Source organism: Maribacter chungangensis (assembly GCF_042676845.1).
In the GTDB taxonomy this organism is placed as follows: domain Bacteria; phylum Bacteroidota; class Bacteroidia; order Flavobacteriales; family Flavobacteriaceae; genus Maribacter; species Maribacter chungangensis.
Map to the genome: position 1 here is coordinate 173,015 of NZ_JBHTHY010000011.1, position 57,671 is coordinate 230,685.

At 35.5% G+C, this 57,671-nt stretch carries 49 protein-coding genes and 1 pseudogene (1 of these 50 cut by a window edge); 13 read left to right on the forward strand and 37 right to left on the reverse strand.

Annotation, left to right across the window (positions count from 1 at the left end; translation table 11 throughout):
* Together ACFQZJ_RS13045 and ACFQZJ_RS13050 are read left to right on the forward strand one after the other, a co-directional pair.
* Positions 1-3,592: the 3' portion of a hypothetical protein gene (locus tag ACFQZJ_RS13045; RefSeq protein ID WP_379935116.1), read on the forward strand. The gene continues 125 nt to the left of window position 1, outside the view; only the last 3,592 of its 3,717 coding nucleotides appear in the window; the start codon falls outside the window, past its left edge; its stop codon occupies positions 3,590-3,592.
* Between the two features lie 98 nt (positions 3,593-3,690).
* The gene (locus ACFQZJ_RS13050; protein ID WP_379935118.1) at positions 3,691-4,893 is read left to right on the forward strand and encodes a Pycsar system effector family protein; all 1,203 of its coding nucleotides are present in this window, start codon (positions 3,691-3,693) and stop codon (positions 4,891-4,893) included.
* Positions 4,894-4,912: 19 nt separating this feature from the next.
* Here ACFQZJ_RS13050 and tamL read toward each other — a convergent pair whose 3' ends face one another.
* The 6 genes from tamL to ACFQZJ_RS13080 all read right to left on the reverse strand — a co-directional run bounded on the left by tamL (position 4,913) and on the right by ACFQZJ_RS13080 (position 15,668).
* Positions 4,913-7,234, reverse strand: coding sequence for a translocation and assembly module lipoprotein TamL (gene tamL, locus ACFQZJ_RS13055; protein WP_379935120.1), 2,322 nt, complete (start codon positions 7,232-7,234; stop codon positions 4,913-4,915).
* A complete protein-coding gene (locus ACFQZJ_RS13060) occupies positions 7,224-12,239 on the reverse strand; it encodes a translocation/assembly module TamB domain-containing protein (protein WP_379935121.1) in 5,016 nt (1,671 codons plus the stop codon). The genes tamL and ACFQZJ_RS13060 overlap by 11 nt, the downstream gene beginning before the upstream one ends.
* A gap of 502 nt (positions 12,240-12,741) precedes the next feature.
* Complete coding sequence (locus ACFQZJ_RS13065; protein WP_379935123.1) at positions 12,742-12,885, reverse strand: hypothetical protein; 144 nt, start codon at positions 12,883-12,885, stop codon at positions 12,742-12,744.
* A gap of 359 nt (positions 12,886-13,244) precedes the next feature.
* Positions 13,245-13,544 carry a ribosome hibernation-promoting factor, HPF/YfiA family gene (gene hpf / locus ACFQZJ_RS13070; RefSeq protein ID WP_379935125.1) on the reverse strand — a complete coding sequence of 100 codons (300 nt, stop codon included), beginning with the start codon at positions 13,542-13,544 and terminating at the stop codon, positions 13,245-13,247.
* 326 nt (positions 13,545-13,870) lie between these two features.
* Positions 13,871-14,506, reverse strand: a complete 636-nt coding sequence (locus ACFQZJ_RS13075) for an NADPH-dependent F420 reductase (protein ID WP_379935126.1) — start codon at positions 14,504-14,506, stop codon at positions 13,871-13,873.
* Between the two features lie 139 nt (positions 14,507-14,645).
* A complete protein-coding gene (locus ACFQZJ_RS13080) occupies positions 14,646-15,668 on the reverse strand; it encodes an AI-2E family transporter (RefSeq protein WP_379935127.1) in 1,023 nt (340 codons plus the stop codon).
* A 236-nt stretch (positions 15,669-15,904) separates the two neighbouring features.
* Here ACFQZJ_RS13080 and ACFQZJ_RS13085 point away from each other — a divergent pair, with 236 nt between their 5' ends.
* A complete protein-coding gene (locus tag ACFQZJ_RS13085; protein ID WP_379935128.1) occupies positions 15,905-16,288 on the forward strand; it encodes a hypothetical protein in 384 nt (127 codons plus the stop codon).
* A gap of 92 nt (positions 16,289-16,380) precedes the next feature.
* On the opposite strand, the gene ACFQZJ_RS13090 is transcribed toward ACFQZJ_RS13085, so the two are convergent.
* The 9 genes from ACFQZJ_RS13090 to ACFQZJ_RS13130 form a co-directional block, all read right to left on the reverse strand.
* Positions 16,381-17,124 carry an SDR family oxidoreductase gene (locus ACFQZJ_RS13090; RefSeq protein WP_379935129.1) on the reverse strand — a complete coding sequence of 248 codons (744 nt, stop codon included), beginning with the start codon at positions 17,122-17,124 and terminating at the stop codon, positions 16,381-16,383.
* 129 nt (positions 17,125-17,253) lie between these two features.
* Positions 17,254-18,156, reverse strand: coding sequence for a YihY/virulence factor BrkB family protein (locus ACFQZJ_RS13095; RefSeq protein ID WP_379935131.1), 903 nt, complete (start codon positions 18,154-18,156; stop codon positions 17,254-17,256).
* A complete protein-coding gene (locus ACFQZJ_RS13100) occupies positions 18,156-19,505 on the reverse strand; it encodes a dihydrolipoyl dehydrogenase family protein (protein WP_379935133.1) in 1,350 nt (449 codons plus the stop codon). The genes ACFQZJ_RS13095 and ACFQZJ_RS13100 overlap by 1 nt, the downstream gene beginning before the upstream one ends.
* A gap of 117 nt (positions 19,506-19,622) precedes the next feature.
* Positions 19,623-20,345 carry a formate/nitrite transporter family protein gene (locus ACFQZJ_RS13105; protein WP_379935134.1) on the reverse strand — a complete coding sequence of 241 codons (723 nt, stop codon included), beginning with the start codon at positions 20,343-20,345 and terminating at the stop codon, positions 19,623-19,625.
* Positions 20,346-20,541: 196 nt separating this feature from the next.
* Positions 20,542-20,904, reverse strand: coding sequence for a hypothetical protein (locus tag ACFQZJ_RS13110; protein ID WP_379935136.1), 363 nt, complete (start codon positions 20,902-20,904; stop codon positions 20,542-20,544).
* Positions 20,905-20,916: 12 nt separating this feature from the next.
* Positions 20,917-21,219, reverse strand: a complete 303-nt coding sequence (locus ACFQZJ_RS13115; RefSeq protein ID WP_379935137.1) for a hypothetical protein — start codon at positions 21,217-21,219, stop codon at positions 20,917-20,919.
* 75 nt (positions 21,220-21,294) lie between these two features.
* Positions 21,295-21,924 carry an SDR family oxidoreductase gene (locus ACFQZJ_RS13120; RefSeq protein ID WP_379935139.1) on the reverse strand — a complete coding sequence of 210 codons (630 nt, stop codon included), beginning with the start codon at positions 21,922-21,924 and terminating at the stop codon, positions 21,295-21,297.
* A gap of 1,344 nt (positions 21,925-23,268) precedes the next feature.
* Positions 23,269-24,951: a S41 family peptidase gene (locus ACFQZJ_RS13125; RefSeq protein WP_379935140.1), complete on the reverse strand. Its 1,683-nt coding sequence runs from the start codon at positions 24,949-24,951 to the stop codon at positions 23,269-23,271.
* Positions 24,952-25,040: 89 nt separating this feature from the next.
* Positions 25,041-26,093: a helix-turn-helix domain-containing protein gene (locus ACFQZJ_RS13130; RefSeq protein WP_379935141.1), complete on the reverse strand. Its 1,053-nt coding sequence runs from the start codon at positions 26,091-26,093 to the stop codon at positions 25,041-25,043.
* A 243-nt stretch (positions 26,094-26,336) separates the two neighbouring features.
* On the opposite strand from ACFQZJ_RS13130, the gene ACFQZJ_RS13135 reads away from it, so the two are divergent.
* Genes ACFQZJ_RS13135 through ACFQZJ_RS13150 form a run of 4 tightly spaced genes read left to right on the forward strand, consistent with a single transcriptional unit; the run spans position 26,337 to position 29,225 of the window.
* Entirely contained in the window at positions 26,337-26,675 is a 339-nt protein-coding gene (locus tag ACFQZJ_RS13135; protein WP_379935142.1) for a DUF6249 domain-containing protein, read from the forward strand.
* A gap of 6 nt (positions 26,676-26,681) precedes the next feature.
* Positions 26,682-27,236 (forward strand): RNA polymerase sigma factor, encoded by a 555-nt coding sequence (locus ACFQZJ_RS13140; RefSeq protein ID WP_379935143.1) that lies wholly within the window; start codon positions 26,682-26,684, stop codon positions 27,234-27,236.
* A gap of 1 nt (position 27,237) precedes the next feature.
* The gene (locus ACFQZJ_RS13145; protein WP_379935144.1) at positions 27,238-27,576 is read left to right on the forward strand and encodes a hypothetical protein; all 339 of its coding nucleotides are present in this window, start codon (positions 27,238-27,240) and stop codon (positions 27,574-27,576) included.
* Positions 27,573-29,225, forward strand: a complete 1,653-nt coding sequence (locus ACFQZJ_RS13150; RefSeq protein ID WP_379935145.1) for a serine hydrolase — start codon at positions 27,573-27,575, stop codon at positions 29,223-29,225. Before ACFQZJ_RS13145 ends, ACFQZJ_RS13150 begins: the two co-directional genes overlap by 4 nt.
* A gap of 464 nt (positions 29,226-29,689) precedes the next feature.
* Here the strand turns inward: ACFQZJ_RS13150 and ACFQZJ_RS13155 are convergent, their stop codons facing one another.
* The 4 genes from ACFQZJ_RS13155 to ACFQZJ_RS13170 form a co-directional block, all read right to left on the reverse strand.
* The gene (locus ACFQZJ_RS13155; protein ID WP_379935146.1) at positions 29,690-30,313 is read right to left on the reverse strand and encodes a hypothetical protein; all 624 of its coding nucleotides are present in this window, start codon (positions 30,311-30,313) and stop codon (positions 29,690-29,692) included.
* Positions 30,314-30,450: 137 nt separating this feature from the next.
* Positions 30,451-31,149, reverse strand: coding sequence for a LytR/AlgR family response regulator transcription factor (locus ACFQZJ_RS13160; protein ID WP_379935148.1), 699 nt, complete (start codon positions 31,147-31,149; stop codon positions 30,451-30,453).
* A 23-nt stretch (positions 31,150-31,172) separates the two neighbouring features.
* Complete coding sequence (locus tag ACFQZJ_RS13165; RefSeq protein ID WP_379935149.1) at positions 31,173-32,177, reverse strand: S41 family peptidase; 1,005 nt, start codon at positions 32,175-32,177, stop codon at positions 31,173-31,175.
* Positions 32,174-33,163 carry a sensor histidine kinase gene (locus ACFQZJ_RS13170; protein ID WP_379935151.1) on the reverse strand — a complete coding sequence of 330 codons (990 nt, stop codon included), beginning with the start codon at positions 33,161-33,163 and terminating at the stop codon, positions 32,174-32,176. Before ACFQZJ_RS13170 ends, ACFQZJ_RS13165 begins: the two co-directional genes overlap by 4 nt.
* A 215-nt stretch (positions 33,164-33,378) precedes the next feature.
* Between ACFQZJ_RS13170 and ACFQZJ_RS13175 the strand changes: the two genes are divergently transcribed.
* The 3 genes from ACFQZJ_RS13175 to ACFQZJ_RS13185 are packed head-to-tail and all read left to right on the forward strand — an operon-like array spanning position 33,379 to position 37,169.
* Positions 33,379-34,722, forward strand: coding sequence for a serine hydrolase domain-containing protein (locus ACFQZJ_RS13175; RefSeq protein WP_379935152.1), 1,344 nt, complete (start codon positions 33,379-33,381; stop codon positions 34,720-34,722).
* A 28-nt stretch (positions 34,723-34,750) separates the two neighbouring features.
* Positions 34,751-35,614, forward strand: coding sequence for an ABC transporter ATP-binding protein (locus tag ACFQZJ_RS13180; RefSeq protein WP_379935153.1), 864 nt, complete (start codon positions 34,751-34,753; stop codon positions 35,612-35,614).
* A gap of 1 nt (position 35,615) precedes the next feature.
* Positions 35,616-37,169, forward strand: a complete 1,554-nt coding sequence (locus ACFQZJ_RS13185; protein WP_379935154.1) for a hypothetical protein — start codon at positions 35,616-35,618, stop codon at positions 37,167-37,169.
* 150 nt (positions 37,170-37,319) lie between these two features.
* Here the strand turns inward: ACFQZJ_RS13185 and ACFQZJ_RS13190 are convergent, their stop codons facing one another.
* The 18 genes and pseudogenes from ACFQZJ_RS13190 to ACFQZJ_RS13275 form a co-directional block, all read right to left on the reverse strand.
* Positions 37,320-38,516, reverse strand: coding sequence for a retropepsin-like aspartic protease (locus tag ACFQZJ_RS13190; protein WP_379935155.1), 1,197 nt, complete (start codon positions 38,514-38,516; stop codon positions 37,320-37,322).
* Positions 38,517-38,702: 186 nt separating this feature from the next.
* A complete protein-coding gene (locus ACFQZJ_RS13195; RefSeq protein WP_379935156.1) occupies positions 38,703-40,016 on the reverse strand; it encodes a M20 metallopeptidase family protein in 1,314 nt (437 codons plus the stop codon).
* 67 nt (positions 40,017-40,083) lie between these two features.
* Positions 40,084-40,674, reverse strand: coding sequence for a Crp/Fnr family transcriptional regulator (locus ACFQZJ_RS13200; protein ID WP_379935158.1), 591 nt, complete (start codon positions 40,672-40,674; stop codon positions 40,084-40,086).
* Between the two features lie 22 nt (positions 40,675-40,696).
* The gene (locus tag ACFQZJ_RS13205) at positions 40,697-42,061 is read right to left on the reverse strand and encodes a hypothetical protein (RefSeq protein ID WP_379935160.1); all 1,365 of its coding nucleotides are present in this window, start codon (positions 42,059-42,061) and stop codon (positions 40,697-40,699) included.
* A gap of 119 nt (positions 42,062-42,180) precedes the next feature.
* Positions 42,181-42,933 carry a LytR/AlgR family response regulator transcription factor gene (locus ACFQZJ_RS13210; RefSeq protein ID WP_379935161.1) on the reverse strand — a complete coding sequence of 251 codons (753 nt, stop codon included), beginning with the start codon at positions 42,931-42,933 and terminating at the stop codon, positions 42,181-42,183.
* 9 nt (positions 42,934-42,942) lie between these two features.
* A complete protein-coding gene (locus ACFQZJ_RS13215) occupies positions 42,943-43,995 on the reverse strand; it encodes a sensor histidine kinase (protein ID WP_379935163.1) in 1,053 nt (350 codons plus the stop codon).
* A 10-nt stretch (positions 43,996-44,005) separates the two neighbouring features.
* Complete coding sequence (locus ACFQZJ_RS13220; protein WP_379935164.1) at positions 44,006-44,881, reverse strand: hypothetical protein; 876 nt, start codon at positions 44,879-44,881, stop codon at positions 44,006-44,008.
* A 49-nt stretch (positions 44,882-44,930) separates the two neighbouring features.
* Positions 44,931-45,362 (reverse strand): ABA4-like family protein, encoded by a 432-nt coding sequence (locus ACFQZJ_RS13225; RefSeq protein WP_379935165.1) that lies wholly within the window; start codon positions 45,360-45,362, stop codon positions 44,931-44,933.
* A 437-nt stretch (positions 45,363-45,799) separates the two neighbouring features.
* Positions 45,800-46,089, reverse strand: a pseudogene (locus ACFQZJ_RS13230) (transposase); the annotation flags it as partial.
* Between the two features lie 511 nt (positions 46,090-46,600).
* Complete coding sequence (locus ACFQZJ_RS13235; RefSeq protein ID WP_379935167.1) at positions 46,601-47,014, reverse strand: hypothetical protein; 414 nt, start codon at positions 47,012-47,014, stop codon at positions 46,601-46,603.
* Between the two features lie 4 nt (positions 47,015-47,018).
* Positions 47,019-48,800 (reverse strand): DUF6624 domain-containing protein, encoded by a 1,782-nt coding sequence (locus ACFQZJ_RS13240; protein WP_379935169.1) that lies wholly within the window; start codon positions 48,798-48,800, stop codon positions 47,019-47,021.
* A gap of 12 nt (positions 48,801-48,812) precedes the next feature.
* Positions 48,813-49,196 carry a hypothetical protein gene (locus tag ACFQZJ_RS13245; RefSeq protein WP_379935171.1) on the reverse strand — a complete coding sequence of 128 codons (384 nt, stop codon included), beginning with the start codon at positions 49,194-49,196 and terminating at the stop codon, positions 48,813-48,815.
* Between the two features lie 119 nt (positions 49,197-49,315).
* Positions 49,316-50,047: a subclass B1 metallo-beta-lactamase gene (gene bla, locus ACFQZJ_RS13250; RefSeq protein WP_379935172.1), complete on the reverse strand. Its 732-nt coding sequence runs from the start codon at positions 50,045-50,047 to the stop codon at positions 49,316-49,318.
* An 11-nt stretch (positions 50,048-50,058) separates the two neighbouring features.
* Positions 50,059-51,177, reverse strand: a complete 1,119-nt coding sequence (locus ACFQZJ_RS13255) for an FG-GAP repeat domain-containing protein (RefSeq protein WP_379935173.1) — start codon at positions 51,175-51,177, stop codon at positions 50,059-50,061.
* 65 nt (positions 51,178-51,242) lie between these two features.
* A complete protein-coding gene (locus tag ACFQZJ_RS13260) occupies positions 51,243-53,882 on the reverse strand; it encodes a serine hydrolase (RefSeq protein WP_379935174.1) in 2,640 nt (879 codons plus the stop codon).
* 165 nt (positions 53,883-54,047) lie between these two features.
* Positions 54,048-54,422 (reverse strand): DUF6326 family protein, encoded by a 375-nt coding sequence (locus ACFQZJ_RS13265; protein ID WP_379935175.1) that lies wholly within the window; start codon positions 54,420-54,422, stop codon positions 54,048-54,050.
* 19 nt (positions 54,423-54,441) lie between these two features.
* The gene (locus tag ACFQZJ_RS13270) at positions 54,442-55,062 is read right to left on the reverse strand and encodes a hypothetical protein (RefSeq protein WP_379935177.1); all 621 of its coding nucleotides are present in this window, start codon (positions 55,060-55,062) and stop codon (positions 54,442-54,444) included.
* A gap of 85 nt (positions 55,063-55,147) precedes the next feature.
* The gene (locus ACFQZJ_RS13275; RefSeq protein ID WP_379935179.1) at positions 55,148-55,729 is read right to left on the reverse strand and encodes a Crp/Fnr family transcriptional regulator; all 582 of its coding nucleotides are present in this window, start codon (positions 55,727-55,729) and stop codon (positions 55,148-55,150) included.
* A gap of 907 nt (positions 55,730-56,636) precedes the next feature.
* On the opposite strand from ACFQZJ_RS13275, the gene ACFQZJ_RS13280 reads away from it, so the two are divergent.
* From ACFQZJ_RS13280 to ACFQZJ_RS13290, 3 genes are all read left to right on the forward strand, one after another.
* Positions 56,637-56,978, forward strand: a complete 342-nt coding sequence (locus tag ACFQZJ_RS13280; RefSeq protein WP_379935180.1) for a single-stranded DNA-binding protein — start codon at positions 56,637-56,639, stop codon at positions 56,976-56,978.
* 73 nt (positions 56,979-57,051) lie between these two features.
* On the forward strand, positions 57,052-57,432 hold the full coding sequence (locus ACFQZJ_RS13285; protein WP_379935182.1) for a DUF6876 family protein: 381 nt from the start codon (positions 57,052-57,054) through the stop codon (positions 57,430-57,432).
* Positions 57,422-57,640: a hypothetical protein gene (locus tag ACFQZJ_RS13290; RefSeq protein WP_379935183.1), complete on the forward strand. Its 219-nt coding sequence runs from the start codon at positions 57,422-57,424 to the stop codon at positions 57,638-57,640. Before ACFQZJ_RS13285 ends, ACFQZJ_RS13290 begins: the two co-directional genes overlap by 11 nt.
* Positions 57,641-57,671: the final 31 nt, after the last annotated feature.

Sequence of the window (57,671 nt, forward strand, 5' to 3'; positions counted from 1 at the left end):
AACCGATAATAGAGTCTCCCATACGATTTACATTGCGGGAGGTTTTGGTAATAAAAATGATAAACGAAATGAAAAAATAACGAGCCTTTTAAAAGAACACTTGAAAAATGCCCGGGAGAACAGTACACTTTTGTTTACTGGGGATAATATTTCCGAGAACAAAAATATGTGGCGGTCAGATACAGCCTTAATTGATCAACAGTTGGCGCTCACAAAGGATTTTAAGGGAACTGTAACTTTTCTTCCCGGAAACAATGAATGGAAGAGCAAGCATATCGATTCTATTCAGAAAATGGAAGAGTACTTGGACGATGTTAATACCCAAGATGATTACGTTCTCCCAAAAAACGGGTGTCCACTAGAATTTAGGGTAATCAATGATTCGTTGGATTTGTTGTTGGTAGATTCTAAATGGTTCATATCCAATTGGTCAAGGGTAGAAGGTGTGAATAGGAAGTGTACGGATATCGTTACACGCAGACGGTTTGCAGAAGAATTGGAAGGATATATTAACGATGCCCAAGGCAAGAACTTGGTCATTGCCATGCACCATCCAATTTTCAGTAATGGTGCGTCTGCAGGGCATAGTAGTTTCAAAGACCAAATGCTACCCTTTCCGGTTGTAGGTTCCGTAGTAAATGGCATCAATAATTTAGGGGCTTTTTCTCCGGACAATTTCCTGTCAAGAAGGTACAATCATTTACGGATCTTGGTCAGCACCTTGGCTAAAGCATCGGATAGAATCACCGTAGTTTCCGGTCATGATGCAAGCCTCCAATACCTTTCAGGAGGTAACATACATCAGGTGGTAAGCGGTTCGTTGGGCAGTAGTTCGCCCACTAAAAGAACAAACGGAAGTATTAAAACGGTTGGTGGTATTTTGCCCTTCAAAGGACATTTTACATACGGAGAAACTGGTTTTGCAAAGCTTGTCTATTATGAAGACGGATCCTCTGAAGTTCACTTCATAACAGTAGATAAGGAGCCTGTTCAGATCCAAGTGTTGGATAAATTTAAAGCGGATTATTTCTCTAACAATTTTGATGAAAATATGGCGAAAACCGTCTTAGACTCCGTTTATGGTCCTGAAAAAAACATGCAGCGAAGTGGTTTTTTTAAATTTTTATGGGGTGAGCGGTACCGTAGCTATTACCATACGGCGGTAACAGCGCCCGTAACCTATTTGGATACGCTTTACGGTGGACTCCAAGTCACAAAAAAAGGAGGCGGTCATCAATCGTATTCCATTCGATTAGAAGATGGATACCAGCGGGAATTCGCAATGCGATCGCTACGAAAAGACCCACTTAAATATTTGAAGTTCAGCGTGCCCGGAGTAGCCTATACAGAGGATGATTACATGGGAACCTTGCCAGAAAGATTGATTTCAGATTTCTTTACCACGGCGCACCCCTACATGCAAATGGTCATTAACCCTATGGCAAAAGCTGTGGATGTGAACCATGCGGATACCCGATTGTTTCACGTTCCCAAACAAAAAAATCTAGGAAATTATAATTTGGAATTTGGTGGCGAACTCTATTTTATTGAACAACGCCCATCCGATGAACAATTGAACTATAAAGGCTATCGCAGGGCAATTGATGAAAAAGGAGAAATTACCGATTTTGAAAGTACGACCGATATGTTGGAGAAAATCAAAAGCGATGAATCCTATACCGTTGACCAACAGAGTTATGTGCGTGCCCGGGTATTCGATATGCTTTTGGGAGATTGGGACCGGCACGAGGACCAGTGGCGATGGGTAGAGTACGAGAAAGAAAATGGTAATAAAGAGTTTATGCCCGTACCCAGAGATCGTGATAATGCCTTCCCTAAATTCGATGGTACCGCAATCGATATTATTCAATGGTTTATTCCCATTACCCGGCAATGGCAGTCCTACGGGCCTACCATACAGAATACAAAATGGTTGAACTACAATGGTAGCAGATTGGACAGGGTTATTTTAAACAACTACAGTGCCGAGGGTTGGGAGCAAGAGGCGCGATTCATTCAAGAAAATCTATCCGAGGAAACTATTGACCAAGCGTTTTTAAGGTTGCCAAAAGAGGTGCAGGACAGTACCTCCAATTATATAAAAGAAAGCTTAAAAGCCAGGTTGAAAAACCTGCCGAAATACGCGAAGGATTATGGTGTCTATCTTGAAGATAGAGTCGTTTTGTATGCCTCCGAGAAAGATGATCAAATCAAAATAGAACGGCTACCGGATGGAAAAACAAAAATCGTGATGCGAAGATTGTTGTCCGATGAGAAAAATGAGAAATTTTATGAACGAATATTCGAAAGTGCTAAGACAGATGAAATCTGGATTTATGGATTAGGGGATAATGATAATTTTGAGGTGTATGGAGAAGAAAATCCTGATATTTTTATAAGGTTGATCGGTGGCTACGGGAAAGACGATTTTGATATTAAAAATCGAAAAAAGCTGAAAGTGTACGAATGGACGTACGAAGAGAGCGAATTTGAAGGAAAGCGACCTTTGAACCAACTGACCGATGTGTACAAAACCAATACATTTCATTGGCGGTATTTTAAACCGGACCGAAATATACTGGTACCTAATTTCGATTTCAGAACCGATGATGGTTTTTCCATCGGACTTAAAAATACCTTTATCCATAACGGATTCAATGGTAATCCGTTTCGTCAAAAGCATACCTTGAGTGCCAACTATTTTTTCAATTTTAAAGCTACTGAGCTGAATTATAACGGTATTTGGGCGAACCTTTTCCCGAGATGGAATTTTGAAGTGGACGGCTATGTCTCCTCACAACGGTATGCCCAGAATTTTTTTGGGTTCGGTAATGAAAGTAGCAATCAAGAAGATATGCTAGGGAGGGATTTTTACCGTGCCCGTACAGAACAGTTGAAGCTCAGTACAGGATTTGCCTATCATACCTTGCGTGTAAAAGCGCTATTTGAATCTTTTGATGTAGAGGAAATGGATGATCGATTTTTTAATTCAGTAAATCTGACAACTCCTATTTTCGAGCGTCAAAATTATGTAGGTGCGGAAACCTCGGCCTATTATTACAATGACGATGCGGATGATTCTCCCACCAAGGGCCTTTATTTTGGAGTCACTGCGGGTTACAAAGCCAACGTTGCCTTGAACTCCAATACCTTCGGCTATGTTAAGTTCAGAACCGAAATTGTTCAGAAATTGATTTCTTCGGGTAATCTTGTATTGAGTACTAAAGCGGAATACAAAACAAATTTTGGAAACGACTATTTCTTTTATCATGCACCTTCTATCGGTGGCGATAATGGATTGAGAGGTTTCAGGGACGAGCGTTTCACAGGAAAATCCTATCTCTATCATTCGTCTGACCTCCGCCTTCGCCTAAAAAGATATGTTACCGCTTTGGCGCCAATTACGATTGGAGCTTTTGGCGGTTTCGACTACGGCAGGGTTTGGCAACCTAACGAAGATTCCAGTACCTGGCATACCTCACAAGGACTTGGCGTATGGGCAAGTGCCGGTGATTATTTGGCCTTTAATCTGGGCTATTTTAATTCGGTTGAAGGTAATTTGTTTCAGGTTGGGTTGGGATTTGGATTCTAGGTCGCTGTAAAGAAGAAAGAAAAAAAATAAACCGTTCTGCCCGTTGGTAGGGTAAGACATCGTTTTAAAGATATATTTTAAGCGATAAAAACAAACAAATGAAAACAGTTATAGAAAAAGCATCGGAAAAAGTAACCGATTTATTGTCAAGTGAGTTAGGGTCGGAATACCTATACCACAACCTTAGGCATACGCAACGCGTAGTAGCCAATGCCATGGAGTTGTTGGAGGCTATGGAACTTTCAGAATTACAACAGGAAATTGTATTGTTGGCTGCATGGTTTCATGATACCGGCTACATTCATGGTGCGGTAGATCATGAGGATAAGAGCTGCGAATACGCAAATGATTTTCTGAAGAAAGAGCAGTACGCCACATCCGATATAAACAAAATCTGTCAACTCATACAGGCGACCAGAATCACCCATGAACCCAAAACAGAACTAGAAATGATTCTGCGCGATGCAGATTCCGGACATTTGGCCAAAAAGGATTTTCGTTCCATTTCCGAAATGTTAAGGGAGGAACTTCAAAGAACGGGAAGTGAAGACTACACGCCCAAGGAATGGCGGAACAAGAACATAGAACTATTAAGAACAAAACATCGCTATTATACCGATTATGCAAAGGAAAACTGGCAAAAAGGGAAAGATAAAAACCTAAGACGTCTGGCCAGAGACCGTAAAAAGGACAAGCGCTTAATCAAAAAAGAAAAGCTTAAGGCTGAATTTAAGAATCAGATTCCCGATAGGGGAGTACAAACGCTTTACAGAACAACGCTGAGAAACCATATCAAGTTAAGTGATATTGCGGATACCAAATCGAACATTCTCCTGTCTGTCAATGCGATAATTATATCGTTGGCCCTGTCAAATTTATTGCCAAAGTTGGATAATCCGTCCAATGATTATTTGATAGTTCCAACTTTGATTTTTATTGTTTTTAGTATTGTATCTATGGTAATGTCCATTAGTGCTACACGGCCTAACGTCACCAGCGGAACCTTTACAAAGGAGGATGTAGCAAATAAAAAAGTTAATCTATTGTTTTTTGGGAATTTTCATAAAATGGAACTAAAAAGTTACGAAGAGGCCATCGCCACAATGCTTAAGGACAAGGATTACATCTATAATTCCTTAACTAAGGATTTGTATTATCTAGGTGTGGTTTTGGAACGAAAATATAGGATTCTACGATGGACCTATACTGTATTTATGGTAGGAATCATCCTTTCCGTAATTTCCTTTGGTATTGCGTTTCACTATTATGGACCCGAGCGCATGTTGGAGGTTGTGAACTAAAATAATTGGCTAAAGGGTATTAGAACGGATATCCTATCGCAAAATTCCAAACCAAATTATCGTTACCTCCTCCAAAAAAAGGAACTCGGCCACGTTCGTTTTTAGGTAAATAGGGAACGCGCCATGGCGAGGCTACATCCAACCGTATTACAAAATTTTGAATATCAACGCGTAGCCCCATACCAACACCTATCCCTAATTGGCTTGCCCAATCCGAACCAAAAGTACCTTCTGCGACGAACTCTTCATTAAATAGGCGACTTTCTTCTGGCTCCTCCAATGGTAATTCGATATCGTAGGTTAACCACACATTGCCCGCATCGGCAAAGAATGCCCCTTTAAGGTAGGACCAAATTGGAAATCGATATTCTAGATTCGCCTCCAATCTAAGGTTTCCGGACTGGTCAAAAAACGCACTGGAATTTTCACCGGTAGATTGAAAAGAACCAGGCCCCAAAGAACGTATCTGAAAGGCACGTACGCTATACGGACCACCGGAGAAAAATTGCTTTACAAACGGTAAGGTATTCGAATTTCCGAAAGGGATTCCCCATCCGCCATAGAGGCGACTTACCAATGTATGTTCCCTGCCCCATTTCCAAAAGTATCTAAAATCCGCGTCCAGCCGCGCATACTGCGCATATTCCAATCCAAAAATTTCGGTGTTATCACCGCTCAGTGCATTGAGAACATTACCTGCGATTTCGAAGTTGGTGGAAAAAAAGAAAGGTCTTTTTTTGTCCGCATCGACCAATTCGTTGTAGGTGAAACTATAATTGAGGCCTGATATAAACTGCTGTTCAAAACCGGTACGTAAAAAGGGATTCTGATTTAAGATTTCATCGAATGCATCCGTGGTGTTGGCGAGATTGGTGTAGTTGATACTAAAAGGATTCAGTTCATGATAGACGTACTTATTTGCATTCCAAGTATATCCAAATGAGGTGTTCACGGATGTTAAGGTATACAGTTGACTCCGGTTCAAAAAATCGGCTCCCAAAGCAATTTTTGTCTTTGGAACCGAGTACCGGAATCTACTTGGCGAAAATGGCACTAACCTGGGGAGTATCAACTCACTTTGTATACCTCCCGTAATACTATTGAGTCCGTTGTTGTTATTTCCTGTTAATTGCGATTCATAAGAAAAACTTCCGGTAATATTCAAGGTTTCCCCTCCGTGAAAAAGATTACGATTGCTATAGGTAAGCGCAATTCCCGGCCCTGTAAAACCGTTGGATTTGGTAATGGCCTGTAGCTCTGCACGCAAGGATCGTCTTGTTAACGGGGATAGAAAAATATCCACGTTTAAAAGGCCTGTACTGTCTTTACGAAAAACGGTATCCACTTCTTTCCATTGAATATTAGCGTATTTATAGCTCCCTATCGCCGAAAGCCGATTGCTCGTTAGCTTGGAAGTTTCCGCGTTGTATAGAGCCCCTTCTTCCATTAAAATATAAGGGAACAGTCTTTTGGGTTTGAAAAAATCGTCATCCTGTACAAAGTTGATTCCTTTATAGGTAACGTGCTTTTGTTTTGTAGTATCGTTGGTAACCCTATAATCCGGATACACGGTAATTTTATTGATGGAGTAGGGGTGCTTTGCTTTTGGGGGTACTTCTTTCTTTAAACGTAATAAAAGGTCGAAACCTTTGGTATTGTAGCGGTTTGTATCTGCCTCAAAAATTAAAAAATCGGGATTGAAGTTATAATATCCTTTTTGTTTCAATCGATTATCGATACGTTCACGTTCTATTTTTAGGAGAGAAAGATCAAAACGGTCTCCCTTTTTAATTGGGGTTTTGTTCAGGGTTTCCGTAATGGTTTGGTATACAGTTGAACTGTCGGTATCTACCTGATACGTTCGTAATACATAAGGTTTCTTTACTGTAGCGAGATATACTACCGTAGCATTATTTTTTGAACTGTCTATTTTGTGTTGAACGGTACTGTAGAAAAAACCTTTATTATCAAGTCGATTACGGATTAAATCCTCCATGCGAGTTGTATTGACATCGGAGAAATAAACAGGTTCTTCCCCAAATTTTTTACCCAACCATTTGTAAAGGAACCCTGGCCGTTCTCGCTGTGCCTTGTAATGAAAGTATAAAGGCGGTTTCATTCCCAAGATCCTTGTATTCGGCGTTGGTTGTAGTAGTCCCTGTAATTCGTTCCTGACCCTTTTAGTTGGGCCTATACTGTCATTTTTCACGAGTTGAATGTCGCTACCGCCATAAAGTAGTTCTCCTTCGGGAACAAAGCGTTGCACCCCACAGCCTTGCGATAGCAACAACATTACGGTCAAAATTACTAGGGCATATATGCCAGGCGACTTACTGTTCATTGCTGTCTTTTTTCTTTTTTTTAGATTCGTTTTTCTTCTTTGGTCCAGATACCGTGTTTTTTTCTAATGGATTGAACAATTCACTGAACGCGTTGAATTCCCTATTGAATATTAAGGCTAAGCCAGTGACCATAAGTTGCCCATCTATTACATTTACATATTGATTTTTTCGAAACCCTTTTAAACGGTATCTGCCATTTTTGGTTATTAGGTATTCTAGGCTTACGTTACCTATAATCGGTGTTTCTTCCTGTCCGGTTTGGGCACTTCCCTCCACATCAACCGCACTTCCTGCGGTAACGATCAATCTATCATTGAACAGCTTTTTACTGGCGTTGATATTCAACTGTGTTCGGTCTTGTGCGTTATCGCCCGTGTAATCGGTAAAACTGTCCAAATCAAAATCCAATTCAAAACCACTTTCGCCCAATACATCTTCGGAGAAAGAATTCAGTTCATTTGAAAGTACTTTATTGATATTGTTTCTTGCGAGTCCGGCAGCACCTCCGCTACTGCCATCACTTACCGTGTTCGGAAAGAATCGATTCAGTGCCAAAAGTGAAAATACCTGTTTGTTCAGTTCGGTTTCTTGTTCGTTCAATTGCTGTACCTTACCATAGACTGCGCCTCCCAATGCTCCTTTTGAGTTTTCGGGGATATCCAAATTGAAGGAAATTTCAGGGGAGGTAATTTCTCCATCTACATTTAGGTTCACTAAAAAAGGCAGAACCTGCTGGTATTTTGATGCAAGGCTTGTTTCCACACCGGAAGTCTCTGCCGCCATTAATGGAGCGGCTGAGGTTTCTAAACTATAGATAGCCGTAACATCGAGTTTCGCATCCATTGGATTGCCCTGCCATCGGATGGTACTGCCCGGTTCGATATTAAATTTTCTAGAAACCAAATTGTAGAGACTGGTACGGTAGTAGCCCTCCTTTAATTCATAGCTGCCTGTAAGGCCTACGCTCCCGTTCGGATTCAGATTTAAGTTTAGGGCGGCATCTCCGGCTACTTGCAGTATATCGCCCGTTCTTTCGTCCAACACTATAGTGAGTATGGCATCGTCGGCTACTTCCAGCAAAAGATTGATGTCGAAACCTTGAAGTATGTCAGGAGCGGAACGCTCGTCCTTTCTGGTTAATATGGCATCAGGATTTTCTCGATTAACAAAAATAACGACCCCGTCGCGCTCCTCAATATCCAGTTGTTCCTCGGGTACTACATATGTCAGTTCCGTTATTTTTCGAATCCTCAGTTTGCCCTGTAATTTAGGAAGGTCAAAATTTCCTTTCAAACGAATAGCTGCATCAATACTCGCCGTTCCATAATAAAGCTCGTTATCCTCTATGGAAGAATCCAACAACCGAAATTCGTTGGCCTTAAAATTAAGGTCAAAATTAGGATTCAAAAGTTGTTTAGTTCCTATGGTACCGTCCACTTTAAAGGTATCTCCCTTACGATCTTGAATCTCGAAGTCGCTTATGGTTACCATAGATTCATCGATAGCGATGGATTCGCTAACTACTTTAAAACTAGTATTTAGAGGAGTGATGTTAAGACCTGCGTCATGAAATGTGAGATTTCCTTCATACAGCGGGCTCTTTAGTGAACCATTTAGCTCGAACCTACCCGATAGAAAACCTTCGCCTTCAGAAAGTTTATCGTTAAAGAATCCTGAAAGAACGGTCGTTTCCATTTTTTTAAGATCTAGAATAAGATCTAGAACTGCACCCTCTGCTCTTGCTTTGTAGTTTCCATTGAGGTCTAGGTTAAGACCACCGTCTTTTACCGACAGGTCAATAGCATAGTCCGAAAACCCGTTTGAAGATGCATCTACCGATAAATTCCCCAAACGATTGTTTAATACGCCCAAATCATCAATTGCCAAATCGGCAACAAGGCCTATAGCCCCGAAGGGATTTTCTAGTATAAGATTGCCTTGTACCTTCCCCATAGCAAGCGATTCATCAGGGTTTAATACGCTTAAAAAAGCTTGAAGTTTAAAATTCTTAAAAAGCAACCCGATATGGTTCTTTGTACGTCCGGAAACAGCATCGGTCAATACCACTTCCTGATTTCCATTAGAAAATTGCATATTTTCAAAATGAAGGTATTTTTCGGCGAATACCAATTGATTATCCTTGGGTACCGACCACCTATTCCTATTGAGTACGAGTGAATCATGGTCAACACGAAGTAAAAGAGAATCGCCTTTCATGTGCAGTTGCGATGTAAGGCGCACTAATTTCTCGTTCTCGTCATTAGAGCTGAAATCCAATAGTAGTTTTTGATTTTGAAGTTTTCCTGTGAGGCTGGTCTTTTTGATATGCAACTTACTATATTTTAGAGAGGCAAAACCGGATGAAAATTTCAAGTCCGTGGCAGAGCCAACTATGGAAATTTGAAGACTGTCAAGGGTTCCGGCTTGGTATTGGGCAAAAGGAACATTCAATTCCGCTACCATATCTTCTTGTTGTCCATCAAAATTCACATTGACGGTAATCGTATCCAAACGTTCCAGACCTTTGAAGAACACTTCGGTCAATATTGGTTTTGGAGTTAGTTTGGCATTTAGTTGTAATGCTAAGGAATCACGCTCGATGGCAAGAGACTGGCTAGTCACAAAGTAGCCGTTGAATTGCTGGCGTAACGCTTTACTTATCCGATCAAGATTTCCATCGGCAAATAATGACCCATTAAGAAAATCACTTTTGATATTTGCAGTAGTTTTACTGGGGTTTACAGCGCCGTTGATAACAATATCCCCCGTTTGAAATTGTTCGTTGTCCAGAACCGACACACCATTTGAAATAACTGTTTTCAACTGGTAATTATCAAGGCTGCCTTGAAAATTTAGGTTCAGGTCAGCTCCTACCCGGATGTTTTTTTGCGCGAGTCCTAAAGCCTGTAATTCTGCACCTTGGAGATTGGTCTCGGATTGGATATCATAGTTGTTGGAACCTAACTCAAATAGTGTATTTGAGGTTAGATTAAGATGGTCATCTTCATACACTAACTTGAGGGCACCCTTGCCGTTCTGAACGGTTCCGTTGGCCGATAACGTATTAAACGAATATCCCTTAAAATCAAACTGAGATACCTTCGCTATTACGTCTGCACTGAGTTCATCAATTCGCGCTCCTGCTAATGAAGTTTCGGCTGTAACGGAGAGTTGTCCAAAATCGGGATTATTCAGTAATTTGCCCAATTGAAATTGTTCAACAGTAATTTGGCCTTTAATAAAGGGGGTTTTAGATAGGCCACAGCTTCCTTCAAAACTTGCGGAGCCAAAGCTGGATGCAAGTGTTACATTCGTGTTTAAATCAGTTATACGTCCTGAAAGATTTCCTGTCAGCTGTACGTTTTCAGGAAGTGTAAGTGATGCGTCTGTTATAGCTATAAACCGTGAAATATCCGCACGGCTTGATGTGGCATTGATCATATCAAAATCTATTCGTAGCGAATCTATATTTGTAATATTGTGCAGGGTTCCTTCCACGGCAAGCGCCGTATCGTTGCCCCAGCTCACTTTAGAATCTGACAAAAGCATCTTTTCCAAACTACCTTTTGCGACCAGTTGACCATCTATGGGATTCTGGCTAACGACACTAAGCATTGGATTGGTAGCCAAGGCCGGCTGAAATGTAGTTACATCGGCTATAGCTACGGTAAATGAAGGCAAACGAATATCAACGGCCGATTTTTCTGGGGTATTCATTACTTGTTCTAGGGATGAATAGTCGATTTGAACCGCCCCGTTGATATTGCTGTTAGAAGTTTTCACGGAAATATCCGAAATTTTGAGGCTTTTGTCATCCATTTGGGCCTGCAATCGAAATTCCTTTAAAGCAAACGCCTTTGACTTTTCGTAAAATGTGAATTGATTTATAGCTGCCGTTAGATTTTTTGGCCGGTAGGAGAAACTAGGAACTTTTAATCTGATTTGATGCGCGTTGAACACGTAGGGTTTTGCTCGTTTTTGCAAAGAATCAATACGGGGCGTTTGCAGTGTGAACTGATTATTGTTCAGTTTAATGTCAGTTATGTCTATACGATAATCCGGCCAAAGGAACGGCGTCGAAGGTTCTGGTTTTGAATTTTCAATGGGTTGGCGTTCTACCTTATCTATCACTAGACTGAACTTGGAATTCTCAAGGCTAAGTCCATCAACGGTATAGGAATTGGAGGCAATGTCCAGAACAGGAATTCCTAATACCATTTTTTCAACTTCAGCTTTCGTGTCCATCTTATTAGGAACGGATCGATACCTGGCCCGGAGGTTATCTACTTTTATTCGACTAAATTTTAATTGTGGTGTACTGCTGGTAGTATCGTTTTCTTGTATCGGAAACCCTTTTGTTTGGTGGTAGTCAATTTTGGAATCGGATAATGTTATTTCTTCGAAGTAAAATATATTGTTTTGTAAGTCGATGGTTTCCATCACGGTGTTCAATTGCCCAATTGTATTTTGGCTTTGAATACCAAGGAATTCATCCCTATAATTAACCTTAAAATTGCTCAGGTTTACCTTGCCAACACTTATTCTGAGAGGTTTGGAGTTTTCAGCCGTAGTTGCAGTTTCGGTAGGGCTGAACGCCTCTAAAAGAAAGATAAAATTAAAATCCTGATTGTCTTCAGCTCGTTCTATATTTGTAACTACGCCTTGCCAAGCTACATCTTCTACCTGTAAGGTATTTTCAAAAATCAATGAAGTAAGGCCAAGATCTACCTGTAAATTCTTGGAGTAGAGCAGGGTGTCCTTTTTCATATCCTCAATATAGAGTCCTTCTACTTCCAAATCACCTGAATAAGTTAGGAATAGCTTGTCAACGGTCATTTGTGTTCCCGTTTTATCCGTGATGTATGAAATGAGTTTGTCTACGATAATTCCCTGGCCCCAAGGGCTACGAATGAACAAAAGTATCAAAACGAAAAAAAGCAAAAACACCGCAAGAATTTTTACGATACGTTTTACGATGCGGTATGGAGATTTTTTTTTGCTCATTCAAGGGATACTGCGAAGGAGGTCAAAGTTGATAAAAAAGCAGTATTTAGAACTGTTTATCAAGATTAGTATCGCATAAATTTATTTAAGTGATGATTTTTATCAATTGGGTCAACGGACTTTTTGGTTTAATCTTACATTGGTACACTATAATAACGGTTAGATGGTGTTCTTTACATGCCATAACTACCAAATTAAATGATGATGAAAGGACCATTGCGAAAGATGAAAAAGAAAAAACGTCGTAGATATAACGTATTTATTATTGCAATTCTTTTAGCGGTTATCATTACGGCGTTTCTCATTCATACCTAAACCAGATTTTGGTATTTGCCACTTTTTAATTTCCAACTTCAAACGTATCGATCAGTTTATCCTAATGTTGTGGTTCATCGAAAGAAGTTTAACTGCTCTTGTTATCTGCATTAGCCCGTTGCGGTGCCTCTAAATATTCGTTGTGTTCACTTCCTTGCGCGAAGAGCGTGTTTTCTTCATCGGTAATTCACGTACTCGGGGTCAGATGAACAGTATCTCTTCCGGGGATATCTAAATCTTTTCCAGAAAAATCAATTCGCTCTTTTCTATTTTGTAGTAAACGGTCGTCACCGGGATCCATGCTCATACCTCTTTTGCGCAGCGCGTTCATATCCTCTTTTGTGATTTTTGAGTTGTATATTTCTTTTTGATTTTCTTTTTTTTGATGTTTTTATTTTCCATAATTTTTGTTTTAATATAATGTTTTTTGATAAAAAATGGTCTCGATGTTTTGAAGTATATCGAAACCATTTTTAACCAACCAAACTAAACCTTTTTACTTTTAGTAATTTAAGATAGAGGGAAATGTTAATTTGGTGTAACTCATTCGATTTCATTTTTGACGTTAAAACGAATTACCGGACACTTGTTTTTTTAACGAGCCCCTCGGTTTTTAAGAAAGAACCTTTAGGCTGGCACCCATCATTAAGATTTTATGATTACGGCTATTGATTCCAAACAATCTCGAGGTTAATAGGTTTTCATTTTCTCCTTATGCTTGCGCAACTGGTCTTCGAGGTCCCGAACAGTTTCCGAGATTGCGGATTCAAAGGTTTCTGCATTTGTAGATGCGAATATTCGCGGTCCCGGCATACTCAATCGGATATCGCAGATCTGCTCCTTGTCATCGGAACGGTTCTGGGTTTTGAAAAAAACATCGGCTCGATGGACAAAATCGAATTTTGTACTTAGATGTCCTAGTTTCTCTTTCGCGATGGCCTCTAGTCTGTCACTGGCGTTTACATCATGGTATTCGTATATTATTTGCATAGTTGTATGTTTTATTTTTATTCCCGAGGCGTTATGGCTTCTGGATTTTTTGGTATTCTTTAAATTCAAAAATTTAGTTTATGAAGTGGTTTAAGCTTTTCGCGATCAAGCGAATATTAATGATTTTTTGAACATTTGAAGACTTTTTTGAGTTGCATAGCATCGCTACGGAAGGAAAAAGAAACAGGGCCGAAACAAAAGCCGACAATTTGGCTTTTGAATGAGGAGCCAGCTGCAGCCCGCGGCGAAAAAGAGTAATTTTTTAGCGAACAGTTAAAGTTTAAATGACTTTTATATGCCATGTTAGTTTTTAACTAAAATGATAATCATTTTGAACGAACGGCGTCCAACAGTTCATTTTTAGAGGTAGACATGCCGTATATTTTTTCTTCCGGATCCATAATCTTAGTATCGCTTAAACTGCCAACATAAACAGAGTCAAAACCAATATCCTCTATTAGTCTTTTTAATATGGCTTTGCTTTGTTGGTCTTGTGCCGCATACGGAATAGCCAATTTATCCTGTGTTCTAAAAGCCCTATCACGTAAATGTTCCGCCTTAATCGAATTGAAGGCTTTGGCTGTGCTGGCCGTACTAAATTTCATGGCGGTATATTCGGAGGCATTATAATTTGCATTGCGCACTTCTTGCGCTATCTCGCCATCGCGTTCTGGATACGGATTAGTAGCATCCACAATAACGCTATTCGCATATTCTCCCGCGTAGAGTTCAGCTATGTTGTCAATAGCCTTGAAAGGCATAGACAAAAGATACACGTCTGCCTTAGCTTCAAAAGCACCTGTAATGCTGACCGCTTTTGCATTACTTCCGGCTTCTTTCACCAGATTACCCAATTCCTCTGGATGCCTTGAACTAAAAAGTACATCATAACCTGCTTTTGCCCAGTGCTTACCTAAATTTCCTCCAATGTTACCACTTCCTATAATTCCTATTTTCATCATTAGATAATTTTAATTACACACCCTTAAAATAAGAGTTTGTTAGATTTATTTCTTCTAGTGTTAAAGTAAGACGTCGTGGATGGATTTGTTAACTCCATTCCTTTATTCTTTGATGCAATAAATTAGCGTTGGTTGTTGGTCACAACTTTGAATCGGCTTGGCCATATTCGTTCTTATAAATACGGATAATAACCAGAAACAGGCTGATCAATAAAGGACCAAATATCAGACCTATAAAACCAAACAAAGGAACGCCGACCACAACGCCAATAAGCGTAATTAAGGGGTGAACATCATCTAATTTTCTTAAAACGAACAATCGAAATATGTTATCCGTGGCACCAATGGCTACGATACCATATATTAAAATACCCCACGCTCGCAGGGTTTGACCATTTGATAGTGCTAGAAGGAAAACGGGAATCGTACCCAATGCGCTTCCCACAAAGGGAATCATAGATCCAATAGTTACAACGGCTGCCCAAAAGAACGGGTCCGAAATACCGAAAACTAAAAATCCGATCAGTCCAACCAAACCTTGACCTAAGGCTACCAAAGGTATTCCCAAAGCGTTCGCTTTTACCTTTTCATTGGTTTCCGTACCAATGGTTTTTAAATTACCATCTTTTATAGGAATGTATTCGAACAAGGATGTTTTTAGCTTTTCTCTATTGGTCAGCATAAAGAATAACAGGAAGTACATGATCATAATAGAAATGATCGTATTAAATGTTCCGCCCGCGATACTTTGAAGATTATCGGATAGCCAAGTGGTAATGGCGGTAGTATCTATATTGGAGGTCATATCAATGTTAAAATAGGATTCCGCGCGCTGCAGTTGTTCTTTCGTAGCATCGATTACTTTTTGCGAATTATCAACCGCGTACTGTATTTTACTTCCCATCATAAAGCCCAAACCAACTAATGGGACTAGGATACATAAGAAGGACAGTGCCATTAAAAAAATAGCCGCCACATTGGCGCGCCAGCCTTTAGATACTAATTTCTCCATGGGTTTTCTAAGTAGTACGTAAATAGTGACCGCACCTAAAATACCGCTCAAATATGGTAACATTTCTTGAATTATGAGACCGCCAGTAAGAACGATTAGAAGCAGTACAAAAATTTGACGTATGATTTTAGGACTAATGGCTTTGTTCATTATTGCTATTGTTATAACCAAAAAAAAGGAATACTTCTGTATTTCTTGTTTTTGACATGAAATAGAGTACTGCTTTTATTTAACACAAAAGTCATGAACTTCCACCTTAAAGATTACCCCATAAAGAATTCAAATTACCTTGATTACGCCTTTAAGAACGAATTGTGTTAAGATTTAATCCTTAAAGGTTAATCCTATCCAACGAATTGAGGAATATTTGGAACAAAGCAAAAACGATGAAAAAATCAAGAATTTTTATTTTAGGATTAGTAGCCAGCTTATTGTTTTCTTGTGCACCAAGGATAGTCGGCACATGGACAGTCCAGAAGTATCAAACTACTACACCGGGAGAAGAATCCACTACATTGATCAATGTGGGGACCATGACTTTTAACAAGAATAATACGGGAGAGAAACAGTTGGATTATTCTGTATTGGGAATGCAAAAAACGGATAACGCTCCTTTTGAGTGGTCTTCCTCCGAACGGTTCATTACCATTGTTGGTGATAATACCGAACTTTCAAAAACATGGCTCCGTATTGAGGATAAGCGAAAATTTCAAAAACTACAGTCTACGGATGGAGCGAATACGGTACAAACGTTGGAGCTATCAAAATAGTTTTTCTGTTTCTGGTTTAAAAAAATATCAATGAATTAAAAAGGCATCTGGACTTTATCCAGATGCCTTTTTAATTCATTCTTTTTGACAGCTTACCTCTGTTGTTCCGTCGGCATAATGAACACGTCGTTGATGTTCGCACGTGCTGGTTGCGCTAGCGCATAATAAATAGCTTCCGCAATATCATCGGCTTCTAAAACGGTCATTTTTTGCATTTCCTTTAGCTGTTCCTTAATATCGTCATCGGTAATGGTATCCATCAATTCGGTGGAAACTGCGCCGGGTTCTATAGAGGTAACGTTAATACCATATTTAGGTGCCAATTCTTGACGTAATCCTTCTGAAAACATTTTTACGGCGGCCTTGGTGGCACAATATACCGCTCCACCGGGAAAATAGTTATGCGCCGCACTGGACGCAATATTTATAATATGTCCGCCTTTATTTTCGATCATCGTTGGCAAAACGGCAGCCACTCCGCTTAGTACTCCTTTAATATTAACATCGACCATTTTATCCCATTCATCGGTCTTTAGCTTTTTGACATAGGAAAGCGGCATTAAGCCTGCGTTATTAATTAGGGCATCTATGGTTCCGAATTCGGTTAGGGTCGTTTTGACCAGGTTTTCAAAGTCCTTTTTTTTAGTAACGTCGCCAGTAACGACCAATGCGGTTCCGTCGTTGTTCAGTATTTTTTCTTTTAATTTGTTAAGGCGCTCTTCCCGTCTTGCGGTGAGTACTACTTTGGCTCCTTTTTTCGCTAATTTTAAGGCCGTCGCTTCTCCTATACCGCTAGAGGCTCCTGTAATAATCACTACTTTATCTGTAATATCCATGTATTTTGTTTTTTAGGGTTTGTATTTTTCTGGAAACATATTGTTTCAACTAGGGCAAAGGTGTAGATTGGAAAGAGATTGTGTTAATTGCATCCATTTAAAAATTGACGGGTAAAAAATTGGTGGTACTTATTTTTTAACTGCAATCTCCGTGGGTTCGATTCCAGTTCCGTAGCGGTTGGCATATACATAAGTGAACTCTGCCCCAAAGAAGAGAATAAGGGAGGAATAAGAGACCCAAAGCAGTATTAATACAATTGTTCCGGCTGCACCGTAGGTAGAACCCGGCTCCATTTGTCCAAAATACAGGCTTAAACCTAATTTGCCAACAACGAATAAAATGGCGGTCAATACGGCACCGATCCATACGGTTTTCCATTTTATTTTGGCATCGGGCAGGTATTTGAACATCAGCGCAAACAATATGGATATAATTCCGACGGATACCATAAAGTCTAAGGAATACGCTAGGTAAACTAGGATATCCGGTAGCATTTTACGAATGTAGTTACTCAAAGCACTAATGGCGGCCGTTACGATAAAGCTGATAAGCAATAAAAAACCGATGACCAGTACAAAGGCAAAACTTAAGGCACGATCGGTTACAATCTTCCAGATTTTAGCCTTTGGGTTCGGCGCTATCTTCCAAATCTCGTTCAAGGATACTTTTAACTGATAAAACACACCTGTTGCACCAAAAAGCAAGGTGGCAATACCCAGAATAGTGGACAAGGTATTTTTATCCGAGCTTCTAGTTTCGGTAATGATGGTTTCTATAGAACTCGCCGCATCTTGCCCCAAGGCAGTCGTGAATTCTTCTGTGAGCTGCCCTTGTACGATTTCGTATCCCCAAATAGCGCCGATAACGTTAATGATAATGACCAATAAGGCCGGTAATGAGATTACTGCGTAATAGGCAACTACGGCACTTAGACGAAATGGATCATCTGCCATCCATGCTTTAAACGTTTTTTTTAAAAGGGATGGTAAATGTTTAATATGAAAGCTATTCGAAGTGTTGTTTGATTCCATTATACCATACTTTTAATATCATTTCCCCAAGAAGGATAGGTAAAAATCATTCGTTGCAGGACATCGGTGGTCATTCCTGTTTGGATGGCCATTGCAAAAAGATTAATGGTTTCCGCCGCGTTGGGCGAAAGTAAATGGGCGCCAACTATGACTTTGGTCCTTTTGTTGCTAATTATTTTATACACATAAGCCCTTGCGTTTATACGTTGGGCATTAAACCATTTTGGAACGGACGCATAATTAACCTCTACTTCTTTATACCTACGTTTGGCTGTTTCTTCCGAGATGCCTACGGATGCGAGATTGGGAAGTGTAAACACGGCAGAGGGCGTCATTGGTGTTCTTATTTTCTTTTTATTTCCTTGGAGGATATTTTCTGCAACGATAGCACCTTGTAAACCGGATAGGGGAGTAAGCGGCATACCAAAATTAGAAACATCGCCACACGCATAAACATTCGGGTTGGTTGTGCTTTGAAGGTATTCATTGACCTTGATTCCTTTTTTGGAGAAAGCAACAGCTCCTTTCTCTAAGTTCAGATCCGTAATCGCAGGAACTCTTCCTGCGGTATTGAAAACAGAGCGAGATTTTAATGTTTGTTCCTTACCGTCCTTGATGTAGGAAACTTTTAGATTTTTACGGAGTTTTTTTATTTTTTTTATTTCCGAATTAAAAAGGAACTGAATACCCAATTGCTCCGATGCCCTTGTAAGATGGGAGACCAAATCGGTGTCAAAGGATTTTAATGGTCGGTTCCCACGGTCTAAAATAATTACCTTGCTACCTGCTCTCGCTGCCATCTGGGCGAATTCCATCCCAATATAACCGGCACCTATAAATACAAGGCTTTTTGGTAGTTTTTTGAGTTTCAAAAAACCATCGCTTGTTTTAAGTAGGTTGTTACCCTCAAAATTAAGCCGTCTTGGTTGTAGTCCCGTAGCAACAACAATGTTATTTGCCCGCACGGTTTTACCTTCAACTAGTAATGTTTGCTCATCAATAAATTCTGGACTTTGATGGTATAGTACAATACCCAAGTCATTAAACCTACTTTCGGTACCGGGTGGCACTAATTTTGTAAACTTCCGTTTAAATTTTTGCAATTTTCCCCAATTAAGTTCGGGTACACCGGCAATACCTTTGCCATTTAAATTAGTCGTTGATTCCCAAGCCTCTGTAGCGCTGAATAATACTTTTTTAGGGTCACATCCTCTGTTGGCGCAAGTTCCTCCAAATGCGCGATTATCGGCTACGGCAACGGTAAGTCCGTTTTTGGCACAGGTTTCGGCAACGGTTTGTCCCGCACTGCCGCTACCGATAACAAATACGTCAAAGTTCTTTACTTCCATACGCTGCAATTTATTTTTGAATTCGTTTGACTCATTCTCACTTCTGTTTTTTCGAAAATAGTTCTTTCTACATTTTCCGGTGTATTGCTCGTTACCACAGCCAAAACATTCTATATGTTAAAAATTAGCGGCAAAAGCTCGGTAGCGTAATAGCGCTACAAAAAACACCCCACCAAAAGCATTACCCAAAAGGGCTGTTGTTTGGAATGTGAGGTAGGTGGTAATCGAAATATCGTCCGTGAATAAAAGACCTGCAAGTACTTCAATATTACCCACGATGCTATGGTGCAAACCTGCAAAACCTACCATAGCGGTAATCATATAAATAACGAATATCCTGCTGATGGTCTCATTGGAAGAGCTTACCAACCATGACAACAATGCCATTAACCACCCTGCAAGAATAGCACTGCCAAAGATAACAAGAGTGCTTCCTTTAGTCACATGTAGGGCTATTGAGGAAATTGTTCCTTGGGTAATCAAGCCCATGCCTGTTCCTATGAATCCCATAAGCACGGCGATTATAGCACCTCCCAACAAGTTTCCGGCGATAACGATTCCCCATAGCCTAAGAAGTTCTCCAAAAGTTCGTTTTTGATGTAGCACAGGCAAGGCCAATAGTGAGGTTTGTTCGGTAAAAAGGATAGAACGGCCAAGGACAACAATGATAAAACCAACGGGATATGCAAAAGCAGCGATATACGGAATCACTTCGTCTGACACTCTCTGGTGCAATATAGTGTAAACGGCCGCAATCAATAAATAACTGAATCCTATTTCCAAACCAGCGGTCAACGCACTTAAGAACACTTTGTTTTTCTCTTGTTCATAGGTTTCCATTCCTTCGCAAAGTTGGTCTACAAGAATTTTTTCTTGAGATTTCTGTTCTTGTGATTCGTTGTTTAAATCATCAACTTTTTTTTCGATATTTTTTTTTCTTGTTATTCATGATGTTTTATGGTCGCCAATTATAGTTGATGGTTATCGTATGGTGAAACTTTCGTAGTTGTTTTTGGGCTAATTATTTGTTCAAAACTTAATCTTTAAAATTCTCAGTGACTATTTTCTCTTCAACAACACCCAAATCGCTGAGGTGTTCCACTATTGCCTCTGTCATTTTTGGTGGTCCGCACACGTAAAAGTATCGTGAAACGTTGGTAATCATGGATTGTAAAAAGGGTTTGTCAATTCGCCCATTAGGATAATCTTTTGTCTTTTCTTGGGAAAGGATATTTAAGTAATGTCGACCTAAAAGCGTATCCAATCGCTCCTTGTAAAAAATATCTTTAGTGGTCTTGTTGGCAAATACCAAGGAATTTCCTTCGATTGCGTTCTTTTTTTCCAACGATTTCAAAATAGAGAGGAAAGGTGTTATTCCTGCGCCACCAGCTAAAAACATACCTTTACCCTTTTATTGGATAGCACCATAAGCCTCGTCTAGAATAAGTTCGTCGCCTTTTGTTAATTCGGCTAATTGCTCAGTAACGCCATCATGTGAAGGATATATTTTTATAACAAAATTTAAGTAGTCATCTGTTGGGAGACTGGTAAAAGTAAATGGTCTCTTTTCTTCTTTCCATCCGTCTTTGTTAATCGCCAGATCAGTTGCTTGACCGGGCTCAAATGAATAGCCTTTTGGTTTTTCTGTAACGATTTCAACAACGTCGTGATTGATATGTTTAATGGACTTTATTTTTACTATTTTTCTTTTCATATTTTTTAGCTTTCTGTTAACTCAAATTTTTTGAGGATGCATTGATGAGATTTATGTTACTTATAAAAAAACCAATTAGGAGACCTTGTCCAAGGCTTTACCTATTAGTTCGTTTCCCTCTATAATTTCAAAAGTCTGATTCACAGCTGCGTCATCGTGTAAGGATCGTACTAGAGTCTGAGCAACATCTTCCCTGCTAATGAACCCTTTTTCCATTAGTTTTTTCTCTAATTTAATAGTACCTGTACCTTTTTCATCGGTCAAGCTACCTGGTCGAACAATCGTGTAGGTCAAATTACTTTTCTTTAAATACTCATCTGCGTTATGTTTCGCTTGTAAATACTCTTTTAAATCCTCTGCCTCATTGGGGTTTTCTGCCCCAAGTGAGCTTAGCATTACAAACTTTTTGACCTTACTCTGTATGGACGCATCAATTAATTTCTTAGCACCATCTTGGTCTACGGCGACTACTTTTTTTCCTCCGGAACCAGCAGCGAAGATTACTTTATCCATGCCTATGGTTGCGTGTGAAATATCGTCCTCCAAGTCTGCCAGAACTGTTCCTATACCTTGATTTTTAAATTGTTCTATTTGCTCCTTCTTTCTTACCATTGCGAAGGGTTTAAAATATTGGGATGTATTAAGAAGATGAACTATTTTCCTACCTGTTGTACCATTGGCACCTGCCACTAATATATTTTCCATGTTTCTTTACTTTTCACAAATATGTTATTCTTTCCGCTTTTTGTTTGCTTTAGAAACATAGATTGTTAACTCCTTTGAGTTTAAGGAATAATTAAAAGTAAAAAGGAAAGAAAATCATAAGATTTGGTAGTAAGAATGATGCTAAGTGCTATTTAGCCCTGTGTTTAAATTCAAAAACGAAGAGATTAAAAGAATTCGAATTTGGTAGCATTTTATAGAACTCGTTCAGTACATTCCCTTCTTTTCAAAGAAAAATTACTAAACAGAGGTTCGCCCTTCACTCAACAAGTCTTGGGTATGGTTTCTTTTTTTGGTTCCTAAACGTATGCTTATCCGTTAACCGTTACCCTGGCATAAATTGTTGAGCAATTATCTTTTTTTGCTCTTGAGGAGTAAACCCAAAATAATACTGAAAATGTTGAAGATGTGTGCATAGTTGTCGTCTTTAAATATTGAACAATCAGTGAGACGAAAGTCAAATCAACTAAGCAAAACTTATGTTTAAGGAATCAATATATGAAACTGTGACCACAAATGTTACCATTTTTAAAAAATGCTACCGAACTGTGACCATTTAAAACCATATTATATCATATAAAATGATTTCCTTAAAAACAAAAAACCTTGCAAATCATAAGATCAGCAAGGCTTTGGTCTCGGATGGTCTCCGATTTGGTGACCTGGCTGGGGCTCGAACCTAAAGTTGTAAACCCAGTCGTAGTCGATACTTTGCTAATTTTCAAAATCGATGTTGACGATTTGTGAACTTTTATGATTGTAATTCAATTAACCTTCTTCCCTAAAGATAAAGTTTTAAAACAAGAAATATTGGTTAGTAATCTAAATTGTTGATGACTAGCTTATATATAAATTCGAATTTAGGATTACTTCATCATCTGCTGCACAAATAAAGTATATACCAAACTATACTTGTGGGTCCGATAGTTTTTTTCTGAAATTGAACATGAATAACTTCACCGAAGTTACCCTTTTGCTGAATAGGTTAGTCAAAGTTAAAAATGTGAGTTTTGCCCTATGTTCACTTTAATTCGCAGTAGGTGGTATACGATGACTTTTTTTTTGCATATTTACGAAGGCTATGTGTTTATCAAGAAGGAAATCAGACAAAGTCCTATTCGAGAAACACCTTTTGCCTAAAAAAATTAATAACGTAAATCTGAAGAACAAAATGCGTGAAATTTTGTTAAGAGTTACTAAACCTTGGAAATTAGGTTTAATACTTATTCCTCCAAATAATAATTAAGTTCAATATTTTATTTTCACATTATATAAATAAATCTTTAAAATTAATCTCACCTAAACGAGACATTATTTTATAATTGCTTATTGTTTTTCTTTTTGAATAAGTTCCAAGGTGTACTTCATTACAGTATCTACATCATTTAAGTAATCATGGATATCTTGAGTTACAAAATAATCTGGCATTATTCCTCTGTTATCAGGAAAGGAATCTGCAGCTGAGACATTCGTATATCTCCCAACAAGATAGAAAACTGATGTATTAGATAGTTTATAATGTCTTTGTCCACCAGTACAAAAGTGATTTCCTCCCATTTCTTCACCAATAATAGTTGCTAATTTCTTTTCTTTTATGTGAGATAAGATATGTGGTATTGTAGAACCACTTTCACCATCTACTAAAAAGTAAGTAGCACCTTTATAGCGGTTTTCTAGAGGTTCAAATGACTTATTAGCAATATTTGCTCCTTCAGAAAGTTTCTTGTAGATAAATGCATCTTTGACTAAGTACCTCAATAAATAAATACCTGTGTTTCCTGGGCCTCCGCCATTAGAGCGCATATCTATAATTAGATTTTTAATTTCTTTTGAATGTATTTCCTGAAAACTTTTATCCAAAAAATCTTTATAAATAGAGAATCTACTCCCATAATAATCACCAGTATTAATAATGGTTAAAACAGCTGTGTCATCATTGACAATATCTAAACACAAATCTTTACTATCACATAAATTAGTGGGATAATGCCTTGGTGGATAGTTGTATGTTTTTAGCTGTTCTAATCTTATAGGATTTTTCTCTCCATTGATTGTAATAGTATAATTTTTAGGGAAATTTAGTGCATATGGGATGTATGAGTTCATATAACTATTAAAAAAGATAGTTTTTGTCGTTTCTATATGTCCTTGGGATGATATATGCTTAAAAATTTCTTCTTTAAGGTCTTTAAATTTTACTCCATTTATTGTTAATATTTCACTTCCTTTTTTGAGATTTTCATTAATTAATGGATTTGTAATAAAAAATTTATCATCAATTAATCGTCCTTCCAGCGGAAAGAATAATTCTTTAGGTAACATTTCTCTTTCTTGATTAAAATAGCCTAATCCAGAATGGACACAGTTTATATTGGCAACTAATTCGCTACAATGCCAAATGAATTCGCTGTACGTTGTTTTATTTGTAACTAATTCCTTTTTTTCTTTAACAACATTCCAAAAATCTTTTTTAGACATAAATTTATAGGGATGAGGATTTGCTGTCGTTAACTTTTTTGCGAGTTCATCTATGTCTTCTAAATATTCCTTTTTAGAATATATTTTAAGGAATTTGTTTCTATCTCTGTTATTATTTTCAAAACCTACTATAATGCGATCAGCATTTTCGTTTTTAGGATCTAACTCATACGATTTTTTGTAGTTTTTTATAGCTAATTCTTCATTATCGTTTAAAAGGTAAGCTTCACCTAAACTATCATAAGGATTCGCTGAATTTGGAAATTCATTAACTAACAACTTAAAAATTTCAATAGCATCGTTAACTCTATTTTCACCTAATAATTTATAGCCTAAATTGTTTAATTCATTTTCATCATCAAAATTATATGCTTTGGTATTTTCTTTTTTTAATTTTTTATAATGGATAATTGCTGAATCAATATCGTTATAGGAATATTCAATAAGTGCTTTACCAATAGATTTTTTAGTTTGAGATTGACAGCAAAAAAAAAATGTTGCTATAGAAAATAATAAGATTAATTTATTCATTAATGTAGTTTTTTTACAATGTTATGACGATACAATGAAAAAGTAAAGATGGAAGTGCTCTTAATTTGTACTGATTTATAAAAAAGAACTTATAATTGTGACTTAAATTTTGCAGGTGTAGTATTCGTTACTTTTTTAAAAGCATTGTAAAAAGCTGATTTAGAATTGAATCCGCTTTGATTACCTATCGCTTCTATTGTGTACAAAGAGTTATTCTTAATTAATTGTTTTGCTTCTTCAATTCTATATTCATTAATCAATTCAGTAAAATTTTTGTCTAATTTATCATTAATCAATTTGGATAATTCGTGATTAGTAACACCTAATTCTTTAGCTACTTCTGATAGTTTTAACTCTGGATTTGTAAATAATTTTTTATCAATAATAATGGAATTCAATTTTTTAATAAGAAACATACTTTTTTCAGAATGTGTTATGTTCTTTTTCAATTTTGTTTTTTCAAAAATCGTTGAAGCTATTTTCTTTTTGAAAAGAAAAAACAAAAAGCATCCATAAAATAGTATTGAAAATATGATTGAACCTCCCACAAAATAATCAAAGGAAACAAATGTGAAGAATGTCCAAACAATTAGTATGGCTATTGTTAGAATTGAAAGCCATTTAATATTTAGGGATTTTTTATAATTTAATTTAATAAAAACACCAGAAATTAATATAAAAACCAACCACTGTGCATTTATGATTGGTAAAATGATTGTTTTGTAAAATTCGTGATAGTCTTTAAAAGGAACAAGAAACATTAAAAAAACAATGAAACAAACCCAGATTGCAATATGAGATTTCCAATGTTTTATCCAAAATGATTTAGGTTTAAGAATGCTTAATGTATAACTAAAAAATAGTGGGCCTATTAGTAAAAAAAAAGATGGTCCAGACTGTAAAAACCAAATAGGTTCTTCAGTAGAGAAAGCATAGAATAACGACTTTAAAACTCTTAAGCTTAATATCAATAGAAATAATCCAAAAAGTCTATTCTCCAATTTGGAGTAAGATTTATTCAAAATTAAATTGAATGCTATGATGAGACCATTAAACGCCCCAATAGCTCCAAAGAAAAACAATATTTGAGATAGATAATTCAACAATTCAAATTTAGAAATTTCTTTGATTGTTGAAATCATACAAATTATATTCATAGCTATCTTCTATCCTCAAACTATTTATTGTGCACTTCAAATTCATAAACCTTTCCATTTGGTATCTAAAAAATTGTTCCTTTTTGATTTCTGAGTAACATGGGTTCTACTTGACTTAAAAACCCAATTATTTCAGGTTTAAGAAAGTTTTTAAAAGTTTATTATAAATTTTGTAACCTTATTTAATTGACAATAATCATATAGATATAACTTTTAAAACATAAAACAATGAATGAATTTCTATTTGGACCTGGAATTGTATTAATGGCATTATTTGTTGCTGCAGGATATACCATATACACTTTTATTAAGGCATCGCATTTAGAGCGTATGGCCAAAATTGAAAAAGGTATTGATACCAACTTGCCTTCTAACAACCGGTACCTAGAATTAAAATTAGGAATGTTAATGATAGGAATTTCTTTTGGATTGTTTTTAGCATATCTAATTGAAAAAACAATGAAGATTGATGAGATTGTTTTTTACCCTTCCTTTATGTTGTTATTTGGTGGTTTAAGTTTAATCTCATCATTTTTCTGGACTAAGAGATTACAGAAAAAAAAATAACCCTTTATGGATACCCATTACATAAATGAGGTTTTAAAGGGGGATACCAATGCCTTTGGTTACTTCATAAGAACATATCAAAATAAAGCTTTTGGTTTGGCTATCGCAATTGTGAAACGAGAGGAAGAAGCAAAAGATATAGTTCAAGATAGTTTTATTACAGCCTATTCTTCGCTAGAGAACTTTCGAAATGACTCAAAATTTTCCACTTGGTTTTACCGTATTGTGGTAAATAAGGCATTACAATTCATAAAAAAAGAAAAGCGGAAAGATGAAGTAGTGGAAGAATACTCCATTCTGGAAAATGAAAAAACTGCGCTCAATAATGCCATTAGGCAATTAGAGAAGCAAGATTTAAAAAAATTAATAAAAAGAGTGTTTGAAAAAATACCTGCAAAAGAAGCTTTGGTTTTGCAATTGTATTATATAGATGAACATAGTATTCTTGAAATTAAACAAATAACGGTATTTACCAAGACGAATATAAAAGTCCTTTTACATAGAGGAAGAACAAATTTCTACACGATACTAAAGAATGATAAAATAAAAAAGCCCTATTAAAATGGAAGATAAAGACGACTTAAAAGAAATCTTAGGTGATATAGACCAAGTCAATGAACCCATTGATTTAGAAGAAATTATTTTGAATAATATACAGAAAGAAGAACAGTCAAAAGCTCAAATAGCCTACTACAAAGCACAAGGCATTAAAGCTTTAATTATGTCTGGTATTTTGATTATGGTTCTTGCAACATTTTTTAGCCTACCCAGCAGTATTGGCTCGTTTGAATATTCAATTATAACATATACATCCATAACCATAACATTATTTGTTCTGTTCATTCAACTTGAAATGGGCAAATCAAAAATATTTAATAATCTAAAAAATAATGTCTCATGAAATATATAGAGCGAATTAATAGAATAAAAATAATAAGTAATTACGTTAATGCGACTTCATTGACAGTGCTATTGATACTCATAACAAACCTTGGAGTAAATGCTCAAATAAAAGCAAATCAAATTGATAGCATAGTTAATAAAGCAATTAATACACTTGATAATACTGTGGGGTTTGCAATTGGTATTGTCAAAGATGGTCAGATTGTTCATGTAAAAGGGTACGGTTTAAATTCTATTGATTCAAAAAAGGCGGTAACAGCTGATACTCCATTTGGCATCGCCTCTAATTCAAAAGCTTTTACCTCAGCTGCTTTAGCCATTTTAGTAGAACAAGGAAAAATTAAATGGGAAGATAAGGTGATAGATTTTATTCCTGAATTTAAAATGTATAATGATTATGTCACTAACAACTTTAACATTCAAGACCTTTTGACTCATCGCAGTGGTCTGGGTCTAGGAGCAGGCGACCTTATGCTTTTTCCAGATGGTTCTAATTTCACAATAGATGATGTGCTAACTTCATTTCAATACTTTAAACCAACGACTCCATTTAGGACAAAGTTCGATTATGACAATTTATTGTATTTGGTAGCAGGAGAACTTACGGCAAGAGTTACTGGAAAATCCTGGGAAGCATTTATAAATGAAGAAATATTGAAGCCCTTGGGTATGGAGCATTCATATTCAAGTTATGGTAAGGCATTTAAAAATGATGAAATTGCCGTGGCACATTCATTTGATGGTAAATCGTTGAATGCAATACAAAAACCGAAACATGATTTAAATGCCAATACAAAACGTAAAATGAATGGAGCCGCAGGCGGAATTTGGGCAAGTGCAAATGATATGTGTAAATGGATGCTGGTACAATTGAACAAAGGAAAATATGGTCCTGATTTGGACAAAACCTTATTCTCAGAAAATCAACATCAAGAAATGTGGCGTGTTCATACCCCTATGAATAAGCAATCAGACCCTAGGTCTCCTTTTAAGTCACACTTTTCTGGTTATGGTTTGGGATGGTTTTTATCAGATTTTAACGGGTTTTTCAAAGTGGAACACTCAGGATTAATAGCTGGCATGTCATCAGAAGTTACTTTGATTCCAGAATTAGAACTAGGTATCGTTGTTCTGAACAATTCTGAAGGTGCTGGTTTCTTAAATGGTTTAATGGGCTTTATTCTTTTAGATGAATATTTAAAATTAGAAACAGGAATTAATTGGTTGGAAATGGCTAAAGGTATGCAACAGGGAGGGCAGCAAATGGGAGACCCTGACACTGAAAAAGTCTGGATTCAAGTTAAGTCTAATAAAGATATAAAAATTAAAAAGAACAACTTTATTGGAATTTATAAGGACGCCTGGTTTGGTAAAGTCGAAATTTCTGATAAAGATGGGGAACTATGGTTCAAATCAAATAAATCACCAAGATTAAGCGGTAAAATGCAATTTTATGACAAAAATACTTTTGCCATACAATGGGAGTATCAAGATATGAAAGCAGATGCCCTTGCTATTTTTTCAATGGGCAAAGATGGTAAGGCTCAGAACATTAAAATGAAAGGAATTTCTCGTTTCATCGATTTTAGTTTCGATTTTCAGGATTTGGATTTAAATAGAGTTATACAAACTCCAATTATAGATTAAAATCCTGACCTTTCGAACATTTATTCTCCTATCTTTTTACTACAAGTAAGAAATAAAAAAGTTAAAATCATCGTTCTCGAATGTATCGATGTAAGGATTTCTCCGTTTATAATTGGTTTAAAAACCATAGGTTTTTGTTACTGTATTTGGACTATTTTATAGTTGAAAGTATATTTCTTGGAAAACTTATTGAAATTAAAACCTGATAATCATTTAATTGTCAGGTTTTAAGTGCTGCAATTGAAATTTAGGAGTACTAACTAAACGCTTACTTATTTATCAGCTGAAGTACAAAAATCTTAATTGGTGATAAATTTCTATACTTCATATAAAGAAAGTAATGTGGTTGTGAAACCAATTATATTATTCAATTAATATTGTATATTATAACACGCTATAATAAAAAATTTAATTACTTGAAGGATTAGAACTATACCTCTATGTCTATATATAATCCATAATTACTAAATTTTTCTTACCCTCTTTTTCTCTCTATATAACCCAAAGAGCAAACCTATAAATCCCGCTAAAATACAGATCGTAAGCCAAAAAACTAATTTATACTGAGTTACAATTACTCGGTATGTAAAGGTGAATATAAATAAAACAAGACCTAGTAATTGCCAAATCACATCCTTTTCCATTCTATAAGTCTTATCAATATTTGGAATCAAATTAAATATGATTTTTAATTCATGCCATTCCCAAATTATGAGCAAAATGTTCGCTAATAGCATTAATCCAGTGATAACTGGTGTATATGCGAAATAATAAGACATCGTTATTATGAAAATATTTAAAATAATTGGAAAGTTGATTAAAGCTCCAAATTTTGAGAATTTTTGAGTCATAAGAAAGAATCCTGAAATTAATTGGGCCAATCCTATAAATTTCCAATATAATCCTGATTGGTACATGGTTTCAAAAAAGTGCCAAGCACTATTTATAGGATTTAACTCTCCACTTTCAGAAGTAAATCGAATACCTTTTATTTTTATAAGGCTAGCAAAAACAAATGCTCCACCAATTAAATATCTAAGATAAATTATGAATATTTGGGGTAGTATTTTGTCTTTAATTCTCTTCATAATAAAGGTTTGTTTTGCTAAGACGAATAAAACAAAAGAATGTTACTTTATTAAATTTTGGTGTATCGCCATAAGTTTTAATAGATAACTAACACAAATTTGGAAGGTAATTGTATTTAAAGCTGTAAAAATTAGTTTTAAATCAAATCCAAAATAATTTTTCGATAAGATTTGCCAATTGGTAACTTTATTTCGTTATGTAGTACTATCTGATTACCATCAATTAACTTAAGTCGATTAAAATTAATGGCAAAGGATTTATGAATTCTTAAAAAGTTATTAGGTAGCTTTTCCAGAAACTCGGTTAGTGTTTGTGGAGTAAGTACCATAGTATCCGAAAAGATTTTGATATAATTGCCATAGGCTTCTATGTGGGTGATTTCCTTTAAAGTAAGCTTAATGATTTTCTTGTTGCTTTTCACAAATATCGTTTTAGTGATGTCATCTTCTGTAATTTCAGATAGTGCAGGGTTAGGTTGAACTAGCTGCTGTACTTTTGAAATCGCTTTAAGAAAACGTTCTAGTGAAAAAGGCTTTAGAAGATAATCGGTAACTGATAATTCAAAACCCTCTACTGCGTACTCGGGGTAGGCGGTGGTAATGATTACGTTGGGTTTTTGTTGCAATGATTTTAACAGACTTAAACCGGAGAGCTTTGGCATATTAATATCCAAGAACAGGATGTCTACCGTATATTTTTGTAGTACCTCCATTACTTCAAAAGCATTAGCACAGCTTGCCACTAAAGATAGATATGGGATGTCGGAAATGTAGCTTTCTATAATCTGTCGTGCAATTGGTTCATCGTCTGCAATGATGCATTTTAGAGTTTTCATTAGGTTCGGTTTTGTTGAGACAATTACTTGTTAAGCCAAGTGATGGCGTGGTTAATTTGGTTGTCATTGGCCATAGGAATATGATGTTGAAATGGTATAGCAACATCAACTCCGACATGTTGGTCGTAGCTCTTTTTATTTCGGTCGATAAAAATATCTTGCGAAATAATCATGGCCAACTCATCACTTATTATGTCGTATCCGTTACCCGTAGTGTACCCCGCAGTTTTTTCGCCAATAAATTTAGTATTTGATCTCCCTTTAAAGGTAATGGCCAACATTTCACCGGAACTGATTGTATATCTACTCAATAATACAGCAACTTTTTCAGTGGCGCGAATATTGGGTTGGTCATCCATAGCACAAGCTAGTCTTTCATAATTATAAAGCTGTGCTTTTTTTATAGTATAATCCCGGATTTCGTTTTGCGCATTAATGGCGCCACCAATAAACCCCTCACCAATTAATGGCGCAAGACCGGAGACCATAGGTTCAATATTTCCCCCGCCATTATATCGTAAATCAACTATCCATTTATTTGCTCCTTTCTCTTTGAGTGTTTTTAGTCCATTTCGAATAAGGTCGGCCTGTTTTTTTACATCCCCGGGACCAATGCCAACGACTCTTAAATAACCTACTTTGTTGTCTAAAAGTTGATACGAAAATTTAGCAGAAATATCATTTATAACGCTAGTAAGGAATTCAGTATCTCGTTCCGGATCCTCTGGTTCAAGTTTTCCAGTGTAACTGGCAACAATACTATGATCGGTCAACAATCTGAAAGACGCGTGTTTATCTCCTAAACTATTGATTAGAAATTGTAGTCCTTCTTTGAAACCTTCTATGTTGGTTTTGTCTTTTGTTAAGGCAATGAATTCCTGATTGACCTTTTTCCATTTCACCTGATTCGTATATAGAGAAGTTTCCTTTGCTTTTTGAACAATAGGATGCCATTCAACTTGCTTTTTTTGTGCAGTGCCACAAGAACAGCGCATAAATAGGGTCAGAAGTTTGATTGACGTTTTCATATTGTTTTAATTTTAGAGATTTCTAGCGAAACAGTATATCGAGTGTTTGTTGATGTTGTGATTAACCGATGGCTATCTGGATACATCAATGCCAAGCGTTTTTTTGCATTTTGAAGACCTATGCCGCTCTTCCCTTTTTCTAAATCAGTCTCTTTTGTAACCGTAGTATCGATTGAATTGATGCATTCGAACAAAAGCGAATCGGCTTCACCCTTTATGCTTATGATGACACTGTTCTGTTCTTTTTTTGACGCGCTAAAATGTTTGAAGGCATTTTCTACGAATACGATTAATAACATAGGCGCAATTTCATGCGAAACGAAGTCTCCCGTTTTAGTAAAAATAATTTCGGTTTCGTCTTCTAATCTAATTTTTTCCAACGCAACGTAATTTTCTAAATACATGATTTCTTTTTCTAACGGAACCATTGCTTCCTTGGTTTCGTAGAGGCTGTATCGTAACAAATCCGATAGCTTCAGCATTAGGCCAGGCAATTTATTCGATTTTATTACAGAAAGGCCATAAAGGTTATTTAAGGTATTGAACAGAAAATGAGGATTCAATTGTGCTTTTAACAATTTCAATTCTGCTTCTTTTTCTTGTTGACGCCTTGTAAAGCTATCTCGTGCAATTTTTATCGTAGAGGCAAAAACTAGTGACAGTATCAATATTCCAAAAAAATTAAAGAATCGACTCCATGTAAAAGAAAGGTCATCTATGGTGTTTAATATGACGACAGAAATACCAGTAAACAAGGCTGTATTCAGTAGGAACAGGACAATGTATATAGCTGTAGATTTTCTAAAAAAGGGCAAGATATATAAGTTATTGACGTACACGGGTGGTGCCAACAAAATGATAGCGAATAAGGAAGCCAACACCCTATTGTCATTTTGTATGGCCGTCATAAAGATTAGGAACAGAAAAAACCAAATAAAGAGGTTCTGGGCTATTTTATGGTCAACAAACGTATCGAGTTTAGACATTTTTAAGGTGTATTGTAGGTTTCAAAAATAACTGTTATCCATACAATACCCATGTTTAAATGGTAAGTGATTCTCTTTTGGTGACCAAGAGCTATTTTTTCATGATATCAGCACTTTATAGCGGTTATCATTTTAGTGAATACGTTGGTCATTCTTATTTTTTAAAGCTGGTCTTTCATCTCACTTTTGAAGTCTAAACTTTAAAAACAATAAATATGAAAACTAAAAATTCAATTAGCATCTTTTTAGCGCTACTTTTAAATGTAACGGTGTTTTTCTCTCAAGAATCCAATCTAGAGTCAATTGCATTAAAATACCAAAGTTCCTTTGAGGAAAATAATCAGGGTGTGGGAATACTTGTTAAACGAGATAACCAAGTATACACCACTAGTATTGGAAACCATAATTTAACCGAACGCAGTGTTTTTAATATTGGCAGTGCAACAAAAACGTTTACTGCTATTTTAATTTTACAAGAAGTTGAAAAGGGAAACATTATGCTTACGGATACTATAGGTACATATCTTGACCCTATACCCAATGTGGATGGCGCTTTGACCATAGAACAGTTGCTTACTCATGAATCGGGATTGGACGAAGTTATTAGTAAAAATATTCAGGATATTTTTTATGCAAAGAGCGATTCTCTTTATCAAGATGATTTGTTGCAACAGGTAGGGGAGAATGACCCTGACATGGTCGGTAAATATGAATACTGTAATACCAATTACTTTTTATTGGGTAGAATTATTGAAAAGCTGACCGACCAAAGTTATTTTGATGTATTGCGTGAGCGCATTATTGAGCCACTTCAATTACAGCATACCTACCCATATGTGCATAAAAACTTACCCAATTTGGCAACACCCATACACGATGATAGGGATGTAACCGAATTTTTAGACTATAGATATTTTGCCAACGTAGCTTTTGCTGCAGGTAGTGTGGCTTCGACCTTAATTGATATGGAAATATTTTACACCAGCCTTTTTGAAACTGATAAATTATTAAAAAAAGAAACCTTAGCGCTACTATTGAACTCTGGTAATGATGTATATGGGTTAGGGATTTTTAAACCGAATTCTAAGGAAGGAAACTACTACGGGCATGGGGGTAACAACATCGGCTATTCTTTTAGAAACGGATATAATCCTAACACAAATAATCTATTTATTATTTTTTCAAATTCTCGAAAAATTCCACAAAGCAAAGTGATTCATTCTGACTTAATGGCGTTTACCAACGGTGAGACAATTGAACAATTTTCCGAAGTAAACATAGAAAATTTCAAAAGCTATGCCGGCACCTATCTTTTAGCTGAAGCGAATCTTGAATTCGTAATTAAGCTGGATGGTGATTCCATGTACTTATTGGTTCCTGCACAAGATGCAAAAAGTGAGCTCACGCAAAAAAATGAAACAACGTTGATGGATACCTCAGTTGGTGCAACTTTTAGTATTATCGAGGGTTCCACGGACCGCTTAAAATTTAAGCAAAATGGATTTTCAACAGAAATAGTAAAGGTGACTTCTCCAAATGCTATATCCGAACAGAAGTAATCTAGTTAAATATCCAAAAACAAAACGTATGAAACTAACTGTTACCAATGTGTCAAAACGCTACGGCTATAAAACATTCGCACTCAAAGATTTTTCCATAACTATAGAAAAAGGAATTTTAGGACTACTAGGTCCAAATGGCGCTGGAAAATCAACACTTCTAAAGATGATTGCTACAGTAAACAAGCCTACCGAAGGTCTTATTGGCCTTAACAAGAATAACATCATTAAAGACCCTAATTATATGCGGCAGCAATTAGGCTTTCTACCTCAAGATTTTGGGGTGTACCCCAATCTTAACGCTGTTGAATTTTTAAAGTATATGGCGGCGATAAAAGGAGTAGGAGGGGCCAATCTTAATGAGCGTATTAATCAACTTTTAGTAGGGTTAAATCTTACGGAATCTGCTAGGAAACCTATAGGATCGTATTCCGGAGGTATGAAGCAAAGGGTCGGTATTGCGCAGGCACTTCTTAACAATCCCAAAGTGGTGATTTTTGACGAGCCCACAGTAGGTTTAGATCCAGAAGAACGGGTTCGTTTTCGGAATTTAATTTCAGATTTGGCAAATGAGAGTATTGTAATTCTTTCGTCCCATATCGTATCGGATATCGATTCCATTGCAGATAAAGTGGCTATCATGAAAAACGGTAGTTTAATTACCCATGGGAAACAAGAAGATGTGATAAACCAGATACGCGAAAATGTATTTGAAACCATAATCCAGAAACCGGAGTTGAATGCTTTTAAATTGAAACATACCGTAGTAAGTACAGCGCGTAAAAATGAACAATTGACTGTTAGATATCTTAGAGGTGAACCTATTGCCAATTCAGTTCCTAAGAAAGCAAATTTAGAGGATGCGTATTTATACCTAACTAAAACCAAGTAAGATGAAACATTTTTTAACCATTATAAAATATGATTATATACAACGCACAAGAACGTACTCCTTTTTGATAACGCTATGTGCTAGTTTGGTCATCGCTTATATTTTTTTACCTGCACCGAATGCAGGTTATTCTACCATTAGAATTTCTGATTACGTTGGGCAGTATAATTCATCTTGGGTCGGTTATATTACAGCAATCTTAACTAGCGTTTTTTTATCGCTGATTGGGTTTTATTTAATTACTGGAAGTATAAAAACGGATAATGAAACGAGAGTAGGACAGATTATCTCCGCAACACCGATAACAAATTTCACTTATCTACTTGCGAAAGCCAGCAGCAATTTTATATTGCTCCTTACGCTTGTGGGCATTATCTTTTCAATGAGTATTGGCTTATTCTTTTTATATGGCGATGGTTTTTCATTTGAACTATTGCAATTCGTACAGCCTTACCTAATCATTGCGGTTCCCACCATGTTTTTCATTTCCGTTTTGGCTATCGTTTTTGAATTAATTTTTAGAAAATATACCATAGTTCAATATACTGTGTTCTTTTTTCTTTTTTCCGCAATGATGTTATATACTCCAAAAACGGAGCTTCAACAAACCTTAGATGTGTTTGGTAGTAAGCTTGTTACCCAGCAATTGGAGCAAACGGTAAGGGAGATAAAAAATGCCGACAGTAATGAACTGTTGGCTATAGGATATATAATCAGTAGTAACCAAGAAACAAAACAATTTCAGTTTAATGGAGTCGATTTTTCCATATTCTACATTCTAAGTCGTTTAGCACTTGTAGTATTCAGTTTAATGGTATTGTTTTTAGTTTCTCCTTTCTTTCATCGTTTTAATTTAAGGGAAAGAAAAGGAATAAAAAAGAAGAAAACCCTATTGGAAAAGCAACCAATCACACAAGATTTAAGTATTGGTAATTTGGCTATTATAAGTAAAAATTATAGTGTTTGGCCATTATTTAAAGTAGAATTTTTAATGCTAATACGTAAAGGAAAATCTTGGTTATGGATTTTTAATATCTTGGGAATTATCTTGTTGGCGGTACTTTCCACTGACGTGGCGCATCAAATAGTATTACCGGTATTATGGTTTTTGCAAGTACACCGATTCTCGGATATTACGACCAAAGAAACGACCAATAGAATGCATTACTATGCTTTTTCCTCGTACTTGCCAATACGTCGGTTATTAACGTCTCAATTGAGTTCTGCTGTAATTTTAATGTTGGGTCTTACACTCCCGTTACTGATCCGATATGTAATATTTATGAATGTTCCATCACTATTGAGTATTGTTTTAGGAGGGGTTTTTATAGTGTTTTTCGCTGCGATTTTAGGTTTGTTGACCAAGGGTAAAAAGCTATTTGAGATACTATTCTTCTTACTCACATATGCAAACTTGAACAAGGTCCCATTATTAGATTATTTTGGAGGCCTGCCCAAAACTAACTTAAAGTTGGTAGCTTTTAGCGTTTTTGTTTTATTACTCTCGGGAGGTACCTATTTGATTAGAAAATGGCAATTAACAAGGGGAACATGAAAATAACCGGATGGGATTGAGTTTACCGGTAGGTTAAGAATGGTTTTTGGTGTTTATCTAAAATTCAAATATTAAGAAGGTTAATTTCTACAAGAATTTTTGGATATTTATTCGTAGTACAACAATATTTATCAATAATCATTATGGGAATTACCAGGCGTCTTTAATTTTTTGAACTTCAATGGTTCTATGTTTTCCATCTTCATCTATTACTATTTTTAGAATATCATTTGTAATTAGCGCCTCCCAACCGGTGCTCCAAAATTCGCATAACTTATCTTGTTGTGCGAGTTGTACCAAATCTAAGTTATTGATTTTTAAAATCTGTGTTTTTGATTTTATTTCGCCTTTTAATCGACTATTTTCATAGATGTTGGCAACGGTGACAATACCTTTTTCAAAGTCGGGAAAAAAGCCTATTTCATAAAGATTGGGTAATTGTAAATCATCAATTTCATCGTTTTGATCCAATATCAGATAATCATTATCCCAGTCAATGGTTACCAAATAGTTTTCAAAAAATTCATTGCCCATAATTGATGAGTTACCTGGTTTCACCAAAAAATAAGAAGGTGATTTAAAGGTATACTTACTAATTTTAAAGGTTTCTAATTTTTTATAGAACGTAGCCCCTTGCTTAGCTCCCGAAAAATTAGCGCCGGTAAGACCTATTTTAAGTATCGATGGTGCATTCTGTAATAGTGTAGTATCACCAGTTTGAAGGAAACCGTTGAAACCAGTATCCAGTGTGAAATTTTTGTGTTTCTCTCCTATTTTTAGATTTAAATAAACATTTCCTACGGCACCAGAATTTAGTTTGATTTTTTTGTGATTATCAGAAATATCGAATCGTTTACTCGAGTCCGTAATCCTTATCACTTTTCTCTGATAGTCAATTTGCCAATTTGATTTTCGCATTAAATTATTTCCAATAAATCCATCCACTTTATCACAACTAATATATTTACTGAATTTCGAAATATCCCAAATCATGGCTACTGTCTCTTGAAATTTAATTCCTCCAATATCTATAGCTGCTATTTCAACCCTTCCTATGTTTCCCTCAGAGTCGTCACCATTTGAAATCGTTCCGTTTTTTAGTTTTTTCAGATTTAAATCAGCTACAATTGTCGGGTCTATAAGGTTTAATTCGGCACCAGTATCAAGTAAAAAATTATATTCTTTGCCTTGGATGGTTACAGGTAATAAAACGAATCCGTTGTGGTATTTAAATTGAATTTCTTTAATATAGTCTTGATTGCTTACGAAGCCTTGTTTTTTATATTTAATGGTTGAACAACTAAACAAAAGTTGTACTAAAGAAATGATAAGTATTGTTTTTCGCATATCATATTAATTTATTAACGGGATTAGTTACGCCACTTTATTTTTAAACAAATAGTTCTTACAAATAGGGTGAATACATTACTACTTTTCAATTTAAAAATTATGCCAACCCTTAAGGGTGTTATATCTAATATGGGGTATCTAAATGTATCATTAGTATTTTCTATCACCCTGAAAGAAACGATTTTATTCTTCTTGCATTCTATTTAAGATTAGTGATGAAAAAGCTTCTACACCCACCTTTATAACCTTTTCATCCACCTTGAAATTGGGGGCATGTGGCATAGAAACGATTCCTTTTTCGAAATTTGAGCCTCCAATAAAAAAATAGACTCCGGGTACCTCTTGCTGGAAATACGCAAAATCATCACCACGACCATCAGGCATCACACCGTATAATGGCAAGGCAGTTATAGACTTATCGGGAATAGCCGAAAGAGCATTCAGGGCTTTGTTTACCAAGGTACTATCATTAGTTACGTTTCCCCTGTCATTGGAGTAAACGAACTTATCAGACTTGAACTCGACCTTTTTCAATTCATTAGAATACGAAGAGGTTGCTATTTTTGCGGTTAACCGCTCGGGAATACCTTGAATCAATTCATTAGTACTGGCGCTCAGATAACCACTAACTCTGATTTCGTTACTATTTTCAACAACCTCAAAATTATCTTCTACCGTTATGTAGTCCTTGAAAATCGTATTAGGGCTACCAATGCCAATATCAGGATGCATCAAGTTTTGCATTTGCCAAAATTCTCCTGCAGGTGCTACATTTTGAATTTCGGAAATACATTCCTTAGCAAACTTCAAAAGAGAGGACGAATTTTCTACCTTCTCGAAGGTCAAATTTATTTGTTTGTAATCTGCAAAAAGGTAATCGGGTTTGGTTGCTATTAACCCTACAGGCATTGGAGAGACATGAGCGGCATAGATTTCATCTGGATGGATCATATCGAACAAGCCATCGGCTATCATTGACTTAGCACCTTGATAGTTTTCTTCCGAAGGTTGAAATATAAAATAAATAGTACCTTCAATTTCATCCTTTTTATCCGATAAAGCACTTGCCAGGCCCAAACCTATAGTCGTGTGTATATCATGTCCACAATGATGTGAGGATTTTTGAGTAGTATCCTCTAATTTGTCTTCTGTCTTAACATGAGCGGGTATGGCATCGATATCTGCTCTCCAAGCTATTCGCTTGCCAATTTTAAAACCATGTAATATACCCACAACACCATATCCACCAATGTTGGATTTAACCTCCAAGCCTAAATCCAAAAGGTACTTCTGAATAAAAGAAGCCGTTATTTTTTCTTCCCCTGACAACTCTGGATTGGCATGTAAATAGCTACGGACCTCTAGTAAGTTTTGGTACAGCTCTTCTGTACATATTGGCGAATCGCGTTTAGTATTCTCTTGAGAATGCGCATAAATGCCTTTAAACATTACTGCAATTAACAAACTGTAATAAAAATAATTTTTGAGTGCGTACATACTGTTTTTTTTCTTCAACAAATATGCGAATAGGAGTCGGCAATTATCTGACACATTTGTGACAAAATTAGTTTTCTATTAACCGTTTTCGAATTCTGCTCAACGATTGTCTTTCCACCCCTAAAAAGGAGGATAAGTGTGTTAAACTAATTCGATTTATAAGGGCGGGGTTGTTCTTGATAAATTGTACATAACGTTCTTGAGCTGTATTCAACAAAAAACTTTCGACACGATCCGTAACTATCGCCAATGCATTTTCTGCGACTAATCTACCATACCATTGACTGTTCTTGAAATTATCGTAGCTCTCGTATATTTTTTTAAATGGTAGAGCGACTATAATGGTAGGTTCAAGACATTGAATAAAACAGCTTGTCTTTCGTTGTTCTATAAAGGCCGGATAATCTGTGGCATACTCACTTTCTTTTATAAACCCTGTCGTGATATCACGATGCCTGCCATCAACATAATACCTTCTAAGCAAACCCTTAGAAACATATCCCATTTCTTTTTGCACCTCATCTTTTTTTAAAAAAAAATCTTTTCTGTTATATTCCTTTACGTTCAAATACAGGCGTATGAACTCTATTTCCTCAGGTGTGGAATGTATAAATAATTTCAAATACTCTGAAATGTAGGTTTCGTGTATACTTTTCATATCGAGCGTCACTTATATATGATTACTTTTTGTGCTCCAAAATCCATTCTAAAATAGGATCCCTATAGTTTTTATACGCTTCAAAACTAACAGGAATTTTCTCGTCGACTTCCAAATCTTTTGCAGCAACACCGTAAAAGGCATTTACCCAAAAGGTCCTTCCAAGCGTAAATGAGTCATCGGCCCAATCATGCTCATATTTAGAATCTTGAATTTTAATTCCGGAATAGGGTAATTTGTAATACTCTCCTTCCGCCCAAAATTTTAGATTATCACCTACTTTTTCCCCAACAACTACAATTTTTTCCTTGGCAAAGTATTTAATTCGTGCTGCGGTCACCAAACCGGCTGAAAAGGTTTTACTACTTGTTATGAGGTAGATTTTCTTATCCTCATCAATTATCTCTGGAGGTTCTGTCGCCAATTTGGTTGGTATCAAAAAATTGCCGCCGGTGTAATACCTCAAATCCAAAATGACGTTATAGTCTCTTTTTAGTTTCAAGGTATCAATAAATTCATCTATCGTCCCTTCAAAATCTTCGCAGTTATACCATAAGGCATTAATGCTGAAATAAGCTACCTTTTCAGTATCCATGAAAGAATATGAAACCCCTCTTTCCATATTCTCTAGATATAATGGAAGTGATTCGCTTTGACCTAAAACATGGCTCCATGAATCCGTTTCAGCACTACTTGGAAATAAATCTGCCCAAGTCTCATATTCATATTTGGTATTTGGCATTTTCTTTGTCCCAAAATTCGCAATAATTGTATCGTTCTCTTTTAAAAGGGTGAGTTCTAAACTATCCGTATTGGCCATTCCCAAGCCATTTAGAATTTCTGGACTATTTAGATAATTAGAAGCAGTAAATTTTTTAAACCCTTCAATACCCGACAAATGAGGCTTCATTTTTTTATAAACTCTTTCCAAGCCTACAGAATTGATTTCTAAAACCTTAGAGCCTAGATGCTTCATTGAAGCTTTATCCGTCTTAATAATATACAACCCATCAGCAAACCAATAAAATCTTACGGGTATCTTGTTCATCTCACTAAGGTGTATCGTTGTATGTCCATTATTGGCCATGGCAACGGCTTTGGAGAGACCTAAGATGATTTGATTATCAGATAACCCATCTACATTTTTCCGTAAGCTATCCAAAAGCGTCTGGCAAGCAAGAATAGAATCTTTGGAAAAGGTCTTGGAATTCGGTATATAGTTATTTTCGAAGAAATTCAAGTCCGCAATCCATTGTTCTTGTCTGTTCATTTCAGAACCATCTCTAAAAGCTTCTTTTTCGGTACACGACCAAATCAAAACTCCAACACTGAGTATTGCTATACTGAACAAGGTGTATTTAAACCCTTTCGTTTTATACTTTTTCATGCCTTAAATTTTAACTTTTATAGTATTAAATTCAATTGCAATATCTTACTTACATAAAGCTTTGAACAGCGTTTTTTGCCAGAATATCGTTTCAAGTGGTTGAATTGAGATTTATGGCTTTACGCATTCATCCATTCCTTAAAATCGCTCGTCCTTGGTCTGCTTACGATAAACTCTTGATCGCGTGGATTGGCAATAGAGAGCTTGACCCTATGATTAAAATAAGGATCTATTCTCTTAACGGAAGATTTGGCGACAAGCTGGCCGCGATTGATTCTGAAGAATTGATTTTGATCCAATGAATCGAATAATTCATCAATAGTCTCATTGATAATGTATCTTTTATCATGAGTAACACCAAAAGTGATGCTATCTTCTGAATAACAATATAATAATTGCGTTGTTTTGATTTGTAAAAACCCGCTTCCATCTTTGACCAATATGCCATTCCGTTTCGGTTTTTCTTGAATGCTAGCTAACAGTTGTTTTAGTGTTTCAGAATCGATCGAGAGTTTTTGGTTAGACTTCCCGAACATATCCAAGGCTTTGTCTAGATCATCTTTTTGAATAGGCTTAAGTAAATAATCGACACTATTTACCTTAAAGGCTTCAATGGCATATTGATCAAAAGCCGTTGTAAAAATAATGGGGCATTCCACCTCCGTTTTCTGAAAAATCTCAAAGCTTAATCCATCTGCCAATTGAATATCCATTAAAACAAGTCCTGGAGCTTTATTGGTTTCGAACCACGTTACGGAATCTTCAACAGAATCTATAATATCCAATAATTCATAATCAAAAGCACAGGCTGTCAACATACGCTGTAGTTGACTTGCTGCCCTTGGTTCGTCTTCAATGATCAATATTTTCATTTCGGCTTTTTATTCTGTTGTACGTAATAAAGGGAGAGATACCGTAAACTGATTTTGGTCATTCATTAATTCCACAGATGTATTAGAAATCAGTCTATACCGCTCCTGTATGTTTTTGAGCCCTACTTTAGTAGAGGGGAGTTTTGTAGACTTCACCTGAATCTTATTACTTACAATTAACTTCTCATCTTCTATAAAAACTTTTATAGTCAAAGGTTTAGCCCTTGAGATTATATTGTGTTTTATAGCGTTTTCCAACAGCAACTGAAGACTCATGGGTACAATCATTTTATCCAACTCCCGATTAGGAATGTCCCAATTCAATTTCATATTGTCACCAAAGCGTTCAGACTGTATGTGAATATAGGCCTTGGCAAACTTTAATTCATCTCTCAAAGATATTAAGTTTGCATTACCGGATTCCAACAGAAAACGGTACATATCAGATAGTTTATCCACAAACTCCTTCGCATCATCCTTAGTATTTTGGTCAATAATATCGCGAAGCGTATTTAAGGTATTAAAGAAAAAATGGGGCTGTGCTTGATTGCGTAAAGCATCTAATTGGGCTTGCACAATGGCCTGCTTGGATTGCTCTTCTTCGCGAATCGATTTTTTAAGCCGGATATAGAAATAAATAGCTTCATAAATGGCGAAAGTCATCATGCTTATTAGTACTATTGAAAGCAAAGCTTTTGATCGATTGAGAAAATCATAGGACTCGTTTGTTAGTGGCGATAACAAAGAAATACCGATATAATCTACTACGAATACCGTACTTACTATCGCAAGAAAAAACAGTGAAACGCGAACCGCATTGTCTTTTAACGCCGGAAATCTTTTTCGTAAAAGAATCATTAAATATCTAATTACGAACCAGTCTATGGTAGAAAAAACAAGAGATATGGACCAGTAAATAACTTTTTCTACAAAAGGATACGCTCTTGATAAATTGCTAAACAGAAAGTATGTAGCGAAACTTATAATTAGAATACCGACCAACTTGAACCAGAAATCATCGAATCCTAAATACCGTATTCGCCTCTCTTTAGTATAAAACATTTTTCTTTTTTTAAAGGACAATCAAGGGAATACCTTGTTTGGCCTGGTAAAAAACAAACCCGATCCCCAATGCGAACAACAAACCGAATATGCTGATCAGTAAAATCTGATTTCTTTCTGAAAGTTTCCGCTTTTTGGAAACCCATAGGGCGAATAACGGAATTATCTGTATACTATGCAATGCAAAAAAATGTGCAATTCGTAAATCACCTCCTTCAGTGCTCCAATTGACCAAGGGCAATCCTGCTCCGCCATCGGCTGTGGCCACATTGTGAGCCATTTGACTAATCATCTGTCCCCCTACCCAACTACCAAAGACTACAATGACCCAACCCAAAAATATCGCCCATTGTATTGCTTTGGTCGTTTTTAATTTCAACCGTGCCGTATCAACAATAAATAGAAACATTATGAACACGTTAATACCGACAAAAACACCCATTAGCATAAATAAAATTCCATCCAAAGCAGTGGCGGTATTATAATGACTTTGTACACCTCTTGAAGCCTGATATACGATAATCAAGAATTCAAATAATAACGACCAAGCGGTAATATGATTTATTAAAGCTTTCTTCTTTTTAGAATAAGGATATTTTGTGATTAGATACCCCGCCGAAATCAAATAAATAGTTATTGAAATGGAAAATTTCAACGGTTTCACCCAAACGTTGACCCCCATTAGAGTTCTATTGTCAATAAAAATACCGAATACGCATACTAGACCGATTACAGAGACTGCAATTGCCGTCCAATACACCACAGCACTTTCTTCTTTGACTTTTTTTACAAGTACACTGATTTTTCTTTGAGAATCTGCCCATAGCCTTACTACGCCATTTGGAAGCGAATTATTTTTAATCAAGGATTGTGTGGAGAAGTTCATGTTATTTTTATTTTATAAGTTCATTTTACGTTGTTACGGTTTTCGCATTCTAGGATATTTTGTGCTTGATAGCTTTGACGGACATAAACATTAAAAAACCCATTGGACCTAACATAAAGGTGAAAAAAAGACAAGGGGCCATCAATAACTGATGAACACCGATTTCCTTATTTTTAGTGACCATCCACATACCTACCAGTAAATCAAAGGCGAGGTAATGAACCCAACCTGCTAAAACTGCATTTTCTTCGGTGAATAGTTTCATCACGGATGATAAGCTGCCAAAATCCATCAGTCCTCCGACAAACATGGATTGGATGATATAAAAAATATAAACCGCTGATAAGACTATGGGAATCGCCTTGAAATCGATTAAGAATTGGGTCACTCTCCATTTAGGCAGGAAAATCATCAAGATCCACATGGGCATAGCGATCAGGTTTACTAAAGAAAAAACTGCTGTTGGTGTTATTTGAATCATTTTACAAAAATTGAATGATGCCTTAAAGATTCCGTAATTCAACCGTTAACAAAATGACTTTGTATTGAATCGTCGTTAAATAAAGTTGAATCATCAGAGAGTGGATTCATTCATAATCCTGCTTTAAATATGAGAAAGACTATTGAAAGTAAAATTACCAGCACCTAATCACAATGTATTTTATTACTTACATGCTTTATGAGATAGTCCTCAAAAAAAATAACTTTATAATTAAGTATCTAATTTGACGACTTTTCATATTCTAAACGTTAAATGGGAAAATCTAATACGACCTACTTAGCCAATATTATTAAGATAATCGTTATTGCTTAAAAGGTTACAAGTCTTTGTGTACGCTATTATTTAAAATATCGTTTTTGAATGTCCGTTATAAGTCATAATCCTTTAAAATTAGCAATAACGAGCCTATTGTAGAGTTAATCTCCAAAACAACTACGATTAAGCTCATAGACAAATTCATTTAAGTATAATTGAAGGTATTTTTCTTAAATTTTATGATAGTTACCCAATAAATTTCTTTTGGCATTACTAATGGTAATATGAACCCACTTTAGAATTTCTTTATTGATTTTTCTGTGACATGTAACTCTATAAAGTCAGCAATATCGACATAGGATGAGGTTTTGTCTGTAAAAACAATACTCTTTTGATAAATAGTATCTTCTATAGTTTTATTAATTTCTTTAGCATTATGACCATTTAAAACCATTTTATATGATGGCCTGAAAATAAAACCTTGTAAATCATAAGATTAGCAAGGTTTTGGTCTCGGATGGTTTCCGATTTAGTGACCTCGCCGGGGCTATAACCCTCTTTCGCTCAGACCAATCAGAGTCGAGTACTTACTAATTTATACAATCGTTGTAGACGATTAGTAAAATTTTTATGTTGCTAAAGTAACTTTCGGTTTTCAAAAATAAGAGTTTTTAAAGATCTTGTATTGAAGTCAATCCCAATTCTATAGAAATTATTCGCAAAATACTTTAAAGAAAAAATGGCATTTACGTTAAAGACTTACTAGTTTTGTCCGATACCTATTTTCAGCTTAGCTAAGGAATCGAAAATTAGTTTTCATATCTGAAGCGACAAGAAAAAGCCTATTGAAGAGACTTATATTGTGTTGATTCTATTTAAAATGTAAGTTTGTGCGATGGTTACTTTTGTTGTTTGGCATCATTTTTTCAGCATCTATTTCTTTAAACTTAATATAAAAGAAATTAAACAATCAGTATTGTGCTTAATATAAAAAGAAGCGTTAAAAACCCTACCACTGTTGTGAAGATTCCTGTTTTCTTCGATTTAATCCAACCGGATAATGCAATTACAGCAGATAACGTGAGAATTCCAATTAAAAAAGTACTCGATGCTAAGCTTGAAGCAAAAGCAAAGTCTTCAACAGTAGTTTCATATTGATACCCCTTAGTAGTCATTTTAATTATTTTTGTAAGAGCAAAAACGGTTACCAAGAAACATCCGGCAGCAACGCTTGTAAGTCTAAAAACATAAGCAGCAAACTTATTATCTGTTTTAAAGGTTAATAAATTGGCTAAAATGGCAATAGAAAAGCCACTCATTAAGGATGAAACTAGGACAAGTTGATTAGAAATGATGTTCAAATAGTCGGTATTCATTTTTTTATTTTTTATCAAATATGTATCCATTTATTTTTGCATAATCCTCTATAGGGTCTAAGCCAAGTTTTTTTCTTTTTTGATTAACATTCTTTGCATCTTTGATAGGATAAATTTTATTCTTCTTTAACTCGTTATCCCAAACAGCTTGAGTGCCATAAATTTGTTTTTGCTTTTTCCGCATTAAAATACGGTCTTCCAGAAATGCTAAATGCCAACCTTCTGATTCTCCTTTTACTACAGATTCCCTTAATAATGGAAGATATTTTTCTTGTTTTTTTAAGTCCGAATGTTGAATAGTAAGCCAAATAGCTTGGTTTGCAGAACTTCCAACTCGGCTTTTGCCAACCCAACCGTGATTGTCCAAAATTTCAAATAATTTGTTGGAACTTATACTATCTTGACTTTGAATTTGAGACCAGACGTATTTATATTCTTCAGATTCACGACCAAATTTTTCAATCACATTTGGAAGTAAAAGTCGTAAGGTTTGGTCTTCAACCTTTATACTTTCAAGCTCTTTTTTTAGGATACTATCCGTTTTATTTACTTTATTCTTAATGATATCAATTCCTTTGTTTAGGGCTTCGTCTTTAAACGTAGTGGTTTGCTTTACATAGTTTGTTGGGATATACTCTTCTCTTATTGTACCATTGATATGGTAAAGTTTAGCCGTTGAAAGCTTGTAACCATAGTTTTGATGCTTAAAACCAAAATCAAAAACTTCTCCTGCCAATCTTCGCATTTCGGTGCCGACAATTTCACCTCTTTCCATACCTTCAAAACCAATAGCTAGTCCTTCTCCCATGCTACCTGTCCAACGACCAACTAATACAACTACTGGCTTTTTATACGTTTTCCCTCTTGGAATTACATATTCCACCCAACTGCGTTTAATTTTAGGATTTTGAGTTGGATTATTATAAGATTTTTCATCAAACACATGCTTCTGATAGGGTTGGTCACCAGTAATAAACCTTCCCATAATGCCCCGTGCAATATAGGTGCCACCACCATTCACGGTATTTCTTAAATCAATGATAATCCCTTTTGTTTCAAACAAATTATCTATGGCTTTATCAAATTCTTTAACCAAGTCACCATTACCTAACGAATTATTGATTCTTATGACACCTATATCATCTATAGTTTTAAGGGAAAGTAAATGAGTATCCTCTTTTTTTAGTTTAATCGCATCGATATCCAATTCAATTATTTTATTGTTGGGCAACCTTAAAGTTAAATTTCTAGGTTCATTATAGCGGCCTGCGAGTATTTTATTGGTAATCCATTCTTTTACTTCTGGATTCTTTTTGTCGTTGCAATGGGTAGGGAAATTATTAATTACTTGCTGAAAGTCTTTTCCGTTAAATTTTAAAATTTCTGCTCTGATTATATTCTGGGTTAAATTTTCTATTTGACTTTGCCAAATATTCGTGATAATTGGCTTTTCATTTTTAATCGTTGCATAAATTGGTGCAAAAAGGCGATAGGAAGAGTTTCTGTTTGTGTGAAGCGTAAGATGGTTGTCGTAAAATTCGTCTAGCACATACTCGAAAAACAATACCGTTTCTTCTTCCGACTTAATATGTTTAATCTGATTGCTAAAATAATCTCTAATGCAGTCCAGATTTACGTCTTTGTCTTTGAGATAGATATAATGTTGTTCAATTTCCGAAAGGATTTCATCTAAATCTTCTCTTATTTCTTCTCTGTTTATTGCATCGACCTGCGAATAGCAGTTTAAAACGAAAAGGGTTGTAAAACCAAGAATAAAATATTTCATAATAAAAGGGATTTAAATTCTCTTGAATGTCATAATTGTATCTTCATTATCATTGTGATTTATATTTCCAATTTCAAATATATTATCATCAATAATTTGATAATGAAACACTTTCGGGGACATTTCGTCTGCTTCGTTACTGCTCAACTCAATCATTCCATCATCTACTAACTGAATTGAGAATGTTCTAGAAATAGGGTTTTCACCATCCGAAGTTCTCTTTTCTTGAAGTTGATTACTGTTAGCACTAAAAATTAATGTGGTTCTATTGCTTATTGGTGTTACCTCAATAAATTCTCCTGTTAAAATTCCGTTTAAGATTGTAGGCTCTGAATCGGAATTAGAACACGATAACATTCCACAAACGGCTAATAGTACTATAAATGCTTTTTTCATTTTTTTAATTTCACTTGTTACGAATGGTCTAGTATAAGGATATGAATGGATTTTCTCTCACAAAATCTTGGGTTTACACAAACTTTTATTTTATATTTATACTTTAGCTTTATTACTTGTTATTTTTTTGTGAAAAGGTTAATTGTATAATCCAAAAGTTCCGTTCCGCCACTTTCTCCGTGCCCCGGAATTACTATTTCTACATCGGGCAATTCCTTTTTAATTTTAGAAACAGTTATTGGCCATTCTTCAGTATTTGCATCGGCAAGATTTCCTTTAGGTGCGTTCAAACTTTTTATTAAACAACCTCCAAACAAAGTCTTTTCATTTGAGATAAATCCAATAATATTGTCTTCTGTATGTCCTTGCCCAAAATACTTTGCAAGTACTACTTCATTATTGATTTGAAATTCATACTGGTTTTCAAAACCGTTTTGCGGTAAAGTTTCTACATTATCCTCTTTGGCTAGTTGCATGGTTCGGTTTGTTGCAAAAGACTTCACACCGTTAGAGTGAAACTCACTTAAGCCTCCTAAACAATCAACATGAAAGTGAGTGACAACCACTGCTTTGATATTTTTCTCTCCAATCCAATTAATTATTTCAGAAGAAGCTTTGTCATTTGTCGGTGTATCAAAAATAATCACCTCATTGCCATTTATGTAAATCATTCCATTACAAGGGTATTTTCCATAACCTTTAGTATCTAAATAGGAAATATGCCTAAAAACATTCTCATTAATACGTTCAATTTTTAATGTTTCTGATTCATAATTTTTATATATCTGTTGATTCGGCTTACATCCGATTAAAATGAACATGAATACTAGTATTTGAAGTAGGGCTTTCATTAATGCTTTCGTTAATTTTTTCGGGTTTTATAAAATAAATTCCATGCATCGGAATTTGATATGATAATATCTGGAAACCCATTATTATCTATATCTCCAATTTCAATGTTGTACGTATCATCTTTTAGGTCTTCTCGTAATCCTATTTCTTTAAAATTTCCAGTTTTATTCCCCAAATGCACATAATTTCTTTCTTCAAAATTGCCCTCAATAATATCTAAATACCCATCATTGTTTAAATCAGCGACCTGTATAGTAGAAGTTTCACGGTTTGATTTAAATGAAAACTGTTTTTTAAAATTCATTTTCTTATTGCCATAGAATATTTTGTTTTCAGAATTTAGATTACCACAAGCAATATCTAAATAACCGTCGTTATTGATGTCACCTATTGCAATTGAACGCGTTTCGTCTTCGGCCTTTCCAAATTCAATTACTTTAAAAAAACCTTGATGTCCATCATTGATGTAAATTTTATTTGGGCTTTTTCTTTCAGCTGTAATTAAATCTAAAAAGCCATCATTATTCATATCAACAACTTTTGTTTGTATGGTGAGGTCTGAATTATTTCCGAAATGAATCGTTGATGTAAAGCTCCCTAAACCGTCATTCAATAATATTTCGTTTTGAGCTTTTCGGTTAGATAATATGATGTCAATATCTCCATCATTGTCGATATCGGCAATCTCTAAATTTCTAGAAGGGGATTGTGAACCAATTGGTTTTCCGTTTGAGAATGTATTTTCAGCATTTCCAAAATGGATTCTATCATCTATTCGACTATCGTTTGCTACAGCAATATCCATATACCCGTCATTATTAAAATCAGCACTTTGTAATTTATAGGAAGCATCTAAATAATTTCCAATAGGTTGAGCTAATTTAAAGCCTCCAAAACCATCATTATAGTACAGGTAATTTTGTTCTGCCCAATGTCTTCCATTTGCAACAAGAGCATCCAAATCTCCATCTTTATCTATATCAACAAGTGTTATGGATGCAGTTCGGTTTCTCTGCGTTCCAATGGAGTAAAATCCATCTGCATTGAAAAAAGTTACTTCTTGGGCAATTCCTTGGGTGGTTACGGTCAATAGAACAATAAATAATATTTGTATTATTTGTATTCTCATTTTTCTCACTGTTATTGGCAAAATCATTAATATGCACTTAACTTGTTTGGTCTTTTATAGTAAGTCTATCCAGAGCATTGAGTTTTTGAGGAACTACCTTTTTCATTTTTTAATTTTAGGTTAATTTTATTTATGTATTCTTTAGCGTTATCGTTACTCGGGTTTAATTCCAGTGATTTCTTGTAATTAACAAGTGCCTTTTCATAATCATTATCCAAAAAATAAGCCTCACCTAAACTGTCATATAAATTGGCATTATTGGGGTCGTTTTCTATGGCAAATTGAAATATCTCAATCGCTTTTTTTAACTTATTCTCGTTAATTAATTCATAACCAATCCTATTCAATGTCCAAGATAAATTGGTGTTGAAGTATGCTTCCTTCTTATTTTTAAGCGTATTAAATTTTGCTAATCCTATGGCTTTATTCCGAATAAAGTCTGGTTTGGTTAAAGCATATAAATTGATTTTAGGATACTTTATTAGGTCGGGTTCAATATCTCTAAAAAACAAGGTTGTCCAGTCTTTGTATGCCTCATCTCCTGTATTATTTACAATTACAACTATTCCATAGTCAGAATCTGGGCAAATCAAGACACCACTTTGCACGCCATTAGAAGTTCCTGTTTTAGAATAATAATAACCTTCTTCCTCGGCATAACCTATGTTTTGCCATAAGTAGCCTATATTCTCATCATCTTCCTCATCTACAAACAAAGAGCGTGAGGCTTCCCTAACCCAAGCTTCGTCTTTATGTTCAAGTAAATATTTCATATAAATGGCTAAATCTGGTAAAGTTGATATTGCGCCACCTGCTGCACCATACAAGGGACTTACGTTTATAGTGGCTAAGTTTCCGTCCCGATAGCTATTGACTAAGTTTTTTGATTTTTTATTGTGACCTTGCATATAGGTATGATGCATGCCTATGTCATCAAGAAAAACATCCAACTGATTAATATAGGAAGTTTTGTTCACTTTTTCTAGGATGTATGCCAAAAGCTCAGGCCCCACAGAGTTATAGTTGTACACCGTTCCTGGTGTATGGCTAATTTTTACGGATTTGAGTTCATCAAATAAATCTTGAATGGTATAACGAACCTCATTACTGTTGAAAGCACCACGATTAATTTTGTTACTAATGGCTTTTAATCCATTTTCATCCCCTTCATCAAAACCGATACTATGCGTTAACAGATTCTTAATCGTTACTGCTTGACCTTGGTATTCTAAATTTGAATAATCTCCATCCAAATACTTTCGAATATCGTCGTCTAAATGCAACTTACCATCCAAAACGGCTTTTGCAACCAAAGCGCCTGTAAATGTTTTGGTAATTGACGCTATTTCATATTCAGAATTATCTGAAGGTTTATTGTCAGCACCTTTATCAATTTCTCCATAATAATTTTGATAACCTAATCCATCTTTATAAACTGCTAAAGCTATTGAGTTAATATTGCCATTTTTGAGAGTAGCCTCAGCATACTGGTCGATAAGCTTTGCCAATTGTTTGAACGTTTTTTCTTTAAATTTTGCTCTATACTCTTTAACCAACTGAAGTTTTTCAATGGCGTTATCGTTTTTCGGGTTCAATTCTAAAGATTTCGCGTAATTTAAAACAGACTGCTCCCAATCATCATTCTCTAGATAAGCTTCGCCCAAGCTGTCATATAAATCAGAATCATTGGGCATCAGAGAAGTTCCATATTTAAAAATTTTAATGGCCGCTTCTGGGTTTTTCTTTTGATTTAACCATTCGTAACCTAATAAGTTAATAGTTTCGTTAAACTCCATTTTTAATAATTCTTTCTCCGAATACATATCTGGATTCATTTGTTCCTGAAGAAACAGAATAGGATTTTCACTATCATTATATTGGTCATAAAATTTACGTGCGATTGATGTTTTAGGAAATAAATCGACCATCATTATTTTTTGATTTCCTTTTAGCAATTCTTGTTTTAAATCAATTTCGCTAAACTGGGTAAAATCATGATATAAATACACCCGAATTTTTAAGGTTGATAAGTCATATACAGTAGTGAATTGAGTTGAAAATAAATCCTTAGCTATTTGCGTGTAGTTTTCCATGACACTACTGCAATAATTTATAGAGGCATTTGCGTCGGTTTTTTTCAAAAATTCTTGACCTGTATTGAACCATGGAAGTGTTACTTCTTCTAAAGAATCTATTTGCGAATAATAGAAATTTGAAAATGATTTTTCAGGCTCTTCACCAATAACTAACTCATCGCCTTCAACAATTAAGTAGGTGCCGGATTTATCTACAAACACAAGCATACTACTTGAAAGAGAACTTAAGTCAACGGTTTTTAAATAGGCCATCACTTCTTCCACAGAAGTCATGGTTTGCATAATATTCTTAATTGCCCTGCCAATATATAATTGTGTTTTCCCCTCCGTATTTAAAACAGGAAGCTCAGGTTCTGCAAAACCATCAAACACTAAACCGGCTTCGTTTATAGCACCTTGAGCAAAATTATTTGTAAGCCCCATATACATGACACCAAATTTTTTATCTCCAGATACTTCAAACCAAAACTGATTATTAGGACTAAGAAAATCTTCATTATTACCAACAATGGTTTTTCCGTCTTTAGTTATTTTATACATGGTACAAGGAAGAACTTGCTGTAGGTTGAAAGTGGTAAGGATTAGTACTAATAAAAGTTTATTCTTCATATTATTTTTATCCGTTTTTATATGCTTCTGTAATTTTAAGGTATACATTACTTTTTCGACCTGATATTTTTAGCTATGCCGTTTTGTTTATAATTTTACTAATTTAATGAATTAGTGTTCTAAGTAGTTTCACTGTATTTACAAAAGCTTTCGGTAAATTCTCTATTAATACTGTTTTGTGTCCTTCCACTTAAAAGCATTCCTTAGAATAAATAATAACATTATAATTTCGATACCAGCACAGACTAAGTAATGAGGCATTAAACTTCCACCTCCGACTACATAAACGATGGTAAGAATAGCTGCACCAATGTTCATATACCGGTTTGTTTTATAGGGTAATACTCTAGAGAAGTATATCATAAGAATAGGAATATTCGTTAAGACTGCTGCAATTGCCATAGTGCTCGTTATTTCACCTAAAATAGCACCAAGTGTTTTCTTATTAACAAGTTCTACCATAATCGATAGAATATCTGCAAAAATGAGATTGAGCATGACCACAATCCATAACGTTGATAATTTTGTTTTGATGTCCATATTTGTCAATTGAAGTTTATTAAAAATTAAACCCGAAATGAAGCCCTGGTTCTCCAAAGAAAAATTTTGAATGCTTATCGTCTTGTTGTTTAAAAGATTCAGGCATTTTTGTATGATAAGGTCTGTGTGTAATGGCAATAGATGGTTCTATAAAAAAACTTCCTTTAAAAATTTTAATATGATATCCGAGCCGATACGTGTTGAAAATTTGAAACCCATTGTCAATTTTTTGGTTATTCTCGTCTATAAAAGACTGCCAAGCACTCATTACATGCACTGCTGTATATAAACCTTTCCACCAGAAATGTTGATACGCGAGTGCGAACCCATATTCTCTAATAAAGCCCGGGAATTCTGTCTCAGGAGCTTCTTTTAATGGCCCGTAAGGAATACCAATTGGCCAAGCGTATTTCCAGGTTTTGAGCTCAAGGGATATCACATCCTTATGGGTCAGGCGATACCCTAAGTTTAATTGTACAAAATCAGGTTTATTCTTGGGGAGAAAATTACCCAACATGGCGAAAGTACTTCCAACAAAGCACTCTTTAAAACCGGTATCTGATTTGTTGTACTGAGAATGAACTTGAGGTATACTTGATAAGATTATTAATAAAAGAAGAGTACTTATATTCTTTTGCATGGCCGCTAGAGTTAAGATTTATTAGCGTGACAAAAGTATATTGGGTGTAGCTCAAAACTTGTTCACTTAAGTTAAGAAGTGGGACTTAGCTCTTGTTTTTTTCTAAAATTCTTGCTCTCAATCTACTCAAAGATTGCGGTTTTATACCTAAATAGCTTGCCAACTGATATTGGGGGATACGTTGAATCAAATCTGGACGGTTCTGTAATAAATTTAAATAGCGTTGTTCTGGGGAAGATGTTTTAAATTGGTCAAAATCAATCTGTTTCTTTGCTAATAATTCTTCAGATAATATTCGACAAAGCGTCTCGAATTTTGGAAATTTGGTAAACATTTCAACTTCCATTTCCGGATTTGCGACCGTTACCAACGAATCTTCCACACAAACGATATTGTATTTAGAAGGAGTATTGTTGATTACCGAATGAGGAGTAATACCTTCCATTTCAGTATAGAATGCTGTTGTTTTTTCTTCACCATCAATTAAATAATAGGTGCGAAGGCAACCCTTTAAAACAAAATAACCATCTTTAGAATTTTCACCTTCCCTTAACAATATGGTGCCTTTTTTGAACGAGCGAAAAACGTCAAGAGAAACAATCGCGTTCTTCTCATTTTCTGTAAGGGATACGTATTTTGAAATAAAATCAAATAGTATATCGTGCATTACGAAGCGGTTTTCAATTGATGGGTATTAATATTTTGGGCCTCTTTTACAGACAAAGTTACTAGATAAATATCAGTTGCTAAAGAATCCATATCAAGAATTATCTTGATTAAACTAAGATGGATAACTGACTATTTGAAAGAGATGATTTTAGCGGTTTATAAAATGACTCGCTTATGTGGCTTTTTATCTGATGTAGATACGAATTGTTTTCAAAGTGTTACTAATGATATCATTTTTTATTTTGGTTAATTAACTTTTAAAGGGATATTTTCAAAGTGTATGTTCTTAGCGCATTCAGCACATTCCCCTACATTTCGCGAAAAGCTTCATTTCGGAAAAAGAGCTTCACTACCTTAGGTCTTGAACAAGATGCCAAAACTTTATATTTCCACTTTTCTTCTCCAGCCGAAAAAGGCAGGAACGTTTCGTTTCTAATAGAAAATTTTGACATCATGTTCGCTTCAAAGAAAAATGGCATTTGCATATTGCTCCACGCCCTGTGATTTCATATTTCACAAGAGGGATTTAGACCTACTCCCGCACCTCCACCAATACCTTTTTTTGATAGCAAAATAACAACATTCAAACTTGGACAACTGCATAACCGGGCTCACTTCGACTGCGCTTAGCGCAGGCTACGCTCGCACCTTTTATAAGTCTTTCCAAGCCTGAATATTGAAAGAGACCAAGCAACAAAAAAGGTAACAGCGAAGGCGCTATGGGAAGTAAATCTAAAACGAATCTTATGAAATCTTACAAAATCATCAAAAAGGACGCAGAACAAAAGTTAAAAAAACAACAAAAAGAAAACGCTCTAGATATAAAAAGTAAATCACTCAAAAAATACACACATACTGTCTGAATAGTTCGCATAGCATTTTTATTAATCTATAAATCTTTTATTATGAGTACGTTAAAAAACAAAGTACAGTTAATCGGAAACGTGGGAAATGCTCCCGAAGTCAAAGCCTTGGATGGTGGTAAAAAAGTAGCGAATTTTTCTATGGCTACAAATGAGTTCTACAAAAACTCCAAAGGAGAAAAAGAACAAAACACCGAATGGCATAATATTGTGGCGTGGGGTAAACTTGCGGAAATTGTAGAGCAATTCGTAGGAAAGGGAAAAGAAGTTGCTATTGAGGGCAAATTAGCTTCTAGAAGTTACGAAACTAAAGAAGGAGAAAAAAGATATGTTACCGAAGTGGTGGCTAGCGAAATTCTTCTACTAGGAATTAAAGGCGAGTAACAAAAATAAAGAGGGCGTTCCTGTCGAAAGATGCGCCCTCTTTTGCATTAATAATCCTTAAAAGAATACTACAATGAAAGCACAAGTTAATGAAATTAAAGAAAATTTAAAGGGGTTTAGTGGAACGGATTATTTTTATCCAATTCCTCTTTTAAAAACTAGATTTACTGATGGAATGCTATATCTAGCAGATGCAGCACAATGTTTTTGGCTTATTACAGATACTTCGGTAATTGCAAAAAGTTTGATGAATCGCAGCGAATTTGTAACCATCGATTTTAAAAGATTATCGAAAGAGAAACAGGATTTTACAGGGTATGAAGCGGAAATAGTTTATTCCGATGGAAATGATAATCTTTTGGAAAAACATGGTTATCATGTAACAGATTTCCCATTGGATGAACTAAGATTATTTTTTGTAAATGACACCTTAATGCTGCCCAATGAATATTAATATAGATATTCCGTTTCGTTTAAATTTCAATCATTTGGATAGCGAAACACAGGAAAAACTGATGGAGCAATCTAGGCAGGAAGTAGAAAGAAAATCGGGCAGGGATATTAAAGCTTATGCCAACGAAAACTACCTCGACTATGAAACAATTTTAGAAGAGGAGGCAATTAAAAATTTGTATAATTACAAGTTCAAATTCACTATTTGATTTGAACTATTTTGATGAAGGAGCCTCTGAA

Coding starts and splice junctions, on each gene's coding strand:
- ACFQZJ_RS13050 (WP_379935118.1), top strand. CDS start 3,691: ATGAAAACAGTTATAGAAAAAGCATCGGAAAAAGTAACCGATTTATTG.
- ACFQZJ_RS13270 (WP_379935177.1), bottom strand. CDS start 55,062: ATGCAAAAGAATATAAGTACTCTTCTTTTATTAATAATCTTATCAAGT.
- ACFQZJ_RS13220 (WP_379935164.1), bottom strand. CDS start 44,881: ATGAACTTCTCCACACAATCCTTGATTAAAAATAATTCGCTTCCAAAT.
- tamL (WP_379935120.1), bottom strand. CDS start 7,234: ATGAACAGTAAGTCGCCTGGCATATATGCCCTAGTAATTTTGACCGTA.
- ACFQZJ_RS13085 (WP_379935128.1), top strand. CDS start 15,905: ATGAAAAAATCAAGAATTTTTATTTTAGGATTAGTAGCCAGCTTATTG.
- ACFQZJ_RS13155 (WP_379935146.1), bottom strand. CDS start 30,313: ATGAAGAGAATTAAAGACAAAATACTACCCCAAATATTCATAATTTAT.
- ACFQZJ_RS13160 (WP_379935148.1), bottom strand. CDS start 31,149: ATGAAAACTCTAAAATGCATCATTGCAGACGATGAACCAATTGCACGA.
- ACFQZJ_RS13080 (WP_379935127.1), bottom strand. CDS start 15,668: ATGAACAAAGCCATTAGTCCTAAAATCATACGTCAAATTTTTGTACTG.
- ACFQZJ_RS13145 (WP_379935144.1), top strand. CDS start 27,238: ATGGAAGATAAAGACGACTTAAAAGAAATCTTAGGTGATATAGACCAA.
- ACFQZJ_RS13090 (WP_379935129.1), bottom strand. CDS start 17,124: ATGGATATTACAGATAAAGTAGTGATTATTACAGGAGCCTCTAGCGGT.
- ACFQZJ_RS13245 (WP_379935171.1), bottom strand. CDS start 49,196: ATGAAAAAAGCATTTATAGTACTATTAGCCGTTTGTGGAATGTTATCG.
- ACFQZJ_RS13115 (WP_379935137.1), bottom strand. CDS start 21,219: ATGAAAAGAAAAATAGTAAAAATAAAGTCCATTAAACATATCAATCAC.
- ACFQZJ_RS13265 (WP_379935175.1), bottom strand. CDS start 54,422: ATGGACATCAAAACAAAATTATCAACGTTATGGATTGTGGTCATGCTC.
- ACFQZJ_RS13165 (WP_379935149.1), bottom strand. CDS start 32,177: ATGAAAACGTCAATCAAACTTCTGACCCTATTTATGCGCTGTTCTTGT.
- ACFQZJ_RS13260 (WP_379935174.1), bottom strand. CDS start 53,882: ATGAAGAATAAACTTTTATTAGTACTAATCCTTACCACTTTCAACCTA.
- ACFQZJ_RS13255 (WP_379935173.1), bottom strand. CDS start 51,177: ATGAGAATACAAATAATACAAATATTATTTATTGTTCTATTGACCGTA.
- ACFQZJ_RS13190 (WP_379935155.1), bottom strand. CDS start 38,516: ATGCGAAAAACAATACTTATCATTTCTTTAGTACAACTTTTGTTTAGT.
- ACFQZJ_RS13130 (WP_379935141.1), bottom strand. CDS start 26,093: ATGATTTCAACAATCAAAGAAATTTCTAAATTTGAATTGTTGAATTAT.
- ACFQZJ_RS13240 (WP_379935169.1), bottom strand. CDS start 48,800: ATGAAATATTTTATTCTTGGTTTTACAACCCTTTTCGTTTTAAACTGC.
- ACFQZJ_RS13095 (WP_379935131.1), bottom strand. CDS start 18,156: ATGGAATCAAACAACACTTCGAATAGCTTTCATATTAAACATTTACCA.
- hpf (WP_379935125.1), bottom strand. CDS start 13,544: ATGCAAATAATATACGAATACCATGATGTAAACGCCAGTGACAGACTA.
- ACFQZJ_RS13235 (WP_379935167.1), bottom strand. CDS start 47,014: ATGAATACCGACTATTTGAACATCATTTCTAATCAACTTGTCCTAGTT.
- ACFQZJ_RS13185 (WP_379935154.1), top strand. CDS start 35,616: ATGAAACATTTTTTAACCATTATAAAATATGATTATATACAACGCACA.
- ACFQZJ_RS13135 (WP_379935142.1), top strand. CDS start 26,337: ATGAATGAATTTCTATTTGGACCTGGAATTGTATTAATGGCATTATTT.
- ACFQZJ_RS13195 (WP_379935156.1), bottom strand. CDS start 40,016: ATGTACGCACTCAAAAATTATTTTTATTACAGTTTGTTAATTGCAGTA.
- ACFQZJ_RS13110 (WP_379935136.1), bottom strand. CDS start 20,904: ATGTTTTTAGCTGGTGGCGCAGGAATAACACCTTTCCTCTCTATTTTG.
- ACFQZJ_RS13125 (WP_379935140.1), bottom strand. CDS start 24,951: ATGAATAAATTAATCTTATTATTTTCTATAGCAACATTTTTTTTTTGC.
- bla (WP_379935172.1), bottom strand. CDS start 50,047: ATGAAAGCCCTACTTCAAATACTAGTATTCATGTTCATTTTAATCGGA.
- ACFQZJ_RS13120 (WP_379935139.1), bottom strand. CDS start 21,924: ATGGAAAATATATTAGTGGCAGGTGCCAATGGTACAACAGGTAGGAAA.
- ACFQZJ_RS13280 (WP_379935180.1), top strand. CDS start 56,637: ATGAGTACGTTAAAAAACAAAGTACAGTTAATCGGAAACGTGGGAAAT.
- ACFQZJ_RS13060 (WP_379935121.1), bottom strand. CDS start 12,239: ATGAGCAAAAAAAAATCTCCATACCGCATCGTAAAACGTATCGTAAAA.
- ACFQZJ_RS13100 (WP_379935133.1), bottom strand. CDS start 19,505: ATGGAAGTAAAGAACTTTGACGTATTTGTTATCGGTAGCGGCAGTGCG.
- ACFQZJ_RS13205 (WP_379935160.1), bottom strand. CDS start 42,061: ATGAAAAAGTATAAAACGAAAGGGTTTAAATACACCTTGTTCAGTATA.
- ACFQZJ_RS13140 (WP_379935143.1), top strand. CDS start 26,682: ATGGATACCCATTACATAAATGAGGTTTTAAAGGGGGATACCAATGCC.
- ACFQZJ_RS13285 (WP_379935182.1), top strand. CDS start 57,052: ATGAAAGCACAAGTTAATGAAATTAAAGAAAATTTAAAGGGGTTTAGT.
- ACFQZJ_RS13275 (WP_379935179.1), bottom strand. CDS start 55,729: ATGCACGATATACTATTTGATTTTATTTCAAAATACGTATCCCTTACA.
- ACFQZJ_RS13170 (WP_379935151.1), bottom strand. CDS start 33,163: ATGTCTAAACTCGATACGTTTGTTGACCATAAAATAGCCCAGAACCTC.
- ACFQZJ_RS13290 (WP_379935183.1), top strand. CDS start 57,422: ATGAATATTAATATAGATATTCCGTTTCGTTTAAATTTCAATCATTTG.
- ACFQZJ_RS13200 (WP_379935158.1), bottom strand. CDS start 40,674: ATGAAAAGTATACACGAAACCTACATTTCAGAGTATTTGAAATTATTT.
- ACFQZJ_RS13075 (WP_379935126.1), bottom strand. CDS start 14,506: ATGATGAAAATAGGAATTATAGGAAGTGGTAACATTGGAGGAAATTTA.
- ACFQZJ_RS13105 (WP_379935134.1), bottom strand. CDS start 20,345: ATGGAAACCTATGAACAAGAGAAAAACAAAGTGTTCTTAAGTGCGTTG.
- ACFQZJ_RS13065 (WP_379935123.1), bottom strand. CDS start 12,885: ATGAACGCGCTGCGCAAAAGAGGTATGAGCATGGATCCCGGTGACGAC.
- ACFQZJ_RS13150 (WP_379935145.1), top strand. CDS start 27,573: ATGAAATATATAGAGCGAATTAATAGAATAAAAATAATAAGTAATTAC.
- ACFQZJ_RS13175 (WP_379935152.1), top strand. CDS start 33,379: ATGAAAACTAAAAATTCAATTAGCATCTTTTTAGCGCTACTTTTAAAT.
- ACFQZJ_RS13225 (WP_379935165.1), bottom strand. CDS start 45,362: ATGATTCAAATAACACCAACAGCAGTTTTTTCTTTAGTAAACCTGATC.
- ACFQZJ_RS13210 (WP_379935161.1), bottom strand. CDS start 42,933: ATGAAAATATTGATCATTGAAGACGAACCAAGGGCAGCAAGTCAACTA.
- ACFQZJ_RS13215 (WP_379935163.1), bottom strand. CDS start 43,995: ATGTTTTATACTAAAGAGAGGCGAATACGGTATTTAGGATTCGATGAT.
- ACFQZJ_RS13180 (WP_379935153.1), top strand. CDS start 34,751: ATGAAACTAACTGTTACCAATGTGTCAAAACGCTACGGCTATAAAACA.